Origin of the sequence: Thermodesulfatator atlanticus DSM 21156, from assembly GCF_000421585.1 — a bacterium.
In the GTDB taxonomy this organism is placed as follows: Bacteria; Desulfobacterota; Thermodesulfobacteria; order Thermodesulfobacteriales; family Thermodesulfatatoraceae; genus Thermodesulfatator; species Thermodesulfatator atlanticus.
In genome coordinates this window covers 1-56,339 of the sequence record NZ_ATXH01000013.1, presented here as the reverse complement: position 1 = coordinate 56,339, position 56,339 = coordinate 1, and the positions used below count along the sequence as shown (strand labels likewise).

Here is a 56,339-nt window from a genome sequence, read left to right as displayed (position 1 = left end):
CCCAAGACCCTTAACCAGAAAATTTACATTGACGCCATCAGGAACCACGATATCGTCTTTGGGGTAGGCCCTGCGGGGACAGGCAAAACCTATCTTGCCATGGCCATGGCCATTTCTTATTTCATGCGCGGAGAGATCCAGCGTATTATCCTGGTGCGCCCGGCAGTGGAAGCAGGAGAAAAACTCGGCTTCCTCCCAGGAGACATGGTAGAAAAGGTAAATCCTTACCTGCGTCCGCTTTATGATGCCTTATACGACATGCTCCCTTATGATAAGGCCTCACGCCTTATCCAAAAAGGTGCGATAGAAGTTGCGCCTCTTGCGTTTATGCGTGGGCGCACCCTTAACGAAGCGTTCATCATCCTTGACGAGGCCCAGAATACCACCTCTGAGCAGATGAAGATGTTTCTCACGCGCCTTGGGTTCAGTTCCCGTGCGGTTATCACCGGAGACATTACCCAGATAGACCTTCCTGATGCCCGGAAAAGCGGGCTTATCGAGGCGGTTGAGCTGCTGCAGGGGATAGAAGGCATTGCCTTTGTGTTTTTTGACAAACAGGACGTAGTGCGCCATCCGCTGGTACAGCGTATTATCGAAGCCTACGATAACAAGGCACGCAAAAAAGGATTTACCCAATGAGAGTGAGACGAGTTCCAGTGGAAGAGGCCGTGGGGATGGTTATTCCCCACGACCTTACCGAGATTCGTCCAGGAGAGTTTAAGGGTCCAGCCTTTAAAAAAGGCCACGTGGTGAAGGAAGAAGACATCCCGCGCTTAAAACGTATGGGAAAGGACCACATTTACGCCCTTGAGCTTGAAGAAGGCGAAATCCACGAAGACGAAGCTGCTCTTCGCCTTGCCAATGCCGTGGCAGGCGAAGGGGTTTACCATGACCCAAACATCAAAGAAGGAAAAGTCACTTTTCATGCTGCTTATGAAGGCCTTTTGAAGATAGACACCGAGGCCCTTTATCAGCTCAATCTCCTGGGTGAGATAATGCTTTCCACCAAGCATGATGGCTTTTTTGTGCGTAAGCAGGAAGCCATTGCTGCGGGGCGGGCCATTCCGCTGGTAGTTAAGGGAAAGCTTCTTGATGAAGTCGAAAAAATTTGCGCCTCGCAAAAGATACTTACGGTAAAGCCCCCTACTATTAGGAAAGCCGCCCTTGTTATCACGGGAAACGAAGTCTATTACGGCCGGGTGGAAGACGCCTTTGTCCCGGCGCTTACCCCCAAACTTAAGAAATTTGGCCTGGAGATTCTGGGTGTTAAGTTTTGTCCTGACCAGGAAGATTTCATTACCAAAGCTATTTCGGACATGCTTGCCAGTGGCGCAGAGTTGGTGCTTGTTACCGGGGGCATGTCTGTTGACCCTGACGATGTCTCGCCTAAGGCTATCGCCGCGTTAGGAGTTGATTCCCTGGCTTACGGGAGCCCGGTGCTTCCTGGGGCTATGTTTTTGGTGGCTTATAAAGGGAAGGTGCCTATTTTGGGGATACCTGCCTGTGGCATGTATTTTAAGACCACGGTGCTTGATTTGGTGCTTCCAAGGGTTATCTGTGGCGAAAAAATAACGCGTAAAGAGCTTGCCAAGCTTGGCCACGGAGGGTTTTGTTTTGGGTGTAAGAAGTGCACTTTTCCGGTTTGTCCTTTTGGCCGCGGTGGACTTTAAATTTTTGAATTCGGAGGCGGTAGATGTTTATCTTGTCGAACTTCTTACGGGCGTTGGCACAGGTCATTGACGTTGCGCTTTCTATTTACATGTGGATTATCATTATCAGGGCGCTTCTTTCCTGGGTGAATCCTGATCCCTATAATCCCATTGTGAGGTTTCTTTACGGAGCAACTGAACCTGTGCTAGCAAGAATTAGGCGTTTTATCCCACCAATGGGAGGCATTGATCTTTCTCCTTTGATTGCCATTTTGGTAATTATGTTTTTAAAACAATTTTTGGTGCCGTCTCTTTATGACCTTGCTTACGCTTTGAGGTGATTTCTATGGATCTTACCCCTATTGATATCCAAGAAAAAAGCTTTTCGTCGTCTCTTTTTGGCTACAATAAAGGCGAGGTAGAAGAATTTTTGGAAGAAATAGCTGAAGCCTTTAAAGAGCTTCAGCGGGAAAATAACGCCTTAAAAGACGAAGTGTCAAAACTTAAAAAAGAGTTAGAACGACTTACACGCGAAGAAAAGCATATCAAAGAGGCCCTGCTTAAAGCGGAAAACCTGGCAGAGAGCATAAAAAAAGAGGCAGAAGCTGAGGCCAAGGCCTTTTTGCTTGAGGCTCGGGAAGAAGCTGACCGCTTAATTAAAGATGCCAAAGACAAACGGGATGAAATCCTTTTTGAGATAGAAACCCTTAAAAACGAGCGTGAAAAAATGCTTATAGAGCTCAAGACCTTTCTTAAGACCTGGGAGGAATACCTGGAACGGGCTTTTAAAGACTAATGCTTAAGCCTTATAAAGACGGCTTTGCTTTGGATGTTTATCTTCAGCCCAAGGCCAGCAAGGATGAGATAATAGGTCCATACCAAGAGGCCTTAAAAATAAAATTAAAAGCTCCCCCGGTTGAAGGTAAAGCCAATAAGGCCCTTATTTCCTTTCTTGCCAAGAGACTTTCTCTTTCCAAAAACCACCTAAAAATAATTTCTGGTCTTACCTCTCGGCGCAAAAGAATTTATATTGAAGGTCTCACCAAAGAAGAAATTTTTAAAAGACTTGGTATTTCGTGATGGAGCTCAAAGAAAAAGAAGCGATTCTGTTTGATATGGACGGTGTGGTTTTAGACAGCATGCCCTGGCATGTTAGGGCATGGCAGGAGGCCTTCCGTGAGTTTGGCTTAAACGTCCCTGAAGAGGCCCTCTACCTTCACGAAGGCGCTATTGAAGCTGAGACTTCGCGCAAAATTTTTGAAGACCAGGGTGTTTCCCCCACAGATGAACTTTTCCAGGCAGTGCTTAAACGTCAGCGTGAGCTTTTCCGCAAGAAATATCAGGCCTTTGTCAGGCCTTTTCCGGAGATCCCTGATCTTCTTTCTGATTTGAGGCGTGAAGGAAAAAGGCTTGCTTTAGTTACGAGCTCTCACGAAGAAATTTTGCGAGATATTTTGCCGCAGGCGCTTCTTAGGCTTTTTCATTTTGTGCTTACCGGAGACAGAGTCAAGCGGCGCAAACCGCATCCTGAGCCCTATCTTTTGGCAAGTCAAACCCTTGGGGTCCCTAAGCCCTTGGCCGCGGCGGTGGAAAATGCTCCAGCAGGGATAAAAAGCGCCAAAGGTGCAGGGCTTACTTGTATTGCACTCACCACTACACTTTCTCCTGAACATCTAAGAGAAGCAGATATCATCATCCCTTCACACGAAGAGCTAAGAAGGCTGTTTAAGAACGGAAAATCAGGATGTTAAGCCTTAATGAAGCAAGGACTTATTTTGAGCGTTATCAGGATCTTATTCCTGATTTTGAAGGCTTTTTAGCCCATCTTAAGGAACCTTTGCCCCTTTATTTTCGTATTAACGAGCTTAAGTGCCCAAGGCCTCAAATAGTCCTTGATGGCCTTGCTCGCCAGGGGGTAAAGGCCGAGCCCGTGCCGGGATTTCCTGGTTTTTATAGGGCTGAGCCAAGGGATTTCCCCTTGGGAAGTACTGAGGAATACTATCTCGGCTATATCTATCCTATGACCATAAGCAGCGCCCTTCCGGTCTTTGCCCTTGAGCCAGAGCCTGGAGAATACATTCTTGACATGTGCGCTGCCCCTGGAAGTAAAACCACTCAAATAGCCCAGGCTTCTCAGGACAGGGCCATCATTGTGGCCAATGACCGCCGCCTTGACAGGCTTACAGCGCTGGTGGCCAATCTTAAGCGCTTAGGTGTGGCCTGTGTCATGACTACCCTTTATCGTGGGGAGCAGTTTCCCTTTGGAGTGCCCTTTGACAAGGTTTTGGTGGATGCGCCGTGTTCAGGGGAAGGCCGTTATCGTCAGGGCTATGAAGGTGAGCTTCTTTACCAAAAAGAAGGCCACACCAATTTGCCTGCTATTCAAAAAGGGCTTTTGGTGCGTGCTTTTGACTTGGTAAAAGTAGGTGGTGTGGTGGTGTATTCCACGTGCACGTTTAATCCCGAAGAAAACGAATTAGTGGTGGATTATCTTTTGCGTAAACGCCAGGCAGAGGTTATCCCGTGTGATTATCTCTTACCTCATCATCCCGGCGTAACCGAGTGGGAGGGGAAGATACTTCATCCTTCCCTTAATTACGCGGCGAGATTTTATCCTCATGAGACGAACTCAGTAGGGTTTTTTGTGATCAAACTAAGAAGGCTAGCGTAAATGGCTAAAAAAAGGCGCAAGAAAATCCACAAGGATGCCAAATGGCCCAGGGTGGTGAGTTTTGAAGAGCGCGATGAGGTTCTTTCTTTCTGGGAGGAACGTTTTGGTATTCCGAAAAATGTCTTCGGAGGTTATTTGATTCTTTCTACCTCGAAGAACTATTGGCTTTTTGCAGCACCAGAGGAAATCAAACCTTTTCAAATGCTTAAGGTTCAAACAGTGGGCCTTCTTTTTACCCGCCGTGTTTCCCACTGGTTAAAGCCAACCTCTACGGCCCTTCAGCGCTTTGGACATCATGCCACTAAAAACATCGTAGTGCTCTCTCCCGCTGAGCTTGATCGCCTCCGCCGGGAAAGAAAGATGCCTTTTATCGTGGAACATATCGAAGAAGGCTATGTGATTTTAAAATGCGGGGAGAAGATTTGGGGCTGTGGCCTTTATGCCAAAGGTTCTCTCATAAGTTTTTTACCGTAAGAGACCTTTGCAAAATTACCGAGATCAGGGTTGCAATCCCAAGGGATCCGTTCCCATTTTTCGTCACTTAAAACGGGTACAGATCCCGGAACTCAAAAAGGTGTTTGCAAAGGTCTCTCTAAATTTTTGAAAGATCGACCACTTCGTTTTCAAGCCTAGCTTAAGAAGTCCGTTTCTTATGTGTCATCTTGTTTGCAAACGTAACATTAATTAGACAAGTTGGCTGCAAAAACAAAACTATTAATAAATTTTCGTTTTACTAAAAATTATATTTAGTCTAATTGAACAACAAGTATTTAGGTATACCTGATGCTAAAACTGGCTCTAGCTTAAGTAGTTAATTCTCGTTGAAAGAAATTATGTTTAGGGTTATGTTAAAGCAATTGAAAAAAGGATTTTAAGTCTAATTTATAATTTAGTTCAAGAAACATTAGCTTGACAAAATGTATATTATGATATAAGGCGCATAAGAAAATAATTCACTTTTGGTGATAGGAGTGTTCTATGAAAACATTTGAAAATCTCCTGGAAGAAGTAGTTGGAAAAGGGCTATGTCATAGGTGTGGTGGTTGTGTTTCGGTGTGTACCGCCATTAACTATGGCGCGCTGGGCTTTAATGCTGAGGGCTTTCCCGAATATAAAGACATAGAAAAATGTATTGAATGTGGCATCTGTTATATGGTCTGTCCCGAGGCGGCCTACCAGGAAGACGAGTTCCGTAAGGCTGCTGGCTGGGAGCCGCCCGTAGGGCCTGTACTTGGGGTAAAGGTAGCGCGCGCGATAAGCCCTGAGATCCGCCAGCGTGCCACAGACGGCGGGGTTGTGACGGCACTTTTGGTTCACCTTTTAAAGCGTGGGGTGATTGACGGTGCGGTGGTAGCCAAACGCATTAATCCCTTCTTGGCGGTGCCAGCAGTGGTGACCACTCCTGAAGAAGTTATTGAAGCTGCTGGCTTTTTCCATGATGTTTCGGCAGGAGCCCAGGACTTAAGCCACATTTATTCTACTTTTGCTCCGTCTTTCGAGGGCCTACGTCCCGTTATGGCAGAGAAGCTTCGCAGGGTGGCCATTGTGGGTACTCCCTGCCAGATCCATACCATGCGCAAGATGCAATTTTTTAACCTGGCACCTTCGGAAACCTTCTATATGCTTCTTGGGCTCTTTTGTTCAGGGCACTTCATGTTTGACGAATCTGGCCGCAAAAAACTTGAGGAACTAGGCGGCTTTAAATGGGAGCAAATTGTCAAAATTAATATAAAAGACGCTTTGATTATCAAGCTCGAAAACGGCGAAGAAAAACGTATTCCACTTTCAGAGATAGAAGACCTCAAACGTCCTGCCTGTAAATATTGCGATGATTACGCTGCAGAGTTTGCTGATATTTCTTTTGGCGGGATTGGGGCCCCTGAAGGGTGGACTTCCGTAATTATCAGGACGCCTAAAGCCCGTGGGGCATTTGCTGATGCCCGCAGAAAGACCATCGAAGAATTTCCTCTGGAAGAAGATCCCAAACTTCCTGACAAAGTGCTTGATATTGTCAAGAAGGCTACCGAAGTCAAAAAACAAAAAGCCGAAGAAAACCTCAAAAAATTACACGGATAATAGGGCCTTTAAGGAGGATAAATATGCCAAAGGTTGGAGTTTATGTTTGTTACTGCGGCGAAAATATCGCCGGTGTTGTGGATTGTGAGGAAGTAAGGGCCTTTGCGGAAAAGCTTCCCGGTGTGGCGGTAGCGCGCACCAATCTTTTTATGTGTTCCGATCCTGGCCAGGAAATGATCAAAGAAGACATTCGCAAGGGCTTGGTGGACCGTGTCGTGGTGGCTGCTTGTACCCCTCGAACCCACGAACCCATCTTTCGCAAGGCTCTTGAAGATGCCGGGCTCAATAAGTATCTGATTGAGATGGCCAATATTCGTGACCAGGATTCCTGGGTACATGCCTTTGACAAAGAAGGTGCCACCAAGAAGGCCAAACAATTAGTCGCAAGTGCGGTGGCCAAAGTACTTTATGCTGAGCCCCTTGAGGAGATCGAAGTAGGAGTTAATAAGACCGCGCTTGTTATTGGTGGTGGTGTGGCCGGTATCTTTTCTTCCCTTGAATTAGCCAACATGGGCTATAAGGTCTATCTCGTTGAAAAACAGCCATCTATCGGTGGGGTGATGGCCCAGCTTGACAAAACCTTCCCCACCAACGATTGCTCGGCGTGAATACTCACCCCCGCAATGGTGCAGGTTAGCACCAACCCCAACATCGAACTTCTTACATACTCCGAAGTAGAACACATCGACGGCTTCGTTGGTAACTTCAAAGTAAAAGTCCGCAAAAAACAGACCTGGGTTGACTGGAAAAAGTGTACTGGCTGCGGCGAGTGCATGGAAAAATGTCCGGTCAAGGTTCCTAACGAATTCAACGCCGGCCTTGACCATCGTCCTGCGGTTTATATCCAGTTTCCTCAGGCAGTGCCAAAGAAAGCCGTCATCGATATAGACAACTGCATTAATTGTGCAGGACGCAAGTTCGGCACTGAGCCTAAGATTAGTAAGCGCACCGGCAAACCCATTCTTGCTCCTTGTGAGCGTGCTTGCCCGGCAGGCGCCATTAATCGTAGCCTGGCCCTTGATCCTGAAGGCGAAGTTGTTGAGCTCGACGTGGGAACCATTGTAGTGGCCACGGGCTTTAAGGTCATGGAAAAAGACTGGTTCAAAGAATACGCACCGCATCATCCAGATGTCATGACCGCGCTTCAGTTTGAACGTTTGCTTTCAGCCACTGGGCCTACTGGTGGAAAGCTTGTGCGTCCTTCCACCAATGAAAAGCCAAAGGTTATATCTTTTATCTCCTGTGTTGGTTCACGTGACCACCGCTATCACACTTATTGTTCCCGTGTCTGCTGCATGTACATGATAAAGCAGGCCAAACTTATCAAGGATAAGTACCCTGATATCGACATATACATGCACTTTATGGACGTTAGAACACCAGGCAAAGACTTCGACGAATACTATACTTCTGCAATTGAAAAGGGTATCAATATCGTTCGAGGAAAGCCAGGCGGCATAGAGGTGCTCCCTGATGGTCGCTTGCGGGTAATGGCCTATGATGCCGGCCTTGGCAAAGATGTGGAAGTACAAGCCGACATGGTCATCCTTGCCACGGCTATCGAAGTGCCTGATGATGCTAAAAAACTTGCCCAGACCTTGCATCTCACCATAGATGGTTCTGGGTTCTTTAAAGAGCTTCATCCCAAACTTAAACCAGTTGAAACAGCGGTTGAGGGTATTTATCTAGCAGGATGTTGCCAAGGTCCCAAAGACATTCCAGATACTGTGGCCCAGGCCAAAGGCGCTGCCGCAGCAGCTGCGGTACCCCTTGCGCGTGGAAAGGTTGTCATTGAGCCTACTATTTCTGAGGTTGATCAGGAAAAATGTAGCGGCTGTGGCCTCTGTGTAGCGGTTTGTCCTTATCAGGCCATTACCATGGAACTGGTCAATGATCGTCCGCGTGCCAAAATCAGCGTTACTGCCTGTAAGGGCTGTGGTGTTTGCACCAGCACTTGTCCGTCTGAGGCCATTATTCTCCACGGCTTTACTGATAAGCAGATTGAGGCCCAAGTTGAGGCCTTAACTATGGCGGTCTAGGAGGAGACAAATGTACGAAGGAGTTGTTGTTTTAAACGAAAAAGATCGCAAACAGGCGATTGAAACCATAGTTAGACTAGGCGGAGAAGGGGTTGTCAGGTGTATCCAGTGTGGCGCCTGCGAATCCATTTGTCCTATGGCCTTAGCAGGCTTTACCCTTAACCCTAAAAAGCTTATCCGCCTTATCCAGACTGGCCACTTGGAAGAAATGATAGAAGACTCTTCCACTTGGGCCTGCCAGGCCTGTAACCGTTGCGTGGAGATTTGTCCGCGCAATGTTAAGCCTTTTGAAGTGGTTTTTGCTTACCGTCGCTATCAGGCTATGGAGCTTGCCTTCTCCACTTCTGCGGTCCAGAGCCAGATGAATCTCTTTGAAAAAGGCCACGCTGTTTACACCGAGGCCTACAAGGAGACAAGGCAGAAAGTTGGCTTGCCGCCAGATCCGCCTACCGCGGCAAGCTATCCTGAAGCAGTTAAGGAGATCCAGACTCTCATTGAAAATAGTCCTATTATGGAATTGGGGTTATTTTAGTTAAGGAGGCTATAAATGAATACCATGGGACTTTTCTTAGGTTGCAATATTCCTTTGAAGCTACCAGATATAGAACAATCCATGAGAAAGGCTTTGCCAGCCTTGGGGATTGATTTGGTTGACCTTGAGGGAGCAAGCTGTTGTCCTTCTTGGGGAACACTTCCCTCTTTTGATCTTCCTACTTGGCTTTCAGTTTCGGCAAGGAATATCACCCTGGCAGAAGAAAAAGGCGTTGATATCGTTACAGGATGTAACAGCTGTTTTGGTATCCTTGCTGAAACAAAGCACATGGTTGAGCACAACGAAGAATACCGCAAAACAGTTCAGGAAAAACTTGCCCTTATCAACCGCCGCTATAAAGGGACTTCTAACGTTTATCACGTGCTCCATGCCCTTTATAAGTTCGTTGGGCCTGAGAAGATCAACGAAAACATCAAATATACTTTGCGTCAGATGACCATAGCTATCCAGGTGGGTTGTCATGCCCTCTGGCCTTCCAAAATTATGGCGGTCAGGGATCCTAATCCCTTTTTCCCCACCATTATGAAAGAGCTTTGCGAAGCCCTTGAGGCAGATGTGCCCCATTACAGCCGTATTGAGGCTTGCTGTGGTATGGGTGGAATGCGCAGCACCAACATGGAAAAGTCTTTGGGGCTTCTTAAAGAAAAGCTAATCTCTATCAAAGAAGAAATAGACGCTGACATGATAGTAGTTGGTTGTTCTTCTTGTTACCTCCAGATGGATGGCGGCCAGAAGATTCTTCGTGATCGCGGGGAAATAGATTTTGAAATACCAGTCTTTTATTACACACAATTATTAGCACTTTGCATGGGCTTTGATCCTAAACAAGTTGCAGCTATTCAAGAAACACCACGTGAAGATATCATCGCTCGGATTCAGAGCGATAAGCGTCTTAAAGAAAAGCAGGAGGGTTAACTATGGAATTTACACCTAATATCGTTGGTTTTGCTTGTCACTGGTGTACATATGCTGCCGCAGATTTGGCAGGTAGCTTGAGGCTTAAATATCCTCCCACTATCAAATTCATCCGTGTACCCTGCTCTGGAAGAGTTGAGCCGGAACATGTACTAGAGGCCCTTGCCAGGGGTGCAGACGGTGTGCTAGTAGGTGGGTGACACCTTGGTGATTGCCATTACCAGGTTGGTAATTATAAGGCAAGAAATCGCTTTCGTATTTTTAAAAAGCTTTTGGCTGATATGGGTTTTGAAGCTGAAAGGGTGCGTGTGGAATGGATTTCTGGATCTGAGGGCCAGCGCGTTGCCGAAGTAACCACGGAGTTTACCGAACAGCTCAAAAAGCTCGGCCCGAATCCTTTGAAACAAAAGTCTTAGTAGTCATATAGGAGGCATCCAATGTCCAAGGATAAAATTAAGTTAGGCGTTTTGTTAGCCGGAGGTTGTGCCGGCTGTGAAATGGCTATTGTGGACCTTTCTGAAAGACTTATAGACGCCCTTGAACACCTGGAAGTGGTTTTTTGGGCGCCTACAGTAGCCGACGTGAAATATAAAGACCTTGAGTCCATGCCTGATGGTTCTATTGATGTGGCCCTGGTAGATGGAATGGTACGCCTTGACGAGCACGAGCATATGCTCAAGGTCTTAAGGGCCAAATCTAAAGTCCTGGTAGCTTTTGGTAGCTGCGCTTCTGAAGGTTGTATTCCGGGGATGTCGAACCTATTCAAAAAAGAAGAGCTTTTAGAACATGCTTACAAAAATACCTTCAGCACTGACAATCCAGAAGGCATTTTACCCCAGCCAGAGTGGAAAGAAGACGGTAAATATGATTTAACCCTGCCGCGTTTTCTCGATGAAGTGCGTCCCATATCATCTGTAGTGGAAGTTGATTATTTTATGGGTGGATGCCCTCCTCACCCGGATTTTGTTGGCGAAGCTATTGGTGCCATCATTGAAGGAAAACTTCCTCCCAAAGGCTCCTGGATCACCTGTGGAAAGGCCGTGTGTGATTTTTGCGGCAGAAATCCTGCTCTTCAGGGCAAAAAACGCGAACTTACTACAGAGGTCAGGCGCACTTTTGAAGGCGCTCCTGATGACGGAAGGTGTCTTCTTGAGCAGGGTTACATCTGTTTTGGCCCCTTTACCCAGGGAGATTGCAAGGCCCTTTGCCCCAAAGTTGGCATTCCTTGTCGCGGCTGTGGTGGTCCGCTTCCAGGGGTTAAGGATTACGGGGCCAAAGCGGTGAGTGCTTTGGGAACAATGCTTACCGACGAAGCTGTTGATCAGCTTCTTAAAAAATATCCCAATCTTGTCCAGTTTATTTACCGCTATTCATATCCCAGTTCTTTGCTTAATAAGAAATAATCCTTAGGAGGATTTTTGATGAAAAAGATAACTATTGAGCCGATTACTCGATTGGAAGGGCATGGAAAGATTGCCATTTTCCTTGATGATAATGGCAATGTGGATAATGCCTTCTTCCAGGTAGTAGAGTTTCGTGGATACGAAAAATTTGTACAGGGCATGCCCATGGAGGAAGTCCCCCGCACAGTTTCTACCATTTGCGGGGTATGCCGAGGGGTCCATTTTACCGCCTCCATGAAGGCTATGGACCAAATTTTTGGTGTAGAGCCTACTCCGGTGGCACGTAAACTGCGTGAGATTTATTTTAACGCCCACCACGTTGAAGATCATGCGGCTATTCTCTATGCCCTGGGGCTTCCTGATTATGTTGTTGGTCCTGAGGCTTCACCTGCTGAGAGAAACTTAATCGGCCTAATCATGAAAGTAGGCGTCGATGTAGGGCGTCAGGTGCTTCAGCGCCGTGGTTATGCGGTTAAAATTTTCGAACTCTTAGGGGGTAAGCCTAATCATCCTGTTTCTGCGCTTCCTGGTGGCTGGGCCAAAAAGCTGAATGAAGAAGAGCGCCAGCAGATCCTTGCCTGGGGCAAAGAGCTCGTGGAACTCGGCAAATTTACCCTCCAGGTGTTTGAAGATGTTGTGCTCAAGAACGAAAAATATATGGAACTCGTTACCGGCGACATGTATAAGGTCGTTGTAAATTACATGGCTGGCGTGGATGAAAATGGCATAATCTCTTCTTTATATGAGCCCAAGGTCCAGAAAGTGATTTCCTACAACGGAGAAGAAATAGGTTCATACACCGGCAAACAATATCTTGATTTTATCTCTGAGAGAGTGCTTCCCTGGAGCTACCTTAAGATGCCATACCTCAAGCAAATCGGCTGGAAGGGCTATGATGATGGTGAGGGGACAAGCCTTTATAGTGTAGGGCCCCTTCCTCGTATTAACGTGGCTAAGGGTTTTAGCACTCCTCTTGCCCAGGAAGCATACGAAAAATTCTGGAGCACCTTTAATGAACGTCCGGTGCATTATATCCAGGCTTACCATTGGGCTCGTGCCATTGAGATGCTCCATTCTGCAGAGCGTATTGTGGAACTAGCAAGTGATCCTGAAATTACCTCTCCAGAAACCCGCCGTCATGATTTTAATATTACCGGCGAAGGTGTTGGTATTGTTGAAGCTCCTCGTGGCACCTTGATCCATCATTATCAGACCGATGAAAACGGCTACGTTACTAATGCCAACATGATTGTTGCTACTACCCATAACAAAGGTCCGATTAACGCAGCTATCAGAAAAGCTGCCAAGCACTTCATTAAAGAGGGCAAAGTAAACGAAGCGATTCTTAACTACGTTGAGATGGCCTTCAGACCCTATGACCTCTGCTTAGCTTGTGCTACCCATGCGGCTGGTCCCGGAGTCACCCCCATAGAAATCGCCATCTACGACCGCAAAGGCAACCTCTATAAGACCCTGCGTAATTTCTAAGTCTAAAAAGGGAGGGGGTACTCCCTCCCTTTTTAGTTTTTAAATTATTTTTTAATACCTAAATATCTAAATTGTTTTCGAGACCTTTGCAAAATTGTAGGGATTAGTGTTGCAAGCACAAGCTCAGGGATCCGTTCCTATTTTTCGTTCCGAAAAATGGGAACGCATCCTTGTACGGGCCTTTAGAAAAGCTATCTTGCAAAGATCTCACTTACGAATAAAACCTTTACAAAGTTGCGAAGATCCGGAAAATTCGTTGTGAATAGGTATTTTCATGGAAAAAGATACGCTAAAATCAGATACTGTTTTAGTGGGCATAGGGAACCCTTATCTCCAAGACGACCGGGCAGGGCTTGAAGTAGTGGCAGGTCTGCGTGAGCTTGGTTGTCCCTGGGATTTGGTAGAACTTTATACTACTGGGTTTGAGCTTTTAGATAAAATTAGAGGTTACCGCCGAGCTTTTTTAATTGATGCCGCGCAGTGGGGCAAAGAGCCAGGAACTATTATTGAGCTAAAAGGCGAGGAGTTGCGCCTGCCCCATGTTTCTTCGGTAAATACCCATGCCATGACCGTGGGACATATTATCGAAGTCGGTTACGTGGTATTTAAAGACGAAATGCCAAAAGAACTCACCGCCTATTTGATAGAAGTGGAGAACATAGACGAGTTTTCCGAGGAAATTTCTCCCAGGGTAAAAGCTGCTATTGAAAAGCTAGTCAACCATTTAAGATCCCTTTGGTAAATGGAAATTAAAGCAAGTAAAGAAGACGAGTTTTTCATGCGCAAGGCCCTTCAGGAAGGGCGCAAAGGCCTTGGGCGCACCTCTCCCAATCCCCCGGTAGGGGCGGTGGTGGTAAAAAATGGCCAAATCGTTGGCAGGGGGTATCACCGCAAGGCAGGGACGCCGCATGCCGAGGTTCACGCTTTAAGGGAAGCAGGGGAAGAGGCCCGCGGCGCCACTATCTACGTTACTTTAGAGCCCTGTAATCACCAGGGACGCACCCCTCCTTGTACTCAAGCCATCTTAAGGGCAGGAATAAAAAGAGTGGTCATTGGTTGCCCGGATCCGAATCCTAAGGCAAAGGGTGGAGCAGAATTCCTCAAGGAAAAGGGCTTAGAGGTAGTAACAGGGGTACTTGTAAAGGAATGTGCCGTTCTTTGCCGCTTTTTCTTGAAATCCGTAACCCAAAAATATGCCTGGATAATAGCCAAGGCTGCCATGAGTCTTGACGGCCGTATTGCTACTCGCACAGGTGATTCGAAATGGATAACAGGAGAAGCGGCCAGGCGCTTTGGGCACCGGCTGCGCAACATTTGTGATGCCATTTTGGTGGGGAAAAATACCGTGATACTTGATAATCCTTCCCTTACCTGTCGCATCCGAGGAGGGCGTGATCCGATTCGCATTGTTCTGGATACCAAGCTTTCGTTACCCCTGACTTACAAGATTTTTCAGCAAAAACGCGGCAAAACCATCTTGGCCTGTTCCGAACAGGTAGATAAAAAGAAGGTTAAAGCCTTTGAGGAGGCTGGTGTCGAAGTTTGGCCTCTTCCTCTAAAAGAAGGCATGATTGATCTTTACGCCTTAGGAGAAAAAGCCCTTTCTCAAGGGATCTTGAGCATTTTGGTTGAAGGTGGGGCTACCGTACACGGAAGCTTTTTTGATAGCGGCCTGGTGGATGAAATCGCCTTTTTTTACGGACCTTACATTATCGGCGGGGAGGCTGCCCCTGCTGCTATCTTGGGGCAAGGGGCAGCCTATCTGAAAGATGCTTTCCGCCTTTCTTCTTTTTCCTTAAAAAGACTAGGGGATTCTTTTTTAGTAAGCGGTTTTTTAACAGATCCCCTTAAACTTCAATAAGGGGTCGCTCTTCCTTGACTGCAAGGCTAAAACATTCTGTTTCTTCTCCGCGACTTTCAAGAACAAGCACTTCATAGCGTTCTTCAAACTCTGCTTCCATGGGGATGGCTGGGTGAAAGCTCAGTTTCCCGGGTATTTTGGGGCCAAAAGGAAGCCTTCCCTCAAGTAGGGCTGCTTCGAGTTCTTTTAAGAATTTTGGTTCTTTACCCCGGGGTAGTCTTCTAAGTTCTAAATCCAAGAATTCTTTTAGGTTATCGGGGTCATTGTCGTGACAATAGAAAAAGCCTACCAAAAGAGACTCTCCTCCACAAAAGTCTCCAAAATCAAAGACCAGGGGAATGAGTTTTTCAGGAGATAGGTCCTCAAATGGAAAAATGAACTTGGCGGCAAATTCTTCGTCACTGATCAAAAACCTTTTGAAAAGGAGAAAGTCTTTACCTTTGGGCACACGGAAGGGAAGGTATACGGCCCTTTTTCTAAGGGTTTCTACGTCAAGTCCCAATATGCCAGGGCCTTCAAAATCTTCTAACGAATCAAAATCAACCCCAAACTCCTCAAAATAGTCGTTAAAATCAAAAATACTTTTTCCTGAAACTCCTTCGTCCAGGTCTATTTCTTCTTTCATTAGCAATTCGCCCTTTTCCTCAGGAGTTAAAACACCTGCAGCAATCCTTATAGGACGACTAATGGCAAAAATTGTCTTTGTCATGGCTTACTCCTTTTTTCCGAAATTTTACAATGGACCCTTGCAAAACTTTTTAAGTCTCGTTTTAGGATCCCATACGGTTGGCTCGCAACACTGCTCTTGGCAATTTTGCAAAAGTCTCAAACAAAATAAACATAACTTCTTTGAGCACAAGATAGCTACCCAAAATTTTTAGTTACAAACCCATGAACAGTAGAAGGCCAACCTGGTTTGTTACTGGGATCACTTTTTCTCATTTTTCGAATGAAAAAATGGAAACGGTTACTAGGATGTCAAGAATTAAATTTTTGTCTAAATTTGCCTGATAGATTGCCAAATTTTTCGCAAAGATTTAAACTTTATACAAAAATTTTTAATAAAAATTTTCTTCGAGGTGAGAGATTTGCGTAGTTTTTATCGAAACCTGACAATTTGGCTGTTAATTGCGCTCGCAATGATATTTTTGTTCAACCTGGTTAGCACCCCTCACAAGACCGGCCAGGAAATCTCTTATACTGATTTTATTTCTATGGTCAAAAAGGGCCAAATTACCGAGGTGACTATCAAAGGCAAAGAAATACGAGGTGTTGTGGCAGATAAGAAAGAAACCTTTGTTACCTATATCCCGGACGGAGACAACGAAATATTTCCGATTTTGCGTGAGGCTGGGGTCCGCATAAACGTCAAACCCCATGAAGAAAATCCTTGGTACCTGTCGTTCTTAATATCCTGGCTTCCCATGCTTCTCTTGGTGGGGGTGTGGATATTTTTCATGCGCCAGATGCAGGCAGGAAGCGGTCGGGCCTTTTCTTTTGGCCGCAGCCGGGCGCGCATGATCTCTGGCGAAGAAGTAAAAGTCACTTTTGAAGACGTGGCCGGTGTTGATGAAGCCAAAGAAGAACTTGAAGAAGTGATTGAATTTTTGCGAGATCCCCAAAAGTTTACCAAGCTTGGCGGTCGCATCCCCAAAGGTGTTCTTTTGGTTGGCCCACCAGGAACAGGGAAAACCCTTCTTGCCAAGGCCATCGCTGGAGAAGCAGGGGTGCCCTTTTTCAGCATTAGTGGTTCGGATTTTGTAGAGATGTTCGTTGGTGTTGGTGCCGCCAGGGTGCGAGATCTTTTTACCCAGGCGAAGAAAAACGCTCCTTGTATCATCTTCATTGATGAAATCGACGCCGTAGGCAGACACCGTGGTGCGGGGCTTGGCGGTGGGCATGATGAACGCGAACAAACCCTTAACCAGCTTCTGGTAGAGATGGACGGCTTTGAAGGCAATGAGGGAATCATCGTCATTGCAGCCACCAACCGCCCAGACATTTTAGACCCAGCCCTTTTGCGTCCTGGGCGCTTTGACCGCCAGGTGGTGGTACCACCCCCTGACGTTAAAGGTCGGGAAAAGATCCTCAAGGTTCATACCAGAAATGTCCCCATTGCCGAAGACGTTGATCTTGAAGTCATTGCCAAATCTACCCCAGGGTTCACCGGGGCTGATTTACAGAACCTGGTTAACGAAGCCGCACTTATTGCCGCACGCAAAGGAAAAGACAAGGTCCACATGGAAGACTTTGAAGAAGCCAAAGATAAAATCCTTATGGGCCGTGAGCGCAAGACCGCGGTGATAAGTGAAGAAGAAAAAAGAATTACCGCTTATCACGAAGCTGGCCACACCATGGTAGCAAAACTTCTTCCTGGAACTGATCCGGTGCACAAAGTAAGCATTATTCCCAGAGGTCAGGCCCTGGGGATTACTCAGCAACTTCCCCTTGATGAGCGCCACACTTATCCCAAAGACTATCTGCTAAAGCGCCTCATGGTGCTTCTTGGTGGACGTGCCGCTGAAGAGTTGGTGTTCAACGAATTTACTACTGGTGCTGGAAATGATATCGAACGGGCTACTGAGATTGCCCGTCGTATGGTTTGTGAATGGGGAATGAGTGAAAAGCTTGGCCCCGTGGCCTTTGGCCAGCGTCACGAGCCAGTTTTCCTCGGCAAAGAGCTTACGCAAATCAAAAACTACAGTGAAGCCACTGCCCTTGCCATTGATAATGAAATCAGAGACATTGTGCTTACTTGCTATAACAAGGCCAAAAAGTTGCTCGAGGACAATATCGAGCTACTTCACCGTTTGGCGAATGCGCTGCTTGAAAAAGAAACCTTAGACGGCAAGGCTATTGATGAAATACTTGGCCTTTCGTCAGAAAGGCCTGCCGAGGGAGCTGTTTCGTAGGGATGCTGCCGCCGCTTAAAGTTAGAAACAAATTATTCGAATGGGGCGAAAAAACTTATCTTGTGGGCGTTTTAAACATAACGCCTGATTCTTTTTCTGACGGTGGCCTTTATCTAAACCCTGCTAAGGCCTTAAGGCGTGCTGAAGAGCTTATCGCTGCCGGGGTAGATATTATCGACATTGGAGGGGAATCTACCAGGCCCTTTGCTAAGCCCGTCCCAGTTGAAGAAGAATTAAAAAGGGTTGTCCCGGTTGTCGAGGCCATTAGGAAGGCTTGCGACATTCCTATTTCTATTGACACTTACAAGGCCAAAGTGGCTGAAGAAGCCCTTGCTGCTGGGGCTGACATCATTAACGACGTGAGTGCTTTGCGTTTTGATCCTGCTATGGCCAAAGTGGCAGCTAAGGCCAATGTTCCGGTCATCTTGATGCACATGAAAGGCAACCCCCAAACCATGCAGGTTAATCCTGAGTATGAAGATGTGCTGGAAGAAATAGCCCTTTTCTTTGAAGAAAGAATAAATTTTGCCGAAAAAAGTGGTATCAAAAGAGAAAAACTTATCATTGATCCTGGCATTGGTTTTGGTAAGCGTTTTGAAGACAACCTCAAAATAATCAAACATGTAGATTTTTTTAAAAGATTACGTTTACCAGTTATGCTTGGTCCTTCACGTAAATCTTTTCTAGGCCAGATTTTGGGAAAAGAAGCCCCTGAAAGGGATGCGGGCACCATGGCTGTGGTAGCCTATGCAGCCCTTAAAAATGTAGATCTGGTGCGCGTTCATAACGTGGCCATGGCCAATGATGTTTTAAGGGTAATGGAAGCTATAAAGGGGGTTCGGTGAAAGACCTCCTGAGGCAGTACCTGAACCTCCTACGCTGGCAAGACATCGTTGACATCCTAATCGTAGCCTACCTTTTCTACCGCATTCTCCTGCTTATCCGTGGTACCCGTGCAGTTCAAATGGCAGCAGGCCTTGCCATGCTGGTGATGATGTACTTTGTGGCGGCAAATTTGCAGCTTCTTACGTTACACTGGCTTTTAGGCACCTTTCTTTCTTCCATTTTTTTGGTGGTCATTATTGTTTTTCAGGACGATATCAGGCGGGCCTTGATTCAGATGGGGCAGACCCCTTTTGTCAAGGCTAGCGCTGAGTACAGCCAAATTATCGAAGAAATTGTGAAAGCCGTTACCGTGCTTTCTGAAAAAAAAATCGGAGCCCTTATTGTTATTGAGAGAAATACCGGTTTAGGGGAATTCATAGAAAGCGGTACCCCTCTTGATGCCAAAGTAACCAGGGATTTATTGATTTCTATCTTTCAGAAAAATTCACCCCTTCACGACGGAGCCGTAATCATTCGCGAAGGAAGGGTTGCTGTTGCCGGGGCGATTCTTCCTCTTTCTACCAATCCCAAAATTAGCAGGCGCCTTGGTACAAGGCATAGGGCTGCCATAGGCATCACAGAGGTAAGTGATGCCGTAGCCATCGTGGTTTCTGAGGAAACCGGGAGCATTTCCGTGGCCTTAGGCGGGAAGATTACCCGTGATATCCAGCCTTCTAATTTGCGGCAGTTGCTGCTCAACTTACTTGGCTTTCAGGAAGGCCAAAATCGCTGGTGGCGGAGGCGCATTTTTAAGTGAATCCATTTAGGTTTTTTAGTCAAAACTTGTTTTTAAAAATACTTTCGCTGGCATTTGCCATTTTGCTCTGGTTCTTTGTGGTCCTTGAAGACAAAGTCGAGAAGGAAATTACTGCCGAAATTAAAGTCACGGATATTCCCGCAGGACTTGTCTTGATCAAAGAGCCGCCTGCTTATGTTTACATAAAGGTGATGGGGCCAAGAAGTATCCTCAGAAGTATCGAAAAAAAGCCTGTAGTTGTCGTTTTGAATTTAAAGGGCCTGGGAGTTGGAAAACACCGTATCAAGATAACGCCACGAATGCTCGATTTACCTGCAGGTCTTAGTATTCAAGAGATTAGCCCTGACGAGATTGAAATTGTCCTGGAAAAAGAGGCCAGAAGGGTGGTAAAGGTGAAGCCCGTGATTTACGGGACTCCCAAGCAAGGTTGGATAGTTGATGAAATAAAAGTCTCTCCTGACAAAGTGAAAATAAAGGGCCCAAGATCCTTGATTTACCGGATCCGTGAAATCCAAACCAGACCTATCGACATCACCGGGCTTTATGGAGAGGTAAAAAAGATAGCGCTTCTTGACATACCCCCTATGATTAAGGCAGACCATGACCGGGTAGAAGTGACCATCAGGTTTAAGGAAAAAATTGTCACCAGGGAGATAAAAGATCTTCCGATACAAATAAAGGGTCTTCCCAAGGGAAGACACGCAACCCTTGAGCCTTCGAAAATAAACCTGGTGCTCAAAGGGCCAGAGCGCCTGTTGGGCGCTTTTGCAGAGCTAAAGATAAAGGCCTATGTTGAGCTAAAAAAGCTAACCCCAGCAAAACAACTCCTTGAAATAAAGATAGAATTGCCTCCTGGGGTCAAAGTTTTAGAGCTTGAGCCACGCAAAATTAAGGTTAACCTTGAATAGCCTTCTTAAAAACTTTTGCAAGAGGGGTAGTTATGGGAAAACTATTTGGCACAGATGGCATCCGTGGTAAGGCCAATAAGTGGCCCATGACACCAGAAATAGCCTTACAAGTGGGTCGTGCCGTGGGTTATCTTTTCAAAAATCATGGAAGTAAACACAAAATCCTTATCGGGAAAGACACCCGACTCTCAGGGTATCTTCTTGAGAATGCTATTGCTTCGGGGCTTTGTTCCATGGGGGCAGAGGCCCTTTTTGTGGGGCCGCTTCCAACGCCTGCGATTGCGTTCCTAACTACTGACATGCGCTGTGACGCGGGCATTGTTATCTCCGCCTCTCATAATCCTTATTATGACAACGGGATCAAAATATTTGGCAGAGACGGCTTTAAGCTTTCAGATGCACTGGAAGAAGAAATAGAAGACATGGTGTTAAATGATTCCATTTCTTCTAAACGTGCTCAGAATGAAGAGATAGGCAAGGCCTATCGTATTGAAGATGCAAGGGGCCGCTATGTGGTGCACCTAAAAAATACTTTTCCTAAAGGCGAGACCCTTGAAGGGCTTAAGATAGTCCTTGATTGTGCAAACGGCGCGGCTTACAAGGTTGCCCCTGCTGTTTTTGAAGAACTTGGCGCTGAAGTGATAAAGATCGGGGTCTCCCCAAATGGGCTAAACATAAACGATGGTTGCGGGGCCCTTTATCCCCAAAAAGTCGCAGAGCTAGTGCGTCAGGAGAACGCACACCTTGGTATCGCCCTTGATGGTGACGCTGACCGAGTCATTGTTATCGATGAGAAAGGGCGAATAGTTGATGGGGACCAGATACTGGCTATGTGTGCCAGAGAAATGAAAGAAAACGGTACCCTTAAAGGCGATGCCGTGGTAGCCACGGTGATGAGTAATATGGGGCTTGAAAAGGTCCTTGAGTCCATGGGGCTTCGTTTGATTCGGACTAAAGTGGGCGATCGCTTTGTAGTAGAAAGGATGCGCGAGGAAGGTATCAACCTAGGTGGCGAACAGTCAGGGCATATCATTTTCCTTGATCATGCTACCACCGGAGACGGTATTTTGGCGGCCCTTCAGGTGCTTGCGGTTATGAAGCGCCATGGTAAACCTCTTTCAGAGCTCGCCGATATTTTTGAAAAATATCCCCAGGTCCTGGTGAATGTAAAAGTAAAAGAAAAAGTCCCCCAGGAAGAAATTCCTGGGCTTTCGGAACTGGTGGCAAAGGTTGAAAAGGAATTAGGCGATGAGGGAAGGGTGCTCATTAGGCCTTCAGGTACAGAGCCCAAATATCGTGTGATGCTTGAGGGATTAGACGAAGCCAAGATAAAGGCCTATGCCGAAGAGATTGCCGCTTTGATTCGCGAAAAGCTCAGCTAGGGAACCGGGGCTTCTTCCCAGATAATACGTTTTACGGTTTCTTCGATCAGGATTTCTTCCACTAATTTGTCAAGGGGAATATCGTCTGTCATACGCAAGCGAAGTTTCATGGTGTACGAATTTTGCGAAAGGTCATAATAAAAGTCGATATTTTGTATTTCGATTTTGTATTCAGTGAGAATAGCTTTGATTCTTTCAAGTTGTTCAAAGGGGCAGGAACACGTTACCGCAAGAATCCTGTAAGTGTCGCGCACAAAACTTGGCCGAAAAACCATGCGAAATACATACAAGAAAACAATGCTTACCAGGGTGGTAACCACGGCCAGAAAATAGGCACCGGCTCCTACGGTAAGGCCAATGGCATTTACCAACCAGAGGCTTGCCGCGGTGGTGAGCCCGCGTACCGTACCACGACCCTTGATAATGGCCCCTGCCCCTAAAAAACCCATTCCTGCTACGGCGTAGGAGGGAATGCGTGCAGGGTCTATTCTAATAGAAGCGCTTGCCGAAACCTTGCCGTAATTTTCAATGAGTATGAGGGCAAGAATCATCAACAGGCACGAAGAAGTGGCCACGATGATGTTAGTGCGAAAACCCGCTGCCTGGCCGTGTTTTTCGCGTTCATAGCCAATGATAGCCCCTAGGGCTGCGGCCAAAAGTAGCTTTTCTATGTGAACCAGTTCAATCATAAGCTAAAGTGAAAGCGTTATATTTTGCAATATCAAGTGACTATCCCCCACTGCCCATCTTGCCAAAAGATGGGAACGGATCTCCGCAATACGAATTCGGCAATTTTTTAAAGGTATCTTGGTTGTGTTCCTCGTGATAAAAATTACTAGCCTGGGATTTTTTAAGCAAATGTTGAAGTGCGTCAAAATTTTGTTACATTGGCCTTGAGTCTTAAAAGGGGGGAGAAAAATGGCAGAACTTCCAAAACTTGAAAAGAAGCTCGAAAAAATGACAGTTAAAGAACTGCGTGAAATTGCCCTTCAGATTCCGGAGATTACCGGTGTTCACGGAATGAACAAGGAAGAACTTATCTCTGCACTTAAAAAAGTTTACGGCATAGAAGAGGCCCCACGAAAAGTTGGCGGTAGTATGCGTGAGCTTAAGGCAAAGATTGCTAAGTTTAAAGAGCTTGCCGCCAAGGCTAAAGAAGAAGGCAACATGGAGCTTTATGAGCGCTACCGCAAGCTAGCCTCGCGTTTTAAAAAGCGCACCAGAAAGCTTGCCCGGAAGGTGGCCTAAATGAAGGCCATCTTTGAGACCAATTTTTCCGGTCTTAAACTCCTTCATCGCGGAAAAGTGCGCGATCTGTACGACCTTGGGGAAAACCTCCTCATGGTTGCTACAGATCGCATCTCTGCCTTCGATGTAGTTATGCCCACGCCGATCCCTGGCAAAGGCATTATCCTTACCCAGCTTTCGCTTTTTTGGTTTGATTTTTTAAAAGACCTTATCTCAAACCACTTAGTCACCGCTGATGTTGACCATTTTCCAGAAGAATGTGCCCCTTACAGAGAAGACCTGCGCGGGCGCAGTATGCTGGTGAAAAAAGCAAGGCCTTTGCCGGTGGAATGTATTGTGAGAGGCTATCTTGCCGGCTCAGGCCTTAAGGAATATCGTCAAACAGGTACTGTTTGCGGTATCAAGCTTCCTCCCGGGCTTAGGGAGGGAGATAAGCTTCCTGACCATATTTTTACCCCTTCCACCAAGGCCCAAGAAGGCCATGACGTAAATATTTCTTTTGAAGAATGTGCTACCCTTGTGGGTGAGGAGACAGCACAAAAGATTCGCGATTTTTCCCTTGCCCTTTATAAAAAAGCGGCCTCTTATGCGGAAGAACGCGGGATCATTATCGCTGATACCAAATTCGAATTTGGCTTCTTTGAAGGTGAACTCATTTTGATAGACGAGGTTTTGACTCCTGATTCCTCGCGCTTTTGGCCTAAGGAAGAATACGAACCAGGGCGCCCTCAAAAAAGTTTTGATAAGCAATTTTTGAGGGATTGGCTAGAGGAAATTGGCTGGGAGAAGAGACCTCCTGCTCCAGAGCTTCCTCCAGAGATTGTCGAAAACACCAAAAAGCGTTATTTAGAGGCTTATCGAAGAATTACCGGAAAGGAACTTTGTCTTTGAGTTCAGAGTTTTCCCTTATTGAACTCACACAGATCGATTTCGAAGACAGAACTTTTTGTGTTTCTTATCCCGAGCGCGCCGAACTCCTCAAGGAATCCATTGATTTGGTAGGAATAATCCACCCGCCGGTGCTACGTCCAAAATCAACAGCGTTTCAAATTATTTCAGGAAGAGGGCGTCTTATTGCGGCCAAAACACTTGGTATAAAAAAAACGTTTTGTCGGATCCTGCCCGGATGGACCGATGACCTTACCTGTCTTAGCCTTTGTTGTGAAGAAAACATCACTTCTCGAGGGCTTAATTTAGTTGAAAAGGCCCAGGCAGTGGAAAAATTCCGTGGTTATCTTTCTGACAAAGAAGTTATTGAAAAAGTTTTGCCACGTCTTGGATTTCCGGCACACCACTATCACTTGGAACTCCTTGAAAAAATAGCTTTTCTGGAAGAAGAAGGCAAAAAGTTGTTGGTGGAAGAAAGGCTTAACCCCAAAGCAGTGCTAAAGCTTTTTTCTTTTGATGAAAAAGGCCGCCGCAAGATTCTTGCAATTTTTAGAGAAATTCCTTTTAGTAGCAGTCGTCAGCGGATCTTTTTGGAAATGCTGGAAGATCTCTCGCGCAAAGAAAAAAAATCAGTTGTTGAAATCTTAGAGGACAGAACTTTTCAGGCCTTGCTTGCAGACCAAGACTTAAGCCCTCAACAAAAGACAGAAGCCCTTTTTGCCTTTTTGCACAAACTGCTTAATCCCAGGATATGGGAGCGTGAAGAAAGATTTAAAAAGCTAGCGGCGCGTTTGCGTGAGGTGGGTGTCAAGATAAGTCCTTCCCCTGGCTTTGAAAAAGACGAATATTCTTTGACTTTTAGCTTTAAAAACCCTGATGAGCTTGAGCAAAAATGGGAAAAAATTAAAACTATTCTAAATGAATTTACTTAAATTTTTTCGTTTCAAGTTTTCGAGGGCTGCGGGTTTTATTGTCAAAGATTATACCTACACCGTAAATAGTTTTGGCGTACAAGTATTTTTCATAATATTTTTTTTGTTCTATTTGCCTTAAAGGGTCTTCATCGTGAACTTTAAATTCAAAGATATAGACCTTGTCTTCCAGGATGACTGTTAAGTCTATCCTGCCTTGTGAAGTTATGTCTTCAGGAATTACTTCAAATCCTGCGCCTGCCCAAAAGGCGTAAAACACGCTTCCATAAAAACCTTCATATTTTGAAAGGGAATTTTTGACGAAATTTGTGTAAGCAATATTTCCAAACAGAGCCTTAAGGGCTTTTTCCAAGTCTTTTAATCTTTCATTTCGGAGGACTTCATAAAGAAAATCTGCTAATTTTTGTTTTTCGTATCTGTCTTTCAAAAGAAGGTAATCCAGTAGGTAATCATTAAAGCTCATCCGAACTTCCATATTAGGAAAGGCTAAAACATAGCGGTTCTTATGCAAAATATGTTTTACTTGTTTTATAGTTAAGTAGCCAGACTGGAACATTATGGTTTCCAAATCAGGTCGTTCAACATCAAAACTTGAAAGGATCTTTTCATCAACCTCTAAATGTTCGAAACAAATTAAGTTGTATGTTTTTCTTTCCAGGAGCTTTATTAGAAAACTTGGCGTAGCAGTCTCAAACCAATAATTTTTAAATTCAAAGCCACTGTCAATAAAAAGTAAAATATCGAAAGGATTATAAAGTTTTTCATGTCCTAAGAAGTTGTAACCGTTATACCAGCGGCGCACCTTTTCTAGATCTACTCCTTTTAGGTATTCTTTAAATTCATGAGTAAGGTTTTCGTGAAGGTATCCGCAGATGTAAGCAAATTTAGGATTGAGAGAGATATCAACCAGATTGTTTATTCCACTAAAGATAGAAACACGGGAGAACCTACTGACACCTGTGATAAAGGCAAAGCGCAAATATTCGTCTGCGTCTTTGATAACTGAATAAAATCCACGTAAAAATTCTCGGGCCTCTCTAGCCGCGTTGACTTCTTCTATATTGTCAAGAATAGGTTTGTCGTATTCATCAACAAGGACCACCACTTTGGCTTTGAACTTATAGTAGATTCTTTCAATCAGTTCTTTCAAGCAAGCTGCAGGGACCTTTCTTTCGTCGCATGTAATGTCGAATTTTCTTTCGTGGCTACGTAAAATGGCAAAGGCCGTACTTTTGATTTCATCTAAGGTCTTCAAGTTTCCTGCCCAGCTGATTCGTATAACAGGATGTTTGGGGAAGTCATATTTATCGTAAATGTAAAGGCCTTTGAAAAGCTCTTTAGGGCCTTCAAATATTTCTTTTAAGGTGTTTAAAAAAAGTGATTTCCCGAACCTTCTTGGCCTCGCAAGGAAGACATATTGATAGCTTTCAAGCAAATCTAGGGCGTATTTAGTTTTATCAACATAGACAAAATTTCCCTCTCTTATCTTTCGGAAAGATTGAATACCGATAGGTAGTTTTTCCATATAATATATCTTAGTCTGATTTTTGGGCTGAGGGGAAGGTTTATCTTTAAAAATCTTCTTGAATTCCTGGCCCAGTGCGCTATAGGTCGAGCGAGAAACTATATTCCAAGAGGAGAGGCGTATGTTAAAAATCGACGTTACCAAAAAGCGGCTTGATACCGAAGAAGTAAAAACCCTTGAAGAAATGTGGCGCAGAGCCGCACGAAGGGTCATCCTGGCCACTACCCTTGCTGGCTGTGGGCACCCTGGTGGCTCTCTTTCTTCTCTCCACATGTTGCTTCTCCTTTATGCCTTGATTGAACATGATCCTAAAAACCCCCGCTTTCCAGAAAGAGACCGGGTGGTAATAAGCCATGGTCACATAAGCCCTGGGGTTTATGCTGTTCTTTGCGAATATGGTTATTTTCCCGAAGAGCCTTTTCTTATGGAGTTTCGCAGGGCTGGTTCTGCCTTTGGTGGCCATGTGGAACAATCTGTTCCCGGGGTAGAGTGGAACACCGGAAACCTTGGCCAGGGGCTTTCTGCTGCCTGTGGTATGGCTCGGGCCTTAAAACTAAAAGGCCTTGAGCGTCGGGTCTTTTGCGTCATGGGGGATGGTGAGCAACAAAAGGGCCAGGTAATAGAAGCCAGACGCTTTGCCGTAAAATTTGGCCTGAACAATCTTTGCGCCCTGATAGACTACAACCGGCTTCAAATCGGCGGACGTATCTACCGGGTGATGCCCCAGGATATTGCCCAGGAAATCAAAGCCACTTATTGGAACGTCATCGAAGCAAACGGCCATGACTTTAATGAGCTTTACCAGGCCTTAAGACGCGTGATTACCGGCGAGGTGCTCTGTCCGGAAAAGCCAACAGCCATACTTGCCCAAACCACCATGGGCAAAGGGATTTCTTTTATGGAAGACGACGAAAAATGGCACGGTATGGCGCTGCCACCTGACCTAGCCAGAGAAGCCCTCAAAGAGCTTGGCTTTGACCCACAGGAGCTTGATATCCTTCTTGAGAAAAGAAAAAGCTACCCGATTTCTTTTCCGCATTTTCCGCATGATCCAGAGCCGGTTGAGGTTGAAACTGGTGAGCCTATTCTTTACGGCCCCGATGTTAAGACTGACTGTCGTTCTGCCTATGGAAAAGCGCTTCTTTCCCTTGCGGAGTTAAACAACAAAGAAAATATGCCTCCGAAAGTCCTTGGGATAACTTGTGACCTTGAAGGCTCGGTTAAGATGTCTGCCTTTCGCAAGGCCTCACCTCAAGCCTTTCACGAAGTTGGTATCCAGGAGCACCATGCCGCTACGGTAGCAGGAGCCCTTTCCAAGGAAGGATTCCTTACGTTCTTTTCCACTTTTGGTGTTTTTGCGGTTGATGAAACCATCAACCAGCACCGTTTAAACGTGCTCAACAAAACCGCTTTAAAAATAGTCGCTACCCATTGTGGGCTTGACGTGGGAGAAGACGGCCCTACGCACCAGTGTGTGGATTATCTTGGCCTGCTTCTTAATCTCCTTGGTCTTGAGATATATTTTCCTGCTGATCCCAACCAGACCGACCGTATTATCCGCTACGTGGCTAAAAGCCGCGGAAATGTCTTTGTAGGTATGGGGCGTTCCAAGCTCCCGATTATTACCGATGAAGAAGGAAAGCCCTTCTTTGGGAAAGACTATGTCTTTATCCCAGGGAAGGCTGACCTTTTGCGTAAAGGTGATGCCGCAACCATTATCGCCTTTGGTTCGGTAATGCCAGAAGTGATGAAGGCCTGGGAAGTCTTGAAGCAAGAAGGCGTTTCCGTGGCTGTGGTGAACATGGCAACTCTCCGTCCCCTTGATGAAGAGGCTATTTGTGAGGCTGCAAAACGCGGACCGATTATGGTGGTGGAAGACCATGTAGTAGAATCAGGCTTAGGAAGCCTGGTGGCCAAAACCATTGCTAAACACGGACTTGTCGCAAAGCTCAGTCTAAAAGGGGTTACCCGTTATGGCTCTTCAGGAAAACCCCAAGACCTTTACAAGGAACAGGGTCTTGATGCAGCATCCCTTGTGAAAGCCATGAAGGAGCTCATTGCTTGAGTGCGGAGCTTATCCACGACAAGGAATTACCTTTAACCGAGCATTTAGCAGAGCTTCGTGACCGCATTATCAAAAGCCTGCTGGCGGTGGTAGTTTGTGCGGCTATTTGCTACTGGCAGATAGACCGGGTGCTTTATTTTTTGCTAGCGCCACTTTTGCCCATACTTCATGAAGAAAATGCCAAAGTGATTTTTACCGCTTACCAGGAAGCCTTTTTTAGCTATATCAAACTTGCGTTAATTGCTGGGGCCATGTTGGCAAGCCCCTTTATTCTTTTCCAGGCCTGGCGCTTTGTGGCCCCAGGGCTTTACGAACACGAAAGGCGCTTTGCCCTTCCTATGGTGCTTTTTTCTTGTGTAGCTTTTTTGGGTGGGGCAGCTTTTGCCTATTTTATTGTTTTTCCCAAGGCTTTTCTTTTCTTGGCAACCTTTGCCGGCCCAGATTTGCGTCTTATTCCAACCCTCAAAGACTATCTCAGCTTTTCGCTACGTCTTATGGCGGTCTTTGGTATAGCTTTTCAGGTGCCTGTGGCCCTTACCGTGGCCTCGCGCTTAGGCCTGATAACTGCCAAGCAACTTAAGGGATTTAGGCGCTATGCCATTTTGGGTGCTTTTATTCTGGCCGCTATCCTTACCCCAACCCCTGACATCGTGAACCAGCTCTTTTTGGCTATTCCTTTGGTGCTTCTTTACGAATTCAGCATTTTTCTGGTAGCATTAGTAGGTAAGTAACAGCTTTTTTAGGAGAAGTCATGCAAGAGGTCCTTGAAAGGCGCGTTGATAGACTGGAAGAAGCCCTCATGATGCTTGCTTATCAGGCTACCAAAACCGAAATGGAAGTAGAACGTCTTTCTAAGGAAATGAAAGCCTTCAAAGACGAAATGAGGGCTTTCAAGGAAGAAATGAGGGCTTTCAAAAATGAAATGAATAAAAAATGGGGCGATTTAGCCAACAAGCTCGGCACTATTGCCGAAGATATCGTAGCCCCTGGTATCCCTGCTGTAATTAAAAAGAACTTTGGTCTCGAAGTAGAAGAGCTCTCTGTAAGAAGAACAAAGAAGCTGAAAGAAAGAATGAGAGAATACGACGTGATCACGGTTGCAGGTGAATATGTATTCGTTGTTGATGTAAAGTCAAAATACAGAAGGCAGCATCTAGAGGATTTTGAGAAGGCTATAAATGATTTTTTTGAGTTTTTCCCTGAGTACCAAAAATATCAACTGATACCCGTAGTAGCTTCTTTTAACCTGACCGACGAAGTTATTAACCTGGCCTCTTCTAAGAATTGGCTTGGCCTTCAGATGTTTGGTGATTATCTGGAGTTTGTGAACATTGATAAAGTAAAGATTTGAGCAGATCCTTCATAGGAGGTTGCCATGTTTGGCCTAGGTACACAAGAGCTTTTAATTATTCTTTTGATTGCTTTGGTCCTTTTTGGAGCAAATAGGCTTCCTGAGATCGGAGCTGGCCTAGGAAAAGGTATTCGCGCCTTTAAAGACAGCTTAAAAGAAGAAGAGACCAAAGAAGAAATCGAGAAAAAAGCCTAAATTCTGGTGGAAAAGCGGGCTTTTGTATTAGCGGCCGGCAAGGGAGAAAGGCTCCTTCCCTACACTCGGTACGTTCCTAAACCTCTTTTCCGTATCCTTGGCCGACCGCTTCTTGAACTTATCCTGGACGAACTTCGCCGCACAGGTTTTCGCACTGTCGGAATAAACGCTTATCACCTAGCCCATAAACTCAAGGCGTTTCTTTCAGCATATCAGGATAAACATCCCGAACTGAAAATTAAGCTTTACGAAGAAAAAGAACTCCTGGGGCCGACCGGGGCACTTTATGGAGCAAGAGACTTCTTTGCATCAGAAACGCTCGTGATAAATGCTGATATTGTTACCAATTTTCCATACGAAACTTTGTTTTCTGCCCATAAAAGGTTTGGGGGTGAAGCAACATTGCTTTTAATGCGTACTCCCCGGGCCAAAAACGTTTTAGTCTCACAGGAAAGACTAATTGGTTTTGCTCCTAACGAAGATGCTTATACTTTTTGTGGTCTCCAGGTGGTAACACCAGCTTTTGTGGCAAGGATCCGTGAAGGAGATCGGGATCTTGTGCCCACCTATACCAGGCTACTAAACGAAGGAGTTAAGATAAACTGCCAGGTAGTAAGTGGCTTTTACTGGCAAGACATCGGGACTATTTCCGCCTACCTTCAGGTGCACGAAGACCTTTTAAAGAAAAGAGCTGTTATTTCGGGGATTTCTCCTCCTGCCTCTCCCTTTGTTTTCCCTGAAAAGGAACTTCCCAAGGGAGTCTCCTTTGAGGATTGGGTTTTTCTTGAAAAAGGCGTGGAGCTTAAGCCCGAAACTAAACTTAAGCGTGTAGTAGCCTGGGAAGGGGCAAGCATTCCTTCCGGCAAGCATACGGATACTCTGTTTATCCCTGAGGAAGTTTTGTGAAAGAGATAATTGATTTTTTTGTCCAAGAAAAAATCGCCTACGAAGAAATTATCCCTTTAAAGGGAGATGGTTCAGCGCGCAAGTTTTTCCGCGTTAAAACCCACGTGGAAAGTTTTGTTTTGATTCTCCCTCAGGAAGGCCATTTTGGGCTAAAAGAGGCGCGGTCTTACGTACTTATTGGGAACTTTTTAAAAAAAGCAGGAGTGCCTGTCCCCAAAATCTTCGCTTATCACGAAGAGACAGGCATCATTCTCGTAGAAGACCTTGGTGATATTAGGTTCCAGGATCTCCCCCCTTACGAACGCTTTGAGCTGTTTCCTGAGGTGTTTGAGGTGCTTAAGCGTTTTTCAGAGATAAGTGTTTGTTTCCCGCGCACTTTTGTGCTTGAGACCCTTTTTTACGATGAGAAGCTCATGTGGGAGCGCGAAGCCCTTTATTTTTTGGATTTTTTTGTGAAAAAATACCTTCGGCAAAAAGATACAGCCGCGCTTTTACCAGTGCTTAAAATGCTTTGGGAAAGATGCCGTAAAAAGCTACGGGAAGACAACCTTCTTCATCGCGATTTTCAGGCCCGAAACATTATGGTCAAAGGGGGGCGCATCTTTCTTATTGATTTTCAGGGGCTGCGTTTGGGACCAGGGGCCTATGACCTTGCCTCTTTTTTGATTGACCCCTACCAGGGCCTTTCTCAGGGAGAAAGAAACTATTGGCTCAAATATTTTCAAAGGAATTTTTCCCAGGCGCCATCAGAAGAAGAATTTATATGTTTTGCCCTTTTCAGGAATTTTCAAATACTTGGGGCCTTTGCCAAATTGACCCTTTTGGGCAAGACCTGGTTTGCCACATATATCCCACATGCTGTGAAAACCTTAAAAGAGCTTTTGGCCTTTTTTCCTGAAAGCAAACCTTTAAGCGAATTTTTAGCTAAGAATTTCTCTTCTTAGGCGGAGTTCGCGGCCAAAGAGCCTTTTTCCTGCAAGAAAAACCACACTGGTAGCCCCTAGAGAGTAAGAACCTGCAAGCATAAACATGACGAGTATCTGGTAGGCCACTGCCTGAAGGGGCGGGGCGCCTGCAAGGATTTGTCCGGTCATCATGCCAGGAAGCGAGACAACCCCTGCCACTGACATGGAGTTGATAATGGGTACCAGGCCGCGTCTTACCGCTGCACGCAAAGCATTTTGCAGGGCTTCGTTTCTATCAGCCCCGTAGGCCAAAAAAAGTTCTATTTCACTGCGGCGGCTAACTACATAGTCAAGAAACGTATCAAGAGCAAGGGAAACCCCGTTTAACGAGTTTCCAAGGAGCATGCCCAAAAGGGGAATAACATACTGGGGATGATACCAGGGTTTTACGTCAATGATGATTTGCGTAACAACAGCGCCGATGACAAAGGCCACGCTTGCCATGGAGATGGTGGTGTCAAGGATCATGTGTGCATAGCGCCTGCGGGAGCGTGCTGAAGCCTCTCTCCCTGCTACAAGCGTCATAAAAAATAAAAGTCCAAGAACGAAAAGGGGATTATCAAGCCCAAAGACGGTTTTGAGCACAAAACCCACCAGGGAGAGTTGAATCACCGTGCGGGTTGCTGCAATAAGGAGCCTTTTTGCTACGCCAAGGCGTAACAAAAAAGAAAGTATCGCGGCAAGAAATACAAATCCGGCAGCCAGGGCAAGATCAAAAGGAGAAAGTGAAATGAAACCGCTCACGACTCCTCCTTGAGTCCTTCTTCAGTAAGTGTCCAGGTGCGAGTCTTTTTAGGAAGCTCCTGATGACTTACGCAGATAACAGCGCGTGTTCCCAGACGACTAAACTCATACAGAGCTTGAAAGGCTTTTTCAAAGCTTTGGGCATCTAGCCCCGAAAAAGGCTCATCTGCGAGGATGACTTGGGGGTTGAAAAGAAGCGCACGCACAAGGGCAAGACGTTGGCGTTCTCCTGTGGAAAAATTTTTGACGTCCTGGTCAAGGTTTTGGGGTAGCCCGAGGGTTGCAAGAAGGTTTTTAGCTGCCGCTTCTTGGGGTCTTTTCTTGCGGTTTACTTTGAATTGATACGGAAAAAAGAGATTTTCTGAGATTTTTCCTTCAAGAAGAGGGGCTTCTGGCGCAAGATAAATACATTTACCGCGGAAAAGAGAAATTTCTTTGGCGCGAAATATTTTGCCATTAATTTTTCTTACGGCACCATCTGCTCTTTCAAGGCCAATGATTTGGCGCAATAAAGTGGTTTTCCCACATCCTGAAGGCCCTTTTAGATGGACAAAGTCTCCTGCAAAAAGGGCTATTTTTACGTTCTGGTAAAGGATTTTTCCCTGACAAACAAAAGAAAACGGCCCGGCCTCTAATAAAGGGTCCATGGCTTATGATGTTAGCTTATTTGCGCGCAAGCTAAAACAAGATAGCAAAATTATTTTTCACCCTTTAAAACTGTGCTACGGTTTTAGGCGGCAAATCCAAAGGAGGTCTTTACATGGACATCACCCATGAGATGAGGGCCAAGGTCTTAATCGAGGCGCTGCCTTATCTGCGCAAATTTTACGGCAAGACCGTGGTTATCAAATACGGCGGCCATGCCATGGTTAATGAGGACCTTAAAGAAGCCTTTGCTCAGGATGTGGTGCTCATGAAATACGTGGGGTTAAGGCCTGTGATTGTGCACGGAGGCGGCCCCCAGATAAGCGAAGTCATGGCAAAAATGGGGATAAAGCCAGTTTTTGTTGAGGGGCAAAGGGTAACTGATGACGCTACCATGAGTGTAGTAGAAATGGTGCTGGTGGGCACGGTAAACAAAAGCATAGTGGGGCTCCTTAACCGCCACGGAGGGCAAGCGGTAGGGCTCTCTGGGAGAGACGGCGAAATGGTAGTGGCGGAGAAGATGAAGATTTACAAATACACCGGTGAAGACCGGCCCCCAGAGATAATCGATATTGGTAGGGTGGGAAAGGTAAAAGAAGTCAATCCCCAAGTGCTTAATACCCTTATGGATGCCGGATTTTTACCGGTTATTGCTCCGGTAGGAGTAGGGCCAGGTGGAGAAGCCTATAACATCAATGCAGACCTTGTGGCAGGCGCTATAGCCGGGGCGCTAAAGGCTGAGAAAGTCATTTACCTTACTGATGTTGAAGGGGTAAAAGACGAGACCGGAAAGCTTATTTCAACGCTTACCGTGCCGGAGATAGAAGACTTATTTGAAAAAGGCGTTGCCAAGGGCGGCATGATTCCCAAGCTAAAAAGCGCGCGTAAGGCCCTTTTGGCCGGGGCAAAAAAGGCCCACATAATCGACGGGCGTGTGCCCCATGCCATTTTGCTTGAAATATTCACAGACCACGGAGTGGGGACAGAAATCATAGGAGAGGTGTCATGAGCGAAAGAAAAAAACTTTTTGAGTTGTTGCTTAAAAGGTCTTTCATGTATCGTGAAGAGGGCTTTCGTTTGGCCTCAGGAAAAATCAGCCCGTACTACCTGGATTGTAAGAAAACAACCCTTTGCGCTGAGGCCTTGCCCTTGATAGGAAAGCTCCTTTGGTTGCTTGCCAAGGATTTTGCCCCTGAAGCCGTTGGTGGCCTAACCCTTGGGGCAGATCCTCTGGTTGCTGCAGTATGTTTTGAGGCAGGGCTTTTGGGGCAAAAACTTGAGGGATTTATCGTGCGCAAAGAGCCCAAGGGCCACGGCACACAAAGCTTCATCGAAGGCTTTGTTAAACCAGGGATGAAAACCGTCATTCTTGAAGACGTGGTGACTACAGGTGGTTCAAGCTTAAAGGCGGCAGACAGGGCTAAAGAAGCTGGCCTTGAAGTTTTGGCAGTAGTGGCTTTGGTTGATCGCAAAGAAGGAGGGCGTGAGGCTATCACCTCTTACGGACTTTCTTTTGCAAGTGTTTTTGAGATAGACGAATTTCTTTCCCGCGTGCGTGCCTCCTGAATTTTTAGTTAATCCGCTTGAGCGCCGAAAAAAGAAATAGCGAATTTTTTTACTGGGAGGGTCACGTGTTAGGTAAAGAAGCCCTTGAACAGCTTACGGCGCTCAATTCCAATTGTCGTAAGGCCTTAAGAGAAAACGATTTTCAAAAGCTCCAGGCCCTTATGGAGCTCAAAAAAGAGATTATGAAATTCCTTAAAAATTGTTCTTTTTCACCTGAGGATCTTCCATTGGTGCAAAAGGTCCTTGCAGATGAAGAAGACCTTGCCAAACTCGTACTTCACAAAAAAAAGGCTTTAGTAGAGTTTATGAGGGTTTCTAATTTCCATTAAGATTTCCAAGGAGGGAATCATGCAGGTAGGAAATGTTTTGAACCAACCCATTGAAAACATCTCTCAATCTCCTGGTATCCGTCAGGAGTTTAGTAGGGCCCCCACCAATAAAGAGACCTCTTCTCAAAAGGGTGGCAAAGGTATCCCTAAGGAAGCACAAGAAAGTGCAGAAAATTATAAGGAAATGGTACAAACTATCCAGAAAGAACTTGAAAAATTAAACGTACGCTTGGTTTTTAACCTGGACGAAGAGACTAAGGAAGTGGTAGTACAGGTCGTGGATCCTGAAACAAATAAAGTTATTCGCCAAATTCCGCCAGAAGAACTTTTGGAAATTAGAAAAAAACTAGACGAAATCGTGGGTATCTTGTTTGAAGCAAGAGTTTAGGAGTGGCTGAGTACGAAGAGGTCGTAAAGATTCTTGTTGCTGAGGACGAAAAGCCATTTCGTATCCTCCTTTTTGAGGAGCTTCAGGACGAAAATCGCATTGTAAAAACTGCTGCTGACGGCATAGAAGCCCTGAATCTCCTCAAAGAGGAGGAATTTGACCTCCTAATCACAGACCTTAAGATGCCGGGTATGGAAGGAATCGAACTCTTAAAAGAAGCCAAAAAGATAAGGCCAGGAATCCTGGTGATCGTTATCACCGGTTATGCATCTCTTGATTCAGCTATCGAGGCCCTAAAAGAAGGGGCTTACGATTACATTCGTAAGCCTTTTAGCCTTGAAGAACTTAAAGTTAGCGTCAACAATGCCTGTACTCTGATTTTGCTTGAGCGGGAAAATAAAAAACTCCTTGAAGATTTAAAACAGGTTTACAAGCGTTTGAAAGAAACTATAGATACCAAACCCACCTCAGCAGGTTCTCTTTTAGATGAACTGGAAAGACTGGCACGTTTGCATCAAGAGGGTTTCCTTGATGAGGATGAGTTTGAAACTATTAAGCGTGTTTTGATAGAGCGGGCAAGTTATGAGTAAAGAACAAAATATTTTAATTGTAGATGACGAAGCGCTTTTGCGTGAAAACTTGAGTCTAATTCTTTCTTCGTCAGGCAACTACCAAGTTTATCAGGCAAAAGATGCCTACGAAGCCTTAGAAATAGTCAATAAGTATCCTATCGATCTTGTTCTTTTAGATGTTAATATGCCAGGAATTTCTGGTATAGATTTCCTAAAACTTATCCGCAAGGATGGTTTTTCGGCTCCCGTAATATTAATGACAAGCTATCCTTCTCTTGAGTTGACTGTCGAGGCTTTGCGTGAAGGAGCAAGTGATTTCTTAATTAAGCCTTTTACTTCACAGCAGCTTTTTGCTACTTTAAAACGTTTTAAAAACAATCACAAAAAGCCTTCAGATGATTATAAAGATCTGGTCAAGCTTTTAAAGAAAAAGACTCAAGAGCAAACTATTCTTTTTACTATTAGTGATAAATTAACCACTTGCGATAGTCTTAATAATCTTTATCAGGAAATTGTAAAGCTTAGTAAAGAGTTTACTTTATCAGACGAAGCTATTCTTTATTTAATTGACCTTGAGAAAGATTTGCTTATTCCAGAGGCCTGGGAAGGTTTTTCAAAAAAACCGGCTACTATTAGCCTAAAAGATAACAATCCCATAAGCAAAAGTGCGCGGGAAAATCTACCTTACCTTATCCCTAAAAGGCCCCCTGAAAAAGCACTTCTTACCAAACCGTTTTATATCAAACTCGAAATAATAGGCGTACTTGTCCTTTTGCGAAAGGAAAACTTTACCAAAGATGACCTTTTCATAGCCAATCTTGTTCTTGAAAGAAGTGCGCCTTTGGTTGAAAATTTTATCTTACGCGAAAGCCTGATTCTCAATTTGTATGATGCCCTGCGGGCCTTGGTACGAGCCCTTGAAGCCAAAGACCCTTATACCAAACAACACTCAGAAAGAGTCACCCAGTATGCCTTGGCTATCGCTAAAGAGATGGGCCTTGCTGAAGATATGTGCGAGAGCCTGCGCTTTGCCGGTCACCTCCATGATGTGGGAAAAGTTGGTGTGCCTGATGCTATTTTACTCAAGCCTGGGCGCCTCGCCCCTGAGGAATATGAGATCATAAAACAGCACCCCCTGATAGGCGCTGAAATTGTCGGACATATGGGGCTTTTGAGTGATGAAGCCCAAATAATTAAGCACCACCATGAAAGATGGGATGGAAATGGCTACCCTTACGGCCTTGCGAGAGAAGATATTCCGCTTCTTTCCCGGATTTTGGCAGTGGCAGACACCTTTGACGCCATGACTTCGGTGCGGCCTTATCGTCCAGCGCGTAGCTTTGATGATGCCTTTGCTGAAATTGTTCGGTGTGCTGGCAGCCAATTTGATCCACAGGTGGTAGATGCCTTTAAGGCCTGTTTCCCAAAAATTCTAGAGCTGTATCAGGAGGAAGAAAGTGAAGAAGGATCTCTGTCACAAATTGTTGCATAAGGCAGCTTGCGGGCATTTGGTCCAAGGTCTGGTCCACAATATGAGTGGGCCGTTACAAATACTTTCCATGCAGATCGAATTGTTAGGCCTTTCTTTCATGAAACTGAAGAAGGACCCTGCTAACGTGGAAGATTTTTTGGCCACTCAGGAGCAAAAGCTTTCCCAAATACAGGAACAACTTGATCGCCTAAAAAGCATTCTTGAGTCTATCAATGAAATAGCTCTTGACTCCAGTATGCCAATAAATATTAACGAAGTGCTGAAAAAAATGTTGGTCTTCTGGGAAGGTGATCTCAAGTTCAAACATAATGTCCCAAAAGAAGCAAACCTGGCAGAAGAAGATTTGGTGATCTTTGCGCCGCCTGCTCCCATTCACCAAGGGTTTTGTGCCCTTTTTTGGGCTGTAGTCCCCACTCTGGTGGAAAGAGAAGGGGCTCTTTTTTTGCGCACTTTCAAGGACGATAGTCCAAACGTAGAAATTAGACTTGAGAACATACCCTGTTTTCCTGCGGAAGACCCTTTCTATGAAGTAGCTCATGAGCTACTTTCCCCTTATTTTAATTTCAATGTTTCCCAAAATGTCTTACGCCTCAAACACGTTTCGTGAAGAAGACAAGTTTTTTGCCTTGGCACTTTGGCTCACTCCTGGAATTGGCCCCCAAACCTTCAAAAAAATCGCTGCCTCGTTTAATTCGTTAAAAGAAGTCTTTGATTTGTCGCCAGAGAAGTTAAAGAATTTTGGGATTTGCCCAAAGGATGCCAATTGGAGAAAAGAAGCCCTTTTACGTGCGGAAAAAGAGATAGCGGGCCTTCAAAAAATAAAAGCAAGTTTTGTGACTATCTTTGAAGAAAAATATCCTGCACTGCTTAAGGAAATTCCCAACCCTCCGCCGGTGCTTTTTTATCAGGGGAGCTTGCCCCAGGAGCCTGGGCTTGCTGTGGTTGGCTCTCGAGCGGCGACTTCTTATGGTCGCGAAGTTTGCAGACAGTGGGTGTCAATTTTTGCCAAAGCCGGTATTCCCATTATCAGTGGTTTTGCGCTGGGCATTGACAGCATTGCCCATCATGCTGCGGTGAAACAAGGCTCGCCTACCTTTGCCGTACTTGGTTGCGGGCTTGACATAAATTATCCCGCTACAAATTATCACCTGCGTGAAGCTGTCTTGGCAAATGGCGGCGGGCTTATCTCTGAGTTTCCCCTTGGCACTTTGCCCCATGCCGGTAATTTCCCTGTGCGTAATCGGATAATAAGTGGGCTTAGTGCTGCGGTACTTGTGGTTGAGGCAAGCGTTAAAAGCGGCTCCCTTATTACCGCAAGGCTTGCCGCAGAATTTGGCAGAGAAGTTTTAGCTGTGCCTGGTTCAGTTTTTTCACCGCGTTCTTTTGGCACCCATGCCCTTATTCGAGAAGGCGCCCTTTTAGTTGATCGGCCTGAGCAGGTTCTCGAGCTCTTTTCTGCCTCTCCTCTTAAACAAATAGTTCAGCAAAAGTTGACATTCACCGAAGAAGAGGCCAAAGTTTTAAGTTGCTTTGACGGTGAGCCTCTTGAGTTTGATGATCTTTTAATGCAAACAGGGCTCCCTGTAGCAAAGCTTTTGGAAATTTTGACGAAACTAGAAATAGAAGGGGTTGTCGCTAGACAACCAGGAAACACATACCAGAAGGTGAGATTATGAAAAAAGGCCTTATCATTGTTGAGTCGCCAACGAAAGTACGCACCATAAAAAAAATAGTCGGCAAAAACTTCGAAGTTGCTGCTTCGGTTGGCCATATTAAAGATCTGCCCAAGAGCCGTTTGGGTGTTAAGGTCGATAACGGTTTTGAGCCAGAATATGTAACCATTCGTGGCAAAAAAGAGGTCATTAAAAAGCTTAAGGCCGCTGCCAAAAAAGCTGAAGAAATCTACCTTGGCCCTGACCCTGACCGTGAGGGTGAAGCCATTGCCTGGCACATTGCCGAGGAACTAAAAGACTTAAATAAACCCGTTAAACGCCTTTTGCTTTATGAACTAACGGAAAAAGGCATAAAAGAAGCCCTTGCCAAACCTGGTGAGCTTGACCGCAAAAAGTTTGAATCCCAACAGGCAAGACGAATCCTTGACCGCCTGGTGGGTTACAATCTTTCCCCTCTTCTTTGGGAAAAGGTTAAGCGCGGGCTTTCGGCAGGAAGGGTCCAATCGGTAGCCTTAAGGCTTATCTGCGAAAGGGAGCGTGAACGCGAGGCCTTTGAACCCGAAGAGTACTGGACTATTGAGCTTTACTTTGAAACCGACGAAGGCTCTTTTGTAGCAAAGCTCAAGCGTTACAAAGGAAAACCTGTTAAGCCCAAAAGTGAAGCCGAGGCCAAAGCCATTGTTGACGACCTCTTGCGTCAAGCCTTTCAAGTTTCTCGGGTTGAACGCAAAGAGGTTAAGCGCAAGCCGCCAGCACCTTTTATCACCAGCACCCTTCAGCAGGAGGCCTGGCGCAGACTTCGTTTTTCTGCCAAAAAGACCATGCTTCTTGCCCAGCGCCTTTACGAAGGTATAGAGCTTGGAGATGAAGGCGCCGTGGGGCTTATTACCTACATGCGCACAGACTCAGTGCGAGTGGCTAAAGAGGCCCAGGATGCCGCGCGCGCTTTTATCGAGGCAAATTTTGGCAAGGATTATTTGCCTAAAAAACCACACGTGTTTAAAAGCCGCAAAACTGCTCAAGAAGCCCATGAAGCCATCAGGCCTACTTCTCTTTCCCGTACCCCAGAGAGCCTTAAGGCCTATCTCGGTAAAGACGAGCTAGCACTCTATGACCTGATTTTCAGGCGCTTTGTGGCTTCTCAAATGGCAGAGGCACGCTTTGAAAGAACCGAGATCCATATTCTGGGCGGCGATTACGAACTCCTTGCCAGTGGTCAACGCCTTGTGCATCCAGGGTTCCTAGCCCTTTATCGTACTGACGAAGAAGAGGAAGCAAATCTCCCTCAGGTAGAAGAGGGCGCTTTGCTTAAACTCCAAAAGATAGATCCAAAGCAGCATTTTACCCAGCCACCTCCACGTTATACCGAAGCAAGCCTTATCAGGACCCTTGAAGAAAAGGGGATTGGACGTCCTTCCACCTATGCCCAGATTGTTTCCACGATAAAAGACCGAGGTTACGTTGAAACGGACAAGGGCTATCTTAAGCCTACGGAGCTTGGTCTCCTTGTAAACGATCTCCTTATTGCACATTTTCCAGACATTATCGAAACAGGCTTTACCGCTCGCCTTGAAGAGGCCCTTGACCAAATAGAAGAAGGCAAAAGGGAGCGTGTTGAGCTTTTGCGCTCATTTTACGAGACTTTTGAAGAAGTCTTGCAAAGGGCCAAGGAAGAAATGGCCTCCCTCAAAGCTGGTGTGCCCTCTGGCATAAAATGCCCGGCCTGTGGCGAAGAAATGATTATTCGCATGGGGCGTGCAGGAGCGTTTTTGGCCTGTAGTCGTTATCCCGATTGCAAAGAAACCCGGGATTACGTGCGCGATGAAAAAGGGGCCATCAAGGTCGTTGAGAAAAACCGTGAGACTGGAGAGGTTTGCGAGAAATGCGGCCGTCCCATGGTGATTAAGCGTGGGCGCTTTGGAGAATTTATGGCTTGCTCGGGATATCCTGAGTGTAAAAACACCAAACCCATTAGCACTGGGATTCCATGTCCTGAAGAGGGTTGTAACGGAACGCTTATCAAGCGCCGGGCTCGTAACAAAAAAATTTATTATCGGTGCAGCAACGCTCCTAAGTGCGAATTCATCCTGTGGGATGAGCCCATTAAAGAAGAATGCCCTCAGTGCAAAGCACCTTTTTTAGTGCGTAAAAAGCAAAGACGCAAAGAGTACAAGGTTTGCCTTAAGTGTGATTATAAAGAGGAACTTTGATGTCAGAGGCCGAACTTAATTGTAAATACTGTGGGGGGCCGGCCATTTTGGTGGGTAACTGAGCCCGGGCACGGGTGAGGTGCCTCGCCTGTGGCATAGAACGTCCTGCCAAAGAATATGCCGACGAGATAGAAGCCTTTAAGGAAAGGCTTTGTGAGCTTGCGTTGGGAGAAAGTGACGATAAAACCAAAGCCAAATTTTAAGGCTCCGCCTAAAGTTATCCTGGCTTTTACCAGGCCGGATTGTCAATTAATAAAAAAAGCTTTGGGGCTAGAGAAAAAAGCCACTTTTTTCCTGACAGAGTTTTGGCAAAAGAATAACATGGCCCTTTGTGGTCCGGTGCTAGGGGCTCCTCAGGCTGCTATTGCCCTTGAATATTTAAAAGCAGCAGGGGCAGAGGAGATTTTGGCCTTTGGCTGGGCAGGGGCTTTGCAGAAAGACATTTCTCTGGGTTCCCTTATTTTGCCTGATTTCTCTTTTTCAGAAGAAGGCACTTCAAGGCACTATGGGTATTTCCCGCAGCCAACAAAAGAACTTTATTGGTGGCTTTATCATGAGCTTACCCTGCAGGGTTTTTCTTTTACTGAAGGTAAGGTTGTTTCAACAGATGCCCTTTTTCGAGAGACCGAAGAATTTTTGGCCAGATACGCTGAAAAGGCCCAGGCCATTGATATGGAAACATCAGCGATTTTCAGTGTGGCTGAAGCGTTGGGTTTAAAAATAGGCTCTCTTCTTTTAATTTCTGATCGCGTTTTTCCGTCCTATGAAAGACTTAGCCAGGAAGAACTCAGACACAAGACAGAGACACTTATGCCTGTTTTTAGAAGTTTTTATGGTTAAGACTTTTTTGAGACCTTTGCAAAACTAGGAACGGATCTCTGGTGTTGTGCTTGTAATACTGGTCACGGCAATTCTGCAAAGGTCTCTTTTTGCCTTGCGCATCTTAAAACCTCGCGATAGGTTCATGAGACGTATGTGTTTAAGGAGGAGCCCATGTTTGGATTAGGTTTGCCAGAGCTTGTAGTCATTTTGGTAATCATAGTCGTCCTTTTCGGAGCAAGCCGCTTACCTCAAATAGGCGAAGGCCTTGGTAAAGGCATTAAAAACTTCCGCAAGGCTATCAAAGACGAAGAGTCTGACGAAAAAAAAGAGAAAATCGAGGAAAAAAAGGAGGATAAATAGTGCCCAAAAATCCTCTTGTTAATTTTTTAAGCTCCATTAAGCTTGCTGTCTTTTTGTTGCTTGCCCTTGCAGCCACTTCAATCGTTGGCACGATCCTGCCTCAGGGTGAGCCCCTTGGTTTTTATTTTCGAAATTTCGGGGATACCTGGGGACAAATAATTAAAATTTTCCAGCTTTATGATGTTTACCATTCCTGGTGGTTTGTAACGCTTCTTTCTCTTTTTTGTCTAAACCTGATCCTTTGTTCCTTGAAACGCTTGCCCTTTTCTCTTGAGCTCTACCGGCGCGATCCCCTGGCCGTGGATGCTAAAAAGCTTGCCCGCATGCCCGCGGCTAAAGAAGTTAAGCTTAACCTTGATTACCAAAAAGCCAGAGAGAAGGTAAAAGAACTCCTTCATAAAAAATTTGGCCAGGTAAAAGAGACAGATCTTGGCGATGGAGTGCTTTTTTTAAAAGATCGCTTCCGTTTTAGTTATTTTTCAGTCTATTTGGTGCATGTTTCCATCATTATCATCATTATCGGAGCGATAATTGGTGCTATCTGGGGCTTTAAAGGGCACATCAACCTTCTTGAGGGCGAAAGCACCAACCGCGTGCTTCTTTTTGGGCACAAAGGCGGCTCAGTTCCCCTTGATTTTACAATCAGATGCGACAAGTTCGAAATTGAGTTCTATCCCAACGGAATGCCCAAAGAATATCGTTCAGAGGTGACCATCCTTGAGAACGGTAAAGAAGTTTTAAAGGCCCCCATTGAAGTTAATGCCCCTCTTACCTATAAGGGAGTCACTTTTTACCAGGCAAGTTACAATACATACGCCGAAGTTAAGATCCGTATTTTAAAAGGTCCGCGCCAGAAGATTTTGCTGGTGCGTCCTTTTGGTCAAGCAGAGTGGCCTGAAGCCAAGATTAGAGTCGGTCTTTTGGCGTTTCAGCACGCCCATGGCCTCCCTGCCGCACAAATATGGCTCTCAGAAGGAGATTCTCCTCCGGTTTCTTTTTGGATTCTCAAAGATTATCCCCGCAGGATTGAGCTAAAAGGTGGAGAGCCCATCATCATTACCCTGCTTGATGCACGGCCTATTTATGCTACGGGGCTCCAGGTCAAAAAAGATCCAGGGGTCTGGATTGTTTATATTGGCTTTCTGGCCATGATTTTTGGTATTTTTGCCGCTTTCTTCTTTGTGCATCAGCGCTATTGGGTGGCTGTATTGCCTGAAAAAGACGGCTGCAGGGTGATTGTGGCTGGCTTTTCTCCAAAAGCGCGCCATAAAGTTGAACAAGTGGTATCCGAACTAGCAGAAGAAATTGCTAAGAAGTAGAGCCTACTTGACAAGAAATTTGAAGGTTGTTAGATGTTTTTTACAAAAGTTGAAGGCGCGTAGCTCAGTGGGAGAGCGCTTGCTTGACGCGCAAGAGGTCGGCGGTTCGATCCCGCCCGCGCCTACCACGAAATTAAGGCATCTTTTGGGGGTTCCCCAAAGATGCCTTTTCTTTATGTTTTAATGGGGTGGAAAAGTGGAAATAAAAATAATTCTTCCAGATGGCTCTGAAAGGCAAGTTCCTAAAGGCATAAAGGCCAAAGAGGTTCTTAAGGACTTTCTCACCAAGGAAATAGTTGGTGCCAAATTAAACGACAAAATAATAGACTTTGAAACACCTCTTACCGAAGAAGGCACCCTTTCTTTACTTACCACAAAAGATCCGGAAGCCCTTGAGCTTTTGCGCCACACTGCTGCGCATGTTATGGCCCAGGCGGTAAAGGAGCTTTTTCCTGAAGCCAAACTTGCCATTGGCCCTGCTATCGAAAATGGCTTTTATTACGACTTTGATTATGAGCGTTCTTTCACCCCCGAGGACCTCAAGCAGATAGAAAAGCGCATGAAAAAAATCATCAAAAAGCGCTTGCCCTTAGTGCGCGAAGACATACCAAAAGAACAAGCCATTGCGCTTTTTACTGAACTTAACGAGCCATACAAATTAGAACTCATCAAGGAGATCCCTGAAGAAACCGTTAGTATTTACCGCCAGGGAGATTTCGTGGATTTATGTTGTGGGCCACATCTACCGCACACAGGCCTTGTCAAAGCTTATAAACTTCTTTCGGTGGCAGGGGCTTACTGGCGCGGTGATGAAAGAAATCCCATGCTTTGGCGTATTTACGGCACGGCCTTTTTTACCAAGGAAGACCTTGAAGAATACCTGGCCAAGCTCGAAGAGGCCAAAAGGCGCGATCATCGCCGTTTGGGTAAAGAGCTTGAGCTTTTTAGCATTGAAGATGAAGTAGGCCCTGGGCTCATACTCTGGCACCCTAAAGGCGCTCTTATTCGCAAGCTTATAGAAGACTTCTGGAAAGACGAGCACCTAAAAAGAGGCTATGAGCTGGTAGTGACACCTCATATTGCAAGGCGCCATTTGTGGCAGATTTCCGGGCACCTGGATTTTTATGCGGAGAACATGTTTGCCCCCATGAAGATAGACGAGGTTGAATACCAGCTAAAACCCATGAATTGTCCTTTCCACATCCTGATTTACAAGAGCAGGCGCCGCAGTTACCGGGAACTGCCTATCAGGTGGTGTGAACTGGGTACGGTTTACCGTTACGAAAGAAGCGGGGTGCTTCACGGGCTAATGCGTGTGCGAGGTTTTACCCAGGATGACGCCCATATCTTCTGTCGTGAGGATCAGCTTGAGGAAGAAATTTTTAAGTGTCTTGATCTTACGGTTTATTTTCTGAGCACTTTTGGTTTTAAGGAATATCAGATCTTTCTTTCCACCAGGCCTGATAAATACGTTGGCAGTGAAGAGATCTGGGAAAAGGCAGAAGGTGCTTTGCGCAAAGCCCTTGAAGACAAGGGGCTTTCTTACGAAATAGACCCGGGAGAAGGTGTTTTTTACGGTCCCAAGATAGACATAAAAATAAAAGACGTTCTTGGCCGCTTCTGGCAGTGTTCTACCATTCAGGTAGATTTCAATATCCCTGAGCGTTTTAACATTACTTACATTGGCGAAGACAATCAGCGCCACAGGCCCATCATGATTCATCGGGCCCTTTTGGGTTCCCTTGAACGCTTCTTTGGCGTTTTAATTGAACACTATGCTGGGGCTTTTCCCGTGTGGCTTTCCCCGGTGCAGGCTATAGTTATCACGGTTGCTGATAGGCATATCCCCTTTGCTGAGCGAGTTTTGGAACGCTTAAAAGGCGCTGATATTCGAGTGTCTCCTGATTTTCGCAATGAAAAGCTGGGATTTAAGATTCGTGAGGCTCAACTACAAAAAATCCCCTACATGCTCATCATTGGAGACAAAGAAGTTGAAAATGAGGCCTTGACTATCAGGACCAGAAAAGGTGAAAATTTGCCTTTAATGAGTGTGGAAGATTTCATCGCCCGTATACGTGAGGAAATTTCTGCGAAAACTATTAATTAGGAGAGAAGGTGTCCAAGATAGACAAAAAGAAATATCGGGTAAACGAAAGAATTAGGGCTCCAAGGGTTAGGCTAATTGATGCAAGCGGCAAGCAAGTAGGCATTGTTTCGCGTGAAGAGGCGTTGCGTCTTGCAGAAGAACAGGGTCTTGATCTGGTAGAAATTGCACCTCAAGCTGATCCTCCTGTTTGCCGCATTATGGACTATGGCCAGTTTCTTTATCAGCAGGCCAAAAAGGCCAAAGAAGCCAAGAAAAAGCAAGCAGTTGTTGAAGTTAAAGAAATCAAAGTACGCCCTAAAACAGACGTCCACGACCTTGAGACCAAGATAAGGCATATAAAGCGCTTCCTAAAAGATAAAAACAAGGTTAAAATTCGGGTCTTCTTTAGGGGCCGCGAAATTACCAAGCCTGAACTTGGCATGGAGGTCTTGAAAAAGATCCTGCAGGCAGTAGAAGAAGAGGCTCAGGTAGAGATGAAGCCCAAGATGGAAGGGCGCCAGATGATAATGGTCCTTGGGCCCAAGAAAACTTAAAAATTTTTTCGAATTTCTTGAGGAAGGTGAAAATATGGCGAAGATTAAGATGAAGACCAATCGTTCTGCGGCAAAACGCTTTAAAGTCACTGGCAAAGGCAAGGTAATGCACTTTAAGGCGGGTAAAAGCCACCTATTGCGCAAAAAGAACCGCAAAAGAAAAAGACACCTCAAAAAACCGACTATTCTTTCTGCGGCTAATCTTTCTGCGGTTAAGCGCTTGATTCCGTATAAGTTTTAGAAGGAGGAAGTTTTATGCCTAGAGCCAAAGGTGGTCCGAAGACCAGAAGAAGACATAAAAAATATATCAAGATGGCCAAGGGTTATTGGGGCCAGCGCAAGAATTGTTTCCGTCGTGTGCGTGAGACAGTAGAACGCGCCCTTGTTTATGCTTACCGCGACCGTCGCCAGCGCAAACGTGATTTTCGCAGGCTTTGGCAAATCAGGATAAACGCGGCCTGTCGCCTTCACGGTCTTAACTACAGCCGCTTTATGGGAGGGCTCAAAAAGGCAGGGGTTGAACTTGACCGCAAAGTCCTTGCCAACCTAGCAGTTACTGAGCCTGAGGATTTCAAAAAGCTGGTGGACCTGGCAGCTTCTAAGTGGCAGTAGGCCATGGTGGACGAAAAAAAACTTCATGCGCTGCGTGAAGAGGCTTTAGCTGAGATTGCGGCAGCTCGTGATGAAAGGGCCCTTGAGGCCTGCCGGGTAAAATACCTTGGCCGCAAGGGTCAGCTTACTAATGTTTTAAAATCTATCGCGCAGCTGCCGCCAGAGCTTAAGCCTATTATTGGAAGGCTTGCTAACCAGTTCAAAAAAGAAATAGAAGCTGCCCTGCGCCAGGCCAAGGAAGAAATCAAAAAACGCCAGGAAGAAACACTCCCTGGCATTGACCTGACTCTTCCTGGCAGGCCCTATCCCTTGGGGAAACTTCATCCCATCACCCAGGTGATGGTCGAACTCTGCGATATTTTTCTGCGCATGGGTTTTTCCATTGCGTCTGGCCCAGAAGTAGAGCTTGACTATTACAACTTTGAGGCCCTGAACATCCCTCAGGATCACCCTGCGCGGGATATGCAGGCCACTTTTTATCTTTCCGGGGACAAAGGCGTTCTTTTGCGCACCCACACCTCTCCCATTCAGATTCGCACTATGGAGCGCGAGAGGCCTCCCCTTAGAATTATTGCTCCCGGAAAAGTCTATCGCTGTGACTCAGACGTTACCCATACCCCTATGTTTCACCAGATAGAAGGCCTTATGGTGGATAAGGATGTCTCTTTTGCGGATTTAAAAGGCATCCTTACCCTTTTTGCCCAGGAGACTTTTGGAAGTGAAACCCGGGTGCGTTTTCGCCCAAGCTATTTCCCCTTTACTGAGCCAAGCGTTGAGATGGACATCAGTTGTGTGATGTGCGGGGGCGAGGGGTGCCGTGTTTGTGGGCAAACAGGATGGCTTGAGATTTTAGGGGCGGGTATGGTTCATCCCAACGTATTCCGTGCGGTAGGTTATGACCCTGAAGAGTGGGTAGGTTTTGCTTTTGGCCTTGGGGTAGAACGCATTGCCATGCTTAAATATGGCATAAATGACATTCGCCTTTTCTATGAAAATCACTTGCGTTTTCTGGAGCAGTTCTAATGCTGGTACCTTATTCTTGGCTTAAGGAGTTTGTTTCCGTTTCGCTTTCCCCTGAAGAACTGGCAGAAAGGCTTACTCTTACCGGCCTTGAGGTAGAAGGCGTTTTTGACGCCTATGAAGACCTAGCCCAAGTAGTAAGCGTAAGGGTTTTAGCAGTTAGCCCCCATCCTCATGCTGATAAGCTTACTGTTTGCAAGGTAACTGATGGCGCAAAAAATTATCAGGTAGTTTGCGGGGCCAAAAATGTGCGCGAAGGGCTCAAGACCGCCTTTGCCCCTCAAGGGGTTATCCTTTTTACGGGAGAAAAAATCGCTGCCAAAGAGATAAAGGGTGTTCTTTCTGAGGGAATGCTTTGTTCTCCCTATGAAATAGGCTTGAGCCTTGACCACTCTGGCATATTGGAACTCCCTGAGGACACCCCTCTTGGCAAACCTGTTACCGAAATATTGGGGCTTAGCGAGCCGGTGCTTGAAGTAGCTTTAACGCCTAACCGGGGAGACTGTCTTTCTATTTACGGTATGGCGCGTGAGGTAGCCGCGGTTTGTAATGCTTCTCTTAAAAAGCCTGAGCTTCCCAATTTGCCTCTAGGCGAGGATATCTTTTCAGAAACAAGTGTTACCATTGAAGTCCCAGAGCTTTGTTTCCGCTATGCTGGCAGACTCATTAAAAACGTTCAGGTAAAAGAAAGCCCTTTTGAAATCCAGCAAAGGCTTTGGCTTTGTGGGCTGCGTCCCATAAACAACATCGTTGACATCACCAATTACGTGCTCCTTGAAGTAGGCCAACCTTTGCATGCTTTTGATTTTGATTTGCTTGAGGGGAAGAAGATAATAGTCCGTTTAGCGCGTGCGGGAGAAAAGATCCTTACCCTTGATGGCGTTGAGCGCACCCTTGATACTGAAACCATGGTGATTGCAGATGCCAAGCGTCCGGTAGCGATTGCCGGTATTATGGGGGGGGAAGAAACAGCGGTTACCGAAAAAACTCGCAATGTATTTTTAGAAAGTGCCTGGTTTAATCCTTCAAGTATTAGACTTACCAGCCAACGCCTCAGGCTTTCTTCTGAAAGCTCCTATCGTTTTGAACGCGGAGTTGACCCAGAAGGTGTAATCCTTGGTCTTGAACGTGCGGCCAAACAAATGGCCGATCTTGCCCATGGCGAAGTAATCCTGGGGCGTATTGATGAATACCCAAGCCCCTATGCTAAACGTGAGATAAGACTTTCTCCCAAGCGAATTAAGCTCTATCTCAAAGTCGACTTAACAGATGACGAGATAACGCGCGAGCTAGAAAAGGTCCAGGTCAAGGTTACCAAGGGTGTAGAAGATTTCATTTGTGAGCCGCCTTCTTTCAGGCATGATATTTCCTTGCCTGAAGACCTTATAGAAGAAATTGCCCGTTTGTATGGCTACGACAAATTACCATCAAGCATCCCCGTAGCAGAGATAGCAGGCAAGCCCCCAAGCCGTTATGAAAAGGTTTCCAAAAAGGTAAAATGCCTTTTAAGGGCACTTGGGCTATACGAAGTAATCAATTACAGTTTTATTTCTCCCCAGTTTGTTAGCCTATTAGGCCTTGATGAAAACGACCTGCGTGCCAAGCCATTGGCACTTGCCAATCCCCTTTCAGAAGAACAAGCGGTAATGCGCACCACTTTGATACCAGGCCTTCTGCAAACAGCAAAGACGAATATCTTTCGCGAAAGGCCTGATGTAAAAATATTTGAACTTGGCCGGGTGTTTTTGCCGCGTAAGGGAGAGGTTTTGCCTGAGGAAAGGCATTATCTTTCAGGGCTTCTTACCGGCAGAAGTGTTCCTATTTCAAGCCATCGCACCGAGCGCCATGTTGATTTCTTTGATCTGAAAGGCATCCTTGAGAGCTTTTTTGAAAACTTGGGCGTAAAAAATATAGAATTTGTTCCTAAGGGTGGAGAGCCCTTTTTGCTTCCGGCTTTAAGCGTTTTACTTGAAGTGAAGGGGCAAAAAATCGGCTTTGCGGGGGCGTTAAGGCCCAAGGTGCGTGATATACTAGATATAGAACAAGAAGTCTTTGTCTTTGAAATTGACTTTGAAAAGGTCTTGGAGGCGGTATCCTTTGATAAACGTTTCAGGGCTTTGCCCAAATTTCCTGCCACTACGAGAGATCTAGCGCTTATTCTTCAGGATGCAATCCCTGCCCAAGAGTTGCTTTCTTTTGCAAAAGAGCTTTCGCTTCCACATCTAGAAGAAGTAACCATTATTGATGTCTACCGTGGCAAGCCAATTCCAGAAGGATATAAGAGTTTGACTCTACGTTTTGTTTATCGGGCTCCTGATCGTACGCTAACTGATGAAGAGGTAAACAAGATCCAAGAAAAGGTTACAGAGAAGTTTTTAGCTCGTTTTGAGGCGAAGTTAAGATGACGGTTACTAAAAAAGAGCTAGTAAACTATCTACACGAAAATCTTGGTTTTTCTGCGCGTAGTTTGAGCAGGGTACTAGATTCGCTTTTTGAAGAGATTAAACTTGCCCTTGAGCGCGGAGAGGAAGTCAAGATAGTTCGTTTTGGGAGTTTTTGTCCTTACAAGCGTCCTCCTCGCAAGGGAGTTAGCCCCAAAGATGGATCAAATATTTTAATTGAGGGTAAAAAAACAGCGGTTTTTAGGCCAAGTTCTCATTTAAAAGATTTTATAAATGGCTGAAACCAAAAACGATGTCAAAGCACGTCGTTATTATACCATAGGCGAAGTAGCCAAACTCCTAGACCTTGAACCCCATGTTTTGCGCTTTTGGGAAAAGGAATTTCGTAAACAGATTCGCCCATTAAGACTTGCCGGCAGAAGACTATATCCCCCGGAGCAAGTAGAGATTTTCAGACGCATAAAAACTCTACTTTACGAAGAGGGTTATACCATAGCGGGTGCCAAGAAAAAGCTTGCGGCCAAGAAAGACGAGCCAGGTCTTAGAGAAGTTCTTTTGGAAATAAGAAAAGACTTGCTCGCGATTTATAAATTATTGGATAACAACTCATAAGGATTTGTTCCTGTTTTTCACGAAAAAGAGAAACGGTCCCTTACGGTTATGCTTGCAACAATGATGTCGATAATTTTGCAAAGGTTTTACCGTTATGAATTTGCTTTTGTCGTAATAAATCTTTATACAAGTTTACTAGTTTAATAAAGGTCTTTTCCCAAGAAAAATGTTTAGCTACTTCTTGATGTAATTCTTCTTTTAAGGAATCTGAAAGATATTGGCTAGTTTCTTTTATCTTTTCAGCTAATGGCTTTTCGCTAAAGTCATCGGTTAAAAATTCTTTTCTTAACTGAGTATCGAGTTCTAAGTTGAATCCCACTACTGGTATTCCTGAGCTTTGCGCTTCAAGAAAGGTCAGTCCAAAAGTTTCATAATGCGAAGCACTGATAAAAATGTCCGAATTAGCGTAAATATTTGCCAATTCTATTTCTTCTTTTATGTGACCCAGGTATGTTAAATTTTCTGTTTTTCTTTCTTTTAATTTTATCCAGGGAGTAAGTGGTCCTGAACCAACAATTATCAGATGAAATTTTTTGCTATCTAGATAGCTTAGAGTTTCTAGGAGTAGTTTAATGTTTTTGTCTACTGATAATCTGCCAACGTATAATAATTTTATTTTATTTTTTGGTATATTGAATTGATCCCAGAAGTCTTCTCTTTTTCTTTTGGGATGAAATATTTTGGTGTCCACACCTAAAGGTACACTTGCTACATTATTAATACCAGAGTCATATAGTATTTCTTGGTACTTTTTGCTTGGCGTTATGATTATATTACTTTTGAGAAGAACTTTTTCGAAAATATAACTTATAAACAGATCTTTTAATTGTTTGGGAGCTGGATATAATGAAATGTCATTTATTAAGTCAGAATGGTAAAAAATTGATATAACGCTAAAATCTTTTTTTACTAGAGGTACTAAAGAATAGCATCCTCCAAACTCGATGATATCTGGTTTTTCTTTGTCAATAATTTGATTTATTTTTCTTATATTGCGGAAGAATCGATAACCTCCAGAGCCTGGTATAGGCAAAGAAGCTATTTCGTGTATCTTAGTGTTTGCTTTCTGATATATTTTTTCTTTTTTGCCAGGAATTATGACAATATGCGAGATATTTTCTTGAAAATATTCGAAAAATGCTATTTTTTTATCTATATACTTCTTTATCCCACCACTCTTCTCGTGATAATAAATTGTCAGGTCTAGAATTTTCACTTACAGTCTCCTTATGGAAAATAATTTCTTTTATGTATTTTACGTAGCTATCTTCGAGATTTAATTCTTGTGCTGTTAAATAGGCTTGAGTTGCAAGTTTGTTTTTTAGCCCTTCGTTATTTACTAGAATATTTAAGTAGTTTATAAATTCTTTTTCGTTTTTAGCGATGTAGCCATTAAATCCATGTCTTACTTTTTCACTAGCAGCACCTTTATTGCTTACTATGACAGGAAGTCCACTAGCCATGGCTTCTAATATTACCAGTCCGTATGTTTCTGTTTCAGAAGGAAATAGGAATATATCGGAACTACTATATGCACGTGCGAGTTTGTCGCCTTCCATATAACCAGTGAAGAAGACATTTTCTGGCTTTGCTTGTTCTAATTGAGGTCTATATGGTCCATCCCCTACGATAACAAATGCGTTATCTTGAAAATTTCGTGCGACTTTTAAGAAAAGGTCCAAGTTTTTTTCCTTTGATACTCTTCCTACGTAAAGTACGATCTTTTTCTCTCCTAGATTTTTTCCAAGTTCCTTAGTCCAAAAATCTGGGTCTTTTTTATTTGGATCAAAAAGAGTGGTATCTACACCTCTAACAAAGGTTTTTATTTTGTGTGGTAAAACTCCCATGTTTTTTAATTTTTCTGCATAAACTTTTGATGGAACCAAGACTTTATCGCATAAATTTGAGAAGAAGGTAAAGAATTGCCAAGCTGCTTCGTAGGCTGACTTGTTTTCTGTGTAACGATATACATAGGCAGGTACGTCGGTGTGAAAGGTAAAGCTAATGGGTAGCTTGAAAACTTTCCCTGCCAAGAAAAAAAGCAAACCCAGGGGAGCAGGCGTAGAAATATGAATGTGAGAGTATTCCTTTTCCTTGATTAAATCAAAAATATCAAGCAAAGAAGGAATTCTGAGTCTGAATTCTTCGTAAAATGGGGTAGGTAAATCGAGATAAGTATGCAAATTAATTATCTCATAATCGTCATTTTTTCCATGACTCATGGTAATAATATCCACCGGAAGGTTATATTTCTTGGAAATTCTTTTTATTAGTTGTGCCGTTCTGGCTACTCCATTTATTTCATAGTAAGTGTCGGTAATATACGCGAGCCTTTGGTGACCATTTAAACTTATATTTAAACTTTTTGCTATATTTTTAATGCTATATTCTTCTTCTTTTTGTAGGAAAAGAATTAAAGCTGGTAATAATTGGCTGCTAAGTGTTAAGATCATTTCCCCAACAGTGGTTGGACTGAAATTTTTTTGTAATCGTTCTATGCTCCAAAATGGTGCTCGTTTAATAATTTCCTTTATTAAAATATTTTTATCGATTTCTTTTTGTATGTGATTTTTTATTATGAAATTTAATAGTTTGTTTTCTTTATATTGAAAAATATGATCAGCAATTTCTTTTACTTCTTCACAAAGATTGTAATTTGTGGCAATGTGTTTATAAGCTATTCTAGTTACTGTGTTTAAAAGTCTCTCTTCTCCTAATTCTTCGGTGTTTACAAAAGTTTTTCCATTTCTTATCGCGTTTATAAAGTCGTCTTTTGAATTTGCTTTAGCACTAGTCCAAGTTCTTCCGGCATCCATTCCTCCATGGTCGTCTGTTCCGGCAGTAAAAGAAATTTTTTCCCTTGTTCTTCTGGATTTTATATTATATTTTTCCTCAAGTTTTCTAATCGTTTCCCAGCTTGAATATTTTTCTGCTATTGCTTTTTCGATGTTTTTTGTGTTCTTTGTCCTTGTGCCATTTATAATTTCCCAGTTATCAAAAAGTAGGACGAATTTTTCAACGATAGCAGTTGTGAGTGGTTTTCTGTTTACGGGATAAAGAGGATGAGCTAACGTGTGTGCAATATTTTTTTCTTTTATGTAATCTATAAAGTCATATACGTTTTCTCTTAGCTTGTTCAGTGTTTTGTGTTCATCTTCAGTTATGCCGTAACAAAGAACGTGTATGTCTATTTCTTCTTCTTTAAATCTTACGGTATATTCACATCCTATGAATACCTCTGGTAGGTGTGCTATCTCTAGAACTCCATCTATAGTGTTGTGGTCTGTTATTGTAACAAAATCCATTCCTTTTTTCTTTAAGGTATTATAAAGTTCTAATGGTTCGGTGTAGCTCTCAGGACATTCAAATAAGGTTGATAACCATCCTGCAGGCTTATTAGAAGCTCTAGAATGTACGTGTAAATCAGCTTTCGCTAGTGAGGTCTTCATACGATATTAGCCTCCTTTTTTCTGTTTGTTCTATTAGTTCTTTCCATAAAATTATTTTTTCACTATCATTTGCGTCTTGCATATGTATTGCAAATCTTATTGTTTCAAAGTTTTTATATAATTTAATTAAGGTTTTTGCACTCTTTTTGCTTAAAAAAGAAAGAATATTTCTGTTACTGAGCGTTATAATTGGTGAAAATATCTTTTTCTTATTAAAAATTTTAATCGACCATCTATTCCCTATTCCTTTAAACTTCTGTTCTGTTAATATTTTTTCTAAATATTTGTTATTTATCCACGCTGGAGCTACAAAAAAGTGGGTATCTATCCCGCAATTCTTTAATATTTTATTCCCTTCTACTATTCTTCTTCTCGTTTCTTCTTTGGAAAGATCTGCAAATTCTCCTTCTCTATTAGTCGCTAAAATGTGTCGTAATGAAAATTTCCCTTCATGATATAATCCATGGAGGATTATTTCTTGTTTTGAACATTTTATTAGATCCTTAAATGAATTATCTTTGTCAAGTCTGTATCTTCCTTTAAAGTTAGGTGTTAACAAAATAGAAAATTTTTTTATTCCATGCTCATATAGCATTCTTAAAATATTAAGTAATTCGTTTTTGTAGAATGGACTAACATCGTGTAGTTCAATAATTATCTTCTTCTCCATTTTTTGCTTCTTTAAAACACGATTTTGTTAAGAAATATCTACCAAATAGTTACTGATTCATTAAAAATACTTGGCTTTTTTGTTACTGTGCTATACGTTTTTATACTTTGAGAGTAGGAAATTTTAAATAGGAAAAAAATGATCTTGATTCTTGAATATGGGTCATTATTTTCTTAATTTGAAGCTAGAATATAGGGGGGAGTTATGGGAATTGATGCAGATGACTTCGTCAAAAAAGATGTAGTAACTGGTTTATCAATTGGTTTAGGTTTGGCCTATGTTATTCCCAAACTTTTGCCTGTTTTTGGTCAGGCGGCTAAGCCCCTTGTTAAAGGTATGATGAAGGGATCTCTTATAGCTTATGAAAAAGGCCGAGAAACTTTGGCAGAACTAACTGAGACTCTAGAAGACCTATGGGCGGAAACCAAAGCCGAGCTTGAAGAGGAGCTATCTTCACCTCCATCAGGAGGCGAATCCGATGCCGAGTAAGCCTGAAGCATTTGTCGTGCATAGTTTAAAGGGGCGCCTGAGACTTAAGCTTCCTGCTTTACGTAACAATAAAGATAAACTAACGAAAATAGCATCAGCTTTAGAAGCTATCGAAAATATTAAAAAAATTACTATTAATCCCCAAACCGGAAGTATCTTGATAGAGTATGACGGATCCCCTCAAGCCTTCTGGAAAAACATTCGCGAATTAGATGTCTTTGAGATAAAAAAATTAGACGAAGTAGCCGTAAGATCTCACGTGCATAGCCTTTTTAAGAAGGCTGATGAGAAAGTAAAAGAAAGCTCTCATTACCGTTTAGATCTCGCTTCTTCTGTTGGGTTAGCATGTATAGCCGTGGGGTTATATCAGCTTTTGCGAGGTAAAACAGATTTGCCAGTTTGGCATGCTGCGTTCTGGTATGCCTTTAATTTTCTTAAAAAATAGACAAGGAGGTAAGCCATGGCTGAAGCCAAAAAAGAAATACAACAAGTTGAGACTAAGAGCGATAGCGGTTTTCAATTTCCCAATCCCTTTGCAGTATTGGGTACTGCTGGAAGAGCCGTAAAAGACGGCATCGTAAGCAGCCTAAAAGGCCTTCAGGAAATCGAGGCTGAGATCGTAGCCCTTACCCGCAACACCATTATTGATGTTTTGCGTGCGGCCGGTGATGTTACCAAAGAAGGTATAAACGTAATCGCTGATACCATGAAAGGGGCTATTCAGGCCACCGAAGAAGTGGGCACCGGGGCC

Annotated in this window: 62 protein-coding genes, 1 tRNA gene and 1 pseudogene (1 of these 64 running past the window's edge); 56 read left to right on the top strand and 8 right to left on the bottom strand. The window is 44.5% G+C overall.

All coding sequences use genetic code 11. The annotated features are described in order from the left end of the window. From H528_RS0106705 to ribD, 17 genes are all read left to right on the top strand, one after another. A protein-coding gene (locus H528_RS0106705; protein WP_022853567.1) for a PhoH family protein crosses the window boundary here: on the top strand, positions 1-639 show its 3' portion. It extends 348 nt beyond the left edge of the window; only the last 639 of its 987 coding nucleotides appear in the window; its start codon lies beyond the left edge, outside the window; its stop codon occupies positions 637-639. 2 nt (positions 640-641) lie between these two features. Next, entirely contained in the window at positions 642-1,670 is a 1,029-nt protein-coding gene (locus H528_RS0106700; RefSeq protein ID WP_028845830.1) for a molybdopterin-binding protein, read from the top strand. Between the two features lie 23 nt (positions 1,671-1,693). Continuing rightward, entirely contained in the window at positions 1,694-1,990 is a 297-nt protein-coding gene (locus H528_RS0106695) for a YggT family protein (RefSeq protein ID WP_022853565.1), read from the top strand. A 5-nt stretch (positions 1,991-1,995) separates the two neighbouring features. Beyond that, complete coding sequence (locus H528_RS0106690) at positions 1,996-2,445, top strand: DivIVA domain-containing protein (RefSeq protein WP_022853564.1); 450 nt, start codon at positions 1,996-1,998, stop codon at positions 2,443-2,445. Further along, positions 2,445-2,729 carry a DUF167 domain-containing protein gene (locus tag H528_RS0106685; protein WP_022853563.1) on the top strand — a complete coding sequence of 95 codons (285 nt, stop codon included), beginning with the start codon at positions 2,445-2,447 and terminating at the stop codon, positions 2,727-2,729. The genes H528_RS0106690 and H528_RS0106685 overlap by 1 nt, the downstream gene beginning before the upstream one ends. Beyond that, positions 2,729-3,400, top strand: coding sequence for an HAD family hydrolase (locus H528_RS13025; protein WP_022853562.1), 672 nt, complete (start codon positions 2,729-2,731; stop codon positions 3,398-3,400). The genes H528_RS0106685 and H528_RS13025 overlap by 1 nt, the downstream gene beginning before the upstream one ends. Next, positions 3,394-4,320, top strand: a complete 927-nt coding sequence (locus tag H528_RS0106675; protein WP_022853561.1) for an NOL1/NOP2/sun family putative RNA methylase — start codon at positions 3,394-3,396, stop codon at positions 4,318-4,320. The genes H528_RS13025 and H528_RS0106675 overlap by 7 nt, the downstream gene beginning before the upstream one ends. After that, a complete protein-coding gene (locus H528_RS14055) occupies positions 4,321-4,794 on the top strand; it encodes a hypothetical protein (protein ID WP_022853560.1) in 474 nt (157 codons plus the stop codon). A 504-nt stretch (positions 4,795-5,298) separates the two neighbouring features. Further along, positions 5,299-6,396 (top strand): Coenzyme F420 hydrogenase/dehydrogenase, beta subunit C-terminal domain, encoded by a 1,098-nt coding sequence (locus tag H528_RS0106665; RefSeq protein ID WP_022853559.1) that lies wholly within the window; start codon positions 5,299-5,301, stop codon positions 6,394-6,396. Positions 6,397-6,419: 23 nt separating this feature from the next. Beyond that, positions 6,420-8,435 carry a CoB--CoM heterodisulfide reductase iron-sulfur subunit A family protein gene (locus H528_RS13815; RefSeq protein ID WP_084677672.1) on the top strand — a complete coding sequence of 672 codons (2,016 nt, stop codon included), beginning with the start codon at positions 6,420-6,422 and terminating at the stop codon, positions 8,433-8,435. Between the two features lie 10 nt (positions 8,436-8,445). Further along, the gene (locus H528_RS0106655) at positions 8,446-8,967 is read left to right on the top strand and encodes a 4Fe-4S dicluster domain-containing protein (RefSeq protein WP_022853558.1); all 522 of its coding nucleotides are present in this window, start codon (positions 8,446-8,448) and stop codon (positions 8,965-8,967) included. A 15-nt stretch (positions 8,968-8,982) separates the two neighbouring features. Beyond that, positions 8,983-9,903, top strand: coding sequence for a CoB--CoM heterodisulfide reductase iron-sulfur subunit B family protein (locus tag H528_RS0106650; protein WP_022853557.1), 921 nt, complete (start codon positions 8,983-8,985; stop codon positions 9,901-9,903). Positions 9,904-9,905: 2 nt separating this feature from the next. Beyond that, positions 9,906-10,319, top strand: a complete 414-nt coding sequence (locus H528_RS13810) for a hydrogenase iron-sulfur subunit (protein ID WP_157608165.1) — start codon at positions 9,906-9,908, stop codon at positions 10,317-10,319. A 21-nt stretch (positions 10,320-10,340) separates the two neighbouring features. Continuing rightward, a complete protein-coding gene (locus H528_RS0106640) occupies positions 10,341-11,306 on the top strand; it encodes an NADH-quinone oxidoreductase subunit B family protein (protein WP_022853556.1) in 966 nt (321 codons plus the stop codon). 18 nt (positions 11,307-11,324) lie between these two features. Beyond that, complete coding sequence (locus H528_RS0106635; protein ID WP_022853555.1) at positions 11,325-12,794, top strand: Ni/Fe hydrogenase subunit alpha; 1,470 nt, start codon at positions 11,325-11,327, stop codon at positions 12,792-12,794. Positions 12,795-13,068: 274 nt separating this feature from the next. Continuing rightward, positions 13,069-13,536 (top strand): hydrogenase maturation protease, encoded by a 468-nt coding sequence (locus tag H528_RS13005; protein ID WP_022853554.1) that lies wholly within the window; start codon positions 13,069-13,071, stop codon positions 13,534-13,536. Next, complete coding sequence (gene ribD, locus H528_RS0106625; protein WP_022853553.1) at positions 13,537-14,655, top strand: bifunctional diaminohydroxyphosphoribosylaminopyrimidine deaminase/5-amino-6-(5-phosphoribosylamino)uracil reductase RibD; 1,119 nt, start codon at positions 13,537-13,539, stop codon at positions 14,653-14,655. Here ribD and H528_RS0106620 read toward each other — a convergent pair. Continuing rightward, positions 14,642-15,364 (bottom strand): hypothetical protein, encoded by a 723-nt coding sequence (locus tag H528_RS0106620; RefSeq protein ID WP_022853552.1) that lies wholly within the window; start codon positions 15,362-15,364, stop codon positions 14,642-14,644. The genes ribD and H528_RS0106620 overlap by 14 nt on opposite strands. Before the next feature lie 379 nt (positions 15,365-15,743). Between H528_RS0106620 and ftsH the strand changes: the two genes are divergently transcribed. The 5 genes from ftsH to glmM are packed head-to-tail and all read left to right on the top strand — an operon-like array spanning position 15,744 to position 21,499. Next, entirely contained in the window at positions 15,744-17,567 is a 1,824-nt protein-coding gene (ftsH, locus tag H528_RS0106615) for an ATP-dependent zinc metalloprotease FtsH (RefSeq protein ID WP_022853551.1), read from the top strand. A 2-nt stretch (positions 17,568-17,569) separates the two neighbouring features. Continuing rightward, the gene (gene folP / locus H528_RS0106610) at positions 17,570-18,412 is read left to right on the top strand and encodes a dihydropteroate synthase (protein ID WP_022853550.1); all 843 of its coding nucleotides are present in this window, start codon (positions 17,570-17,572) and stop codon (positions 18,410-18,412) included. Next, positions 18,409-19,209 (top strand): diadenylate cyclase CdaA, encoded by an 801-nt coding sequence (cdaA, locus tag H528_RS0106605; RefSeq protein WP_022853549.1) that lies wholly within the window; start codon positions 18,409-18,411, stop codon positions 19,207-19,209. Before folP ends, cdaA begins: the two co-directional genes overlap by 4 nt. Next, positions 19,206-20,117, top strand: coding sequence for a CdaR family protein (locus H528_RS0106600; RefSeq protein WP_022853548.1), 912 nt, complete (start codon positions 19,206-19,208; stop codon positions 20,115-20,117). The genes cdaA and H528_RS0106600 overlap by 4 nt, the downstream gene beginning before the upstream one ends. Before the next feature lie 32 nt (positions 20,118-20,149). Then, positions 20,150-21,499 (top strand): phosphoglucosamine mutase, encoded by a 1,350-nt coding sequence (gene glmM / locus H528_RS0106595; protein ID WP_022853547.1) that lies wholly within the window; start codon positions 20,150-20,152, stop codon positions 21,497-21,499. Here glmM and H528_RS0106590 read toward each other — a convergent pair. Continuing rightward, on the bottom strand, positions 21,496-22,188 hold the full coding sequence (locus tag H528_RS0106590; protein WP_022853546.1) for an MgtC/SapB family protein: 693 nt from the start codon (positions 22,186-22,188) through the stop codon (positions 21,496-21,498). The two genes, glmM and H528_RS0106590, sit on opposite strands and share 4 nt — an antisense overlap. Positions 22,189-22,417: 229 nt before the next feature. Between H528_RS0106590 and H528_RS0106585 the strand changes: the two genes are divergently transcribed. The 3 genes from H528_RS0106585 to H528_RS0106575 are packed head-to-tail and all read left to right on the top strand — an operon-like array spanning position 22,418 to position 24,567. After that, complete coding sequence (locus H528_RS0106585; RefSeq protein WP_022853545.1) at positions 22,418-22,747, top strand: Rho termination factor N-terminal domain-containing protein; 330 nt, start codon at positions 22,418-22,420, stop codon at positions 22,745-22,747. Beyond that, positions 22,748-23,638: a phosphoribosylaminoimidazolesuccinocarboxamide synthase gene (locus H528_RS0106580; protein ID WP_022853544.1), complete on the top strand. Its 891-nt coding sequence runs from the start codon at positions 22,748-22,750 to the stop codon at positions 23,636-23,638. After that, positions 23,635-24,567: a ParB/RepB/Spo0J family partition protein gene (locus H528_RS0106575; protein ID WP_022853543.1), complete on the top strand. Its 933-nt coding sequence runs from the start codon at positions 23,635-23,637 to the stop codon at positions 24,565-24,567. Before H528_RS0106580 ends, H528_RS0106575 begins: the two co-directional genes overlap by 4 nt. Here H528_RS0106575 and H528_RS0106570 read toward each other — a convergent pair. Next, the gene (locus tag H528_RS0106570; protein ID WP_022853542.1) at positions 24,560-26,092 is read right to left on the bottom strand and encodes an ATP-binding protein; all 1,533 of its coding nucleotides are present in this window, start codon (positions 26,090-26,092) and stop codon (positions 24,560-24,562) included. The genes H528_RS0106575 and H528_RS0106570 overlap by 8 nt on opposite strands. Before the next feature lie 121 nt (positions 26,093-26,213). Between H528_RS0106570 and H528_RS0106565 the strand changes: the two genes are divergently transcribed. From H528_RS0106565 to H528_RS14050, 6 genes are read left to right on the top strand one after another with little or no spacing between them, the layout of a single operon-like run. After that, positions 26,214-28,157, top strand: coding sequence for a transketolase (locus tag H528_RS0106565; protein ID WP_022853541.1), 1,944 nt, complete (start codon positions 26,214-26,216; stop codon positions 28,155-28,157). After that, positions 28,154-28,888: a twin-arginine translocase subunit TatC gene (gene tatC, locus H528_RS13000; protein ID WP_022853540.1), complete on the top strand. Its 735-nt coding sequence runs from the start codon at positions 28,154-28,156 to the stop codon at positions 28,886-28,888. Before H528_RS0106565 ends, tatC begins: the two co-directional genes overlap by 4 nt. Before the next feature lie 20 nt (positions 28,889-28,908). Next, positions 28,909-29,508 (top strand): DUF8196 domain-containing protein, encoded by a 600-nt coding sequence (locus H528_RS0106555; RefSeq protein WP_022853539.1) that lies wholly within the window; start codon positions 28,909-28,911, stop codon positions 29,506-29,508. A gap of 24 nt (positions 29,509-29,532) precedes the next feature. Further along, complete coding sequence (gene tatA, locus H528_RS0106550) at positions 29,533-29,703, top strand: twin-arginine translocase TatA/TatE family subunit (protein ID WP_022853538.1); 171 nt, start codon at positions 29,533-29,535, stop codon at positions 29,701-29,703. Positions 29,704-29,709: 6 nt separating this feature from the next. Further along, positions 29,710-30,609 (top strand): nucleotidyltransferase family protein, encoded by a 900-nt coding sequence (locus tag H528_RS0106545; protein WP_022853537.1) that lies wholly within the window; start codon positions 29,710-29,712, stop codon positions 30,607-30,609. Next, the gene (locus H528_RS14050) at positions 30,606-31,553 is read left to right on the top strand and encodes an aminoglycoside phosphotransferase family protein (RefSeq protein WP_022853536.1); all 948 of its coding nucleotides are present in this window, start codon (positions 30,606-30,608) and stop codon (positions 31,551-31,553) included. Before H528_RS0106545 ends, H528_RS14050 begins: the two co-directional genes overlap by 4 nt. Here the strand turns inward: H528_RS14050 and H528_RS0106535 are convergent. Both H528_RS0106535 and H528_RS0106530 read right to left on the bottom strand, forming a co-directional pair. Then, entirely contained in the window at positions 31,530-32,318 is a 789-nt protein-coding gene (locus tag H528_RS0106535; protein WP_022853535.1) for an ABC transporter permease, read from the bottom strand. The genes H528_RS14050 and H528_RS0106535 overlap by 24 nt on opposite strands. Continuing rightward, the gene (locus H528_RS0106530; protein ID WP_022853534.1) at positions 32,315-32,965 is read right to left on the bottom strand and encodes an ABC transporter ATP-binding protein; all 651 of its coding nucleotides are present in this window, start codon (positions 32,963-32,965) and stop codon (positions 32,315-32,317) included. The genes H528_RS0106535 and H528_RS0106530 overlap by 4 nt, the downstream gene beginning before the upstream one ends. A 113-nt stretch (positions 32,966-33,078) precedes the next feature. Here H528_RS0106530 and argB point away from each other — a divergent pair, with 113 nt between their 5' ends. The 22 genes from argB (at position 33,079) to H528_RS0106420 (ending at position 50,980) form a co-directional block, all read left to right on the top strand. Next, positions 33,079-33,972, top strand: coding sequence for an acetylglutamate kinase (gene argB, locus H528_RS0106525; RefSeq protein WP_022853533.1), 894 nt, complete (start codon positions 33,079-33,081; stop codon positions 33,970-33,972). Then, positions 33,969-34,529 carry an orotate phosphoribosyltransferase gene (gene pyrE / locus H528_RS0106520; RefSeq protein ID WP_022853532.1) on the top strand — a complete coding sequence of 187 codons (561 nt, stop codon included), beginning with the start codon at positions 33,969-33,971 and terminating at the stop codon, positions 34,527-34,529. The genes argB and pyrE overlap by 4 nt, the downstream gene beginning before the upstream one ends. 65 nt (positions 34,530-34,594) lie before the next feature. Next, entirely contained in the window at positions 34,595-34,858 is a 264-nt protein-coding gene (locus tag H528_RS0106515) for a hypothetical protein (RefSeq protein WP_022853531.1), read from the top strand. Between the two features lie 19 nt (positions 34,859-34,877). Beyond that, a complete protein-coding gene (locus tag H528_RS14045) occupies positions 34,878-35,246 on the top strand; it encodes a flagellar protein FlaG (RefSeq protein WP_022853530.1) in 369 nt (122 codons plus the stop codon). 2 nt (positions 35,247-35,248) lie between these two features. After that, positions 35,249-35,836 carry a response regulator gene (locus tag H528_RS12985; protein ID WP_022853529.1) on the top strand — a complete coding sequence of 196 codons (588 nt, stop codon included), beginning with the start codon at positions 35,249-35,251 and terminating at the stop codon, positions 35,834-35,836. Beyond that, entirely contained in the window at positions 35,829-37,310 is a 1,482-nt protein-coding gene (locus tag H528_RS0106500) for an HD domain-containing phosphohydrolase (RefSeq protein WP_022853528.1), read from the top strand. Before H528_RS12985 ends, H528_RS0106500 begins: the two co-directional genes overlap by 8 nt. Beyond that, positions 37,276-37,917, top strand: a complete 642-nt coding sequence (locus tag H528_RS0106495) for a histidine kinase (RefSeq protein WP_157608162.1) — start codon at positions 37,276-37,278, stop codon at positions 37,915-37,917. Before H528_RS0106500 ends, H528_RS0106495 begins: the two co-directional genes overlap by 35 nt. Next, on the top strand, positions 37,877-38,986 hold the full coding sequence (gene dprA / locus H528_RS0106490) for a DNA-processing protein DprA (RefSeq protein ID WP_022853526.1): 1,110 nt from the start codon (positions 37,877-37,879) through the stop codon (positions 38,984-38,986). The genes H528_RS0106495 and dprA overlap by 41 nt, the downstream gene beginning before the upstream one ends. Beyond that, entirely contained in the window at positions 38,983-41,193 is a 2,211-nt protein-coding gene (topA, locus tag H528_RS0106485) for a type I DNA topoisomerase (RefSeq protein ID WP_022853525.1), read from the top strand. The genes dprA and topA overlap by 4 nt, the downstream gene beginning before the upstream one ends. 74 nt (positions 41,194-41,267) lie before the next feature. Continuing rightward, positions 41,268-41,396 carry a hypothetical protein gene (locus H528_RS14775; RefSeq protein ID WP_022853524.1) on the top strand — a complete coding sequence of 43 codons (129 nt, stop codon included), beginning with the start codon at positions 41,268-41,270 and terminating at the stop codon, positions 41,394-41,396. A gap of 61 nt (positions 41,397-41,457) precedes the next feature. Then, complete coding sequence (locus tag H528_RS12980) at positions 41,458-42,033, top strand: phosphorylase family protein (protein WP_157608159.1); 576 nt, start codon at positions 41,458-41,460, stop codon at positions 42,031-42,033. Positions 42,034-42,186: 153 nt separating this feature from the next. Continuing rightward, complete coding sequence (tatA, locus tag H528_RS0106470; protein WP_022853522.1) at positions 42,187-42,375, top strand: twin-arginine translocase TatA/TatE family subunit; 189 nt, start codon at positions 42,187-42,189, stop codon at positions 42,373-42,375. Then, on the top strand, positions 42,375-43,694 hold the full coding sequence (locus H528_RS0106465) for a cytochrome c biogenesis protein ResB (RefSeq protein ID WP_022853521.1): 1,320 nt from the start codon (positions 42,375-42,377) through the stop codon (positions 43,692-43,694). The genes tatA (H528_RS0106470) and H528_RS0106465 overlap by 1 nt, the downstream gene beginning before the upstream one ends. 53 nt (positions 43,695-43,747) lie before the next feature. After that, positions 43,748-43,822, top strand: a tRNA-Val gene (locus tag H528_RS0106460). Positions 43,823-43,890: 68 nt separating this feature from the next. Next, the gene (gene thrS, locus H528_RS0106455; protein ID WP_022853520.1) at positions 43,891-45,801 is read left to right on the top strand and encodes a threonine--tRNA ligase; all 1,911 of its coding nucleotides are present in this window, start codon (positions 43,891-43,893) and stop codon (positions 45,799-45,801) included. Positions 45,802-45,809: 8 nt separating this feature from the next. Beyond that, a complete protein-coding gene (gene infC / locus H528_RS0106450) occupies positions 45,810-46,334 on the top strand; it encodes a translation initiation factor IF-3 (protein WP_028845828.1) in 525 nt (174 codons plus the stop codon). 34 nt (positions 46,335-46,368) lie between these two features. After that, positions 46,369-46,575 (top strand): 50S ribosomal protein L35, encoded by a 207-nt coding sequence (rpmI, locus tag H528_RS0106445; protein WP_028845827.1) that lies wholly within the window; start codon positions 46,369-46,371, stop codon positions 46,573-46,575. A 14-nt stretch (positions 46,576-46,589) separates the two neighbouring features. Continuing rightward, the gene (gene rplT, locus H528_RS0106440; RefSeq protein WP_022853518.1) at positions 46,590-46,946 is read left to right on the top strand and encodes a 50S ribosomal protein L20; all 357 of its coding nucleotides are present in this window, start codon (positions 46,590-46,592) and stop codon (positions 46,944-46,946) included. Between the two features lie 3 nt (positions 46,947-46,949). Beyond that, a complete protein-coding gene (gene pheS, locus H528_RS0106435) occupies positions 46,950-47,969 on the top strand; it encodes a phenylalanine--tRNA ligase subunit alpha (protein ID WP_022853517.1) in 1,020 nt (339 codons plus the stop codon). Further along, entirely contained in the window at positions 47,969-50,371 is a 2,403-nt protein-coding gene (gene pheT, locus H528_RS0106430) for a phenylalanine--tRNA ligase subunit beta (RefSeq protein ID WP_022853516.1), read from the top strand. Before pheS ends, pheT begins: the two co-directional genes overlap by 1 nt. Further along, positions 50,368-50,649 carry an HU family DNA-binding protein gene (locus H528_RS0106425; protein ID WP_022853515.1) on the top strand — a complete coding sequence of 94 codons (282 nt, stop codon included), beginning with the start codon at positions 50,368-50,370 and terminating at the stop codon, positions 50,647-50,649. Before pheT ends, H528_RS0106425 begins: the two co-directional genes overlap by 4 nt. Then, positions 50,642-50,980 (top strand): MerR family transcriptional regulator, encoded by a 339-nt coding sequence (locus H528_RS0106420; protein WP_028845826.1) that lies wholly within the window; start codon positions 50,642-50,644, stop codon positions 50,978-50,980. Before H528_RS0106425 ends, H528_RS0106420 begins: the two co-directional genes overlap by 8 nt. A 46-nt stretch (positions 50,981-51,026) precedes the next feature. Here the strand turns inward: H528_RS0106420 and H528_RS0106415 are convergent, their stop codons facing one another. Genes H528_RS0106415 through H528_RS0106405 form a run of 3 tightly spaced genes read right to left on the bottom strand, consistent with a single transcriptional unit; the run spans position 51,027 to position 55,099 of the window. Next, positions 51,027-52,196: a glycosyltransferase gene (locus H528_RS0106415; RefSeq protein WP_022853514.1), complete on the bottom strand. Its 1,170-nt coding sequence runs from the start codon at positions 52,194-52,196 to the stop codon at positions 51,027-51,029. Then, positions 52,129-54,429 carry a glycosyltransferase gene (locus H528_RS12975; protein ID WP_022853513.1) on the bottom strand — a complete coding sequence of 767 codons (2,301 nt, stop codon included), beginning with the start codon at positions 54,427-54,429 and terminating at the stop codon, positions 52,129-52,131. The genes H528_RS0106415 and H528_RS12975 overlap by 68 nt, the downstream gene beginning before the upstream one ends. Beyond that, on the bottom strand, positions 54,404-55,099 hold the full coding sequence (locus H528_RS0106405) for a DUF2334 domain-containing protein (RefSeq protein ID WP_022853512.1): 696 nt from the start codon (positions 55,097-55,099) through the stop codon (positions 54,404-54,406). The genes H528_RS12975 and H528_RS0106405 overlap by 26 nt, the downstream gene beginning before the upstream one ends. A 204-nt stretch (positions 55,100-55,303) precedes the next feature. On the opposite strand from H528_RS0106405, the gene H528_RS0106400 reads away from it, so the two are divergent. The 3 genes and pseudogenes from H528_RS0106400 to H528_RS0106390 all read left to right on the top strand — a co-directional run. After that, positions 55,304-55,588 carry a DUF5132 domain-containing protein gene (locus tag H528_RS0106400; RefSeq protein WP_022853511.1) on the top strand — a complete coding sequence of 95 codons (285 nt, stop codon included), beginning with the start codon at positions 55,304-55,306 and terminating at the stop codon, positions 55,586-55,588. Further along, positions 55,578-56,033 (top strand): HMA2 domain-containing protein, encoded by a 456-nt coding sequence (locus H528_RS0106395; protein WP_022853510.1) that lies wholly within the window; start codon positions 55,578-55,580, stop codon positions 56,031-56,033. Before H528_RS0106400 ends, H528_RS0106395 begins: the two co-directional genes overlap by 11 nt. A gap of 15 nt (positions 56,034-56,048) precedes the next feature. Further along, a pseudogene (locus H528_RS0106390) lies at positions 56,049-56,339 on the top strand (hypothetical protein); the annotation flags it as partial.

What these genes read in the sequence shown, in the direction of transcription:
- H528_RS12975 (WP_022853513.1), bottom strand. Translation starts at nt 54,429, where the DNA reads ATGAAGACCTCACTAGCGAAAGCTGATTTACACGTACATTCTAGAGCT.
- H528_RS0106555 (WP_022853539.1), top strand. Translation starts at nt 28,909, where the DNA reads ATGCAAGAGGTCCTTGAAAGGCGCGTTGATAGACTGGAAGAAGCCCTC.
- H528_RS0106500 (WP_022853528.1), top strand. Translation starts at nt 35,829, where the DNA reads ATGAGTAAAGAACAAAATATTTTAATTGTAGATGACGAAGCGCTTTTG.
- H528_RS0106565 (WP_022853541.1), top strand. Translation starts at nt 26,214, where the DNA reads ATGTTAAAAATCGACGTTACCAAAAAGCGGCTTGATACCGAAGAAGTA.
- H528_RS0106640 (WP_022853556.1), top strand. Translation starts at nt 10,341, where the DNA reads ATGTCCAAGGATAAAATTAAGTTAGGCGTTTTGTTAGCCGGAGGTTGT.
- folP (WP_022853550.1), top strand. Translation starts at nt 17,570, where the DNA reads ATGCTGCCGCCGCTTAAAGTTAGAAACAAATTATTCGAATGGGGCGAA.
- H528_RS0106585 (WP_022853545.1), top strand. Translation starts at nt 22,418, where the DNA reads ATGGCAGAACTTCCAAAACTTGAAAAGAAGCTCGAAAAAATGACAGTT.
- H528_RS0106590 (WP_022853546.1), bottom strand. Translation starts at nt 22,188, where the DNA reads ATGATTGAACTGGTTCACATAGAAAAGCTACTTTTGGCCGCAGCCCTA.
- H528_RS0106685 (WP_022853563.1), top strand. Translation starts at nt 2,445, where the DNA reads ATGCTTAAGCCTTATAAAGACGGCTTTGCTTTGGATGTTTATCTTCAG.
- H528_RS0106690 (WP_022853564.1), top strand. Translation starts at nt 1,996, where the DNA reads ATGGATCTTACCCCTATTGATATCCAAGAAAAAAGCTTTTCGTCGTCT.
- rplT (WP_022853518.1), top strand. Translation starts at nt 46,590, where the DNA reads ATGCCTAGAGCCAAAGGTGGTCCGAAGACCAGAAGAAGACATAAAAAA.
- ribD (WP_022853553.1), top strand. Translation starts at nt 13,537, where the DNA reads ATGGAAATTAAAGCAAGTAAAGAAGACGAGTTTTTCATGCGCAAGGCC.
- H528_RS0106580 (WP_022853544.1), top strand. Translation starts at nt 22,748, where the DNA reads ATGAAGGCCATCTTTGAGACCAATTTTTCCGGTCTTAAACTCCTTCAT.
- tatA (WP_022853522.1), top strand. Translation starts at nt 42,187, where the DNA reads ATGTTTGGATTAGGTTTGCCAGAGCTTGTAGTCATTTTGGTAATCATA.
- H528_RS0106695 (WP_022853565.1), top strand. Translation starts at nt 1,694, where the DNA reads ATGTTTATCTTGTCGAACTTCTTACGGGCGTTGGCACAGGTCATTGAC.
- H528_RS0106395 (WP_022853510.1), top strand. Translation starts at nt 55,578, where the DNA reads ATGCCGAGTAAGCCTGAAGCATTTGTCGTGCATAGTTTAAAGGGGCGC.
- pheS (WP_022853517.1), top strand. Translation starts at nt 46,950, where the DNA reads ATGGTGGACGAAAAAAAACTTCATGCGCTGCGTGAAGAGGCTTTAGCT.
- tatA (WP_022853538.1), top strand. Translation starts at nt 29,533, where the DNA reads ATGTTTGGCCTAGGTACACAAGAGCTTTTAATTATTCTTTTGATTGCT.
- H528_RS0106665 (WP_022853559.1), top strand. Translation starts at nt 5,299, where the DNA reads ATGAAAACATTTGAAAATCTCCTGGAAGAAGTAGTTGGAAAAGGGCTA.
- H528_RS13005 (WP_022853554.1), top strand. Translation starts at nt 13,069, where the DNA reads ATGGAAAAAGATACGCTAAAATCAGATACTGTTTTAGTGGGCATAGGG.
- H528_RS0106405 (WP_022853512.1), bottom strand. Translation starts at nt 55,099, where the DNA reads ATGGAGAAGAAGATAATTATTGAACTACACGATGTTAGTCCATTCTAC.
- dprA (WP_022853526.1), top strand. Translation starts at nt 37,877, where the DNA reads ATGTTTCCCAAAATGTCTTACGCCTCAAACACGTTTCGTGAAGAAGAC.
- H528_RS0106655 (WP_022853558.1), top strand. Translation starts at nt 8,446, where the DNA reads ATGTACGAAGGAGTTGTTGTTTTAAACGAAAAAGATCGCAAACAGGCG.
- H528_RS0106425 (WP_022853515.1), top strand. Translation starts at nt 50,368, where the DNA reads ATGACGGTTACTAAAAAAGAGCTAGTAAACTATCTACACGAAAATCTT.
- H528_RS0106420 (WP_028845826.1), top strand. Translation starts at nt 50,642, where the DNA reads ATGGCTGAAACCAAAAACGATGTCAAAGCACGTCGTTATTATACCATA.
- H528_RS0106530 (WP_022853534.1), bottom strand. Translation starts at nt 32,965, where the DNA reads ATGGACCCTTTATTAGAGGCCGGGCCGTTTTCTTTTGTTTGTCAGGGA.
- H528_RS0106400 (WP_022853511.1), top strand. Translation starts at nt 55,304, where the DNA reads ATGGGAATTGATGCAGATGACTTCGTCAAAAAAGATGTAGTAACTGGT.
- argB (WP_022853533.1), top strand. Translation starts at nt 33,079, where the DNA reads ATGGACATCACCCATGAGATGAGGGCCAAGGTCTTAATCGAGGCGCTG.
- pyrE (WP_022853532.1), top strand. Translation starts at nt 33,969, where the DNA reads ATGAGCGAAAGAAAAAAACTTTTTGAGTTGTTGCTTAAAAGGTCTTTC.
- H528_RS13025 (WP_022853562.1), top strand. Translation starts at nt 2,729, where the DNA reads ATGGAGCTCAAAGAAAAAGAAGCGATTCTGTTTGATATGGACGGTGTG.
- pheT (WP_022853516.1), top strand. Translation starts at nt 47,969, where the DNA reads ATGCTGGTACCTTATTCTTGGCTTAAGGAGTTTGTTTCCGTTTCGCTT.
- H528_RS14055 (WP_022853560.1), top strand. Translation starts at nt 4,321, where the DNA reads ATGGCTAAAAAAAGGCGCAAGAAAATCCACAAGGATGCCAAATGGCCC.
- H528_RS14045 (WP_022853530.1), top strand. Translation starts at nt 34,878, where the DNA reads ATGCAGGTAGGAAATGTTTTGAACCAACCCATTGAAAACATCTCTCAA.
- rpmI (WP_028845827.1), top strand. Translation starts at nt 46,369, where the DNA reads ATGGCGAAGATTAAGATGAAGACCAATCGTTCTGCGGCAAAACGCTTT.
- H528_RS0106620 (WP_022853552.1), bottom strand. Translation starts at nt 15,364, where the DNA reads ATGACAAAGACAATTTTTGCCATTAGTCGTCCTATAAGGATTGCTGCA.
- H528_RS0106570 (WP_022853542.1), bottom strand. Translation starts at nt 26,092, where the DNA reads ATGGAAAAACTACCTATCGGTATTCAATCTTTCCGAAAGATAAGAGAG.
- H528_RS0106650 (WP_022853557.1), top strand. Translation starts at nt 8,983, where the DNA reads ATGAATACCATGGGACTTTTCTTAGGTTGCAATATTCCTTTGAAGCTA.
- H528_RS0106635 (WP_022853555.1), top strand. Translation starts at nt 11,325, where the DNA reads ATGAAAAAGATAACTATTGAGCCGATTACTCGATTGGAAGGGCATGGA.
- glmM (WP_022853547.1), top strand. Translation starts at nt 20,150, where the DNA reads ATGGGAAAACTATTTGGCACAGATGGCATCCGTGGTAAGGCCAATAAG.
- H528_RS0106675 (WP_022853561.1), top strand. Translation starts at nt 3,394, where the DNA reads ATGTTAAGCCTTAATGAAGCAAGGACTTATTTTGAGCGTTATCAGGAT.
- topA (WP_022853525.1), top strand. Translation starts at nt 38,983, where the DNA reads ATGAAAAAAGGCCTTATCATTGTTGAGTCGCCAACGAAAGTACGCACC.